The organism is Limisphaera sp. VF-2, from assembly GCF_049537125.1.
In the GTDB taxonomy this organism is placed as follows: Bacteria; Verrucomicrobiota; Verrucomicrobiia; order Limisphaerales; family Limisphaeraceae; genus Limisphaera.
In genome coordinates this window covers 1,499,049-1,556,719 of record NZ_JBMVQY010000001.1, presented here as the reverse complement: position 1 = coordinate 1,556,719, position 57,671 = coordinate 1,499,049, and the positions used below count along the sequence as shown (strand labels likewise).

Annotated in this window: 35 protein-coding genes and 1 CRISPR repeat array (2 of these 36 cut by a window edge); of the genes, 27 read left to right on the top strand and 8 right to left on the bottom strand. The window is 64.9% G+C overall.

What is annotated here, in order from left to right; translation table 11 throughout:
• The 6 genes from ileS to ACPDIT_RS05585 form a co-directional block, all read left to right on the top strand.
• Positions 1-2,093, top strand: partial view of an isoleucine--tRNA ligase gene (gene ileS, locus ACPDIT_RS05610; protein ID WP_423442192.1) — the 3' portion only. 769 nt of this gene lie to the left of the window's left edge; only the last 2,093 of its 2,862 coding nucleotides appear in the window; its start codon lies beyond the left edge, outside the window; the stop codon is at positions 2,091-2,093.
• Between the two features lie 87 nt (positions 2,094-2,180).
• Complete coding sequence (locus tag ACPDIT_RS05605; protein ID WP_423442191.1) at positions 2,181-3,635, top strand: ATP cone domain-containing protein; 1,455 nt, start codon at positions 2,181-2,183, stop codon at positions 3,633-3,635.
• Positions 3,628-4,269, top strand: coding sequence for a tRNA (guanosine(46)-N7)-methyltransferase TrmB (trmB, locus tag ACPDIT_RS05600; RefSeq protein WP_423442190.1), 642 nt, complete (start codon positions 3,628-3,630; stop codon positions 4,267-4,269). The genes ACPDIT_RS05605 and trmB overlap by 8 nt, the downstream gene beginning before the upstream one ends.
• A gap of 181 nt (positions 4,270-4,450) precedes the next feature.
• Positions 4,451-4,900, top strand: coding sequence for a bifunctional nuclease family protein (locus tag ACPDIT_RS05595; protein WP_423442189.1), 450 nt, complete (start codon positions 4,451-4,453; stop codon positions 4,898-4,900).
• 32 nt (positions 4,901-4,932) lie between these two features.
• Positions 4,933-6,093: a DNA polymerase III subunit delta gene (holA, locus tag ACPDIT_RS05590; protein WP_423442188.1), complete on the top strand. Its 1,161-nt coding sequence runs from the start codon at positions 4,933-4,935 to the stop codon at positions 6,091-6,093.
• Positions 6,090-6,647: an STAS domain-containing protein gene (locus tag ACPDIT_RS05585; RefSeq protein WP_423442187.1), complete on the top strand. Its 558-nt coding sequence runs from the start codon at positions 6,090-6,092 to the stop codon at positions 6,645-6,647. The genes holA and ACPDIT_RS05585 overlap by 4 nt, the downstream gene beginning before the upstream one ends.
• A 649-nt stretch (positions 6,648-7,296) precedes the next feature.
• On the opposite strand, the gene ACPDIT_RS05580 is transcribed toward ACPDIT_RS05585, so the two are convergent.
• The 5 genes from ACPDIT_RS05580 to ACPDIT_RS05560 all read right to left on the bottom strand — a co-directional run bounded on the left by ACPDIT_RS05580 (position 7,297) and on the right by ACPDIT_RS05560 (position 12,134).
• Positions 7,297-8,298, bottom strand: a complete 1,002-nt coding sequence (locus ACPDIT_RS05580) for a type II secretion system F family protein (protein WP_423442186.1) — start codon at positions 8,296-8,298, stop codon at positions 7,297-7,299.
• Positions 8,299-8,319: 21 nt separating this feature from the next.
• Positions 8,320-8,652, bottom strand: coding sequence for a thioredoxin (gene trxA / locus ACPDIT_RS05575; protein ID WP_423442185.1), 333 nt, complete (start codon positions 8,650-8,652; stop codon positions 8,320-8,322).
• Positions 8,653-8,739: 87 nt separating this feature from the next.
• Positions 8,740-9,201: a hypothetical protein gene (locus ACPDIT_RS05570; RefSeq protein ID WP_423442184.1), complete on the bottom strand. Its 462-nt coding sequence runs from the start codon at positions 9,199-9,201 to the stop codon at positions 8,740-8,742.
• A 757-nt stretch (positions 9,202-9,958) separates the two neighbouring features.
• A complete protein-coding gene (locus ACPDIT_RS05565) occupies positions 9,959-10,735 on the bottom strand; it encodes a sugar phosphate isomerase/epimerase family protein (RefSeq protein ID WP_423442183.1) in 777 nt (258 codons plus the stop codon).
• Positions 10,736-10,880: 145 nt separating this feature from the next.
• Positions 10,881-12,134 (bottom strand): Gfo/Idh/MocA family protein, encoded by a 1,254-nt coding sequence (locus ACPDIT_RS05560; RefSeq protein ID WP_423442182.1) that lies wholly within the window; start codon positions 12,132-12,134, stop codon positions 10,881-10,883.
• A 755-nt stretch (positions 12,135-12,889) separates the two neighbouring features.
• On the opposite strand from ACPDIT_RS05560, the gene cas3g reads away from it, so the two are divergent.
• From cas3g to ACPDIT_RS05465, 19 genes are all read left to right on the top strand, one after another.
• Positions 12,890-15,529, top strand: a complete 2,640-nt coding sequence (gene cas3g / locus ACPDIT_RS05555) for a type I-G CRISPR-associated helicase/endonuclease Cas3g (RefSeq protein ID WP_423442181.1) — start codon at positions 12,890-12,892, stop codon at positions 15,527-15,529.
• The gene (cas8g1, locus tag ACPDIT_RS05550; protein WP_423442180.1) at positions 15,526-17,814 is read left to right on the top strand and encodes a type I-G CRISPR-associated protein Cas8g1/Csx17; all 2,289 of its coding nucleotides are present in this window, start codon (positions 15,526-15,528) and stop codon (positions 17,812-17,814) included. The genes cas3g and cas8g1 overlap by 4 nt, the downstream gene beginning before the upstream one ends.
• Positions 17,811-18,752, top strand: coding sequence for a type I-G CRISPR-associated RAMP protein Csb1/Cas7g (gene cas7g / locus ACPDIT_RS05545; protein ID WP_423442179.1), 942 nt, complete (start codon positions 17,811-17,813; stop codon positions 18,750-18,752). The genes cas8g1 and cas7g overlap by 4 nt, the downstream gene beginning before the upstream one ends.
• A gap of 3 nt (positions 18,753-18,755) precedes the next feature.
• Positions 18,756-20,297, top strand: coding sequence for a type I-G CRISPR-associated protein Csb2 (gene csb2 / locus ACPDIT_RS05540; RefSeq protein WP_423442178.1), 1,542 nt, complete (start codon positions 18,756-18,758; stop codon positions 20,295-20,297).
• Positions 20,298-20,309: 12 nt separating this feature from the next.
• A complete protein-coding gene (locus tag ACPDIT_RS05535; RefSeq protein ID WP_423442177.1) occupies positions 20,310-20,882 on the top strand; it encodes a putative CRISPR-associated protein in 573 nt (190 codons plus the stop codon).
• Between the two features lie 10 nt (positions 20,883-20,892).
• Positions 20,893-21,837 carry a type III-B CRISPR module RAMP protein Cmr1 gene (cmr1, locus tag ACPDIT_RS05530; protein WP_423442176.1) on the top strand — a complete coding sequence of 315 codons (945 nt, stop codon included), beginning with the start codon at positions 20,893-20,895 and terminating at the stop codon, positions 21,835-21,837.
• Positions 21,834-23,738, top strand: coding sequence for a type III-B CRISPR-associated protein Cas10/Cmr2 (gene cas10 / locus ACPDIT_RS05525; RefSeq protein ID WP_423442175.1), 1,905 nt, complete (start codon positions 21,834-21,836; stop codon positions 23,736-23,738). The genes cmr1 and cas10 overlap by 4 nt, the downstream gene beginning before the upstream one ends.
• Positions 23,735-24,874: a type III-B CRISPR module-associated Cmr3 family protein gene (locus ACPDIT_RS05520; RefSeq protein ID WP_423442174.1), complete on the top strand. Its 1,140-nt coding sequence runs from the start codon at positions 23,735-23,737 to the stop codon at positions 24,872-24,874. Before cas10 ends, ACPDIT_RS05520 begins: the two co-directional genes overlap by 4 nt.
• Before the next feature lie 2 nt (positions 24,875-24,876).
• Positions 24,877-25,704: a type III-B CRISPR module RAMP protein Cmr4 gene (gene cmr4, locus ACPDIT_RS05515; protein WP_423442173.1), complete on the top strand. Its 828-nt coding sequence runs from the start codon at positions 24,877-24,879 to the stop codon at positions 25,702-25,704.
• Positions 25,705-25,706: 2 nt separating this feature from the next.
• Positions 25,707-26,114 carry a type III-B CRISPR module-associated protein Cmr5 gene (gene cmr5, locus ACPDIT_RS05510; protein ID WP_423442172.1) on the top strand — a complete coding sequence of 136 codons (408 nt, stop codon included), beginning with the start codon at positions 25,707-25,709 and terminating at the stop codon, positions 26,112-26,114.
• Entirely contained in the window at positions 26,111-27,310 is a 1,200-nt protein-coding gene (gene cmr6 / locus ACPDIT_RS05505; RefSeq protein WP_423442171.1) for a type III-B CRISPR module RAMP protein Cmr6, read from the top strand. Before cmr5 ends, cmr6 begins: the two co-directional genes overlap by 4 nt.
• The gene (locus ACPDIT_RS05500) at positions 27,268-28,593 is read left to right on the top strand and encodes a TIGR02710 family CRISPR-associated CARF protein (RefSeq protein ID WP_423442170.1); all 1,326 of its coding nucleotides are present in this window, start codon (positions 27,268-27,270) and stop codon (positions 28,591-28,593) included. The genes cmr6 and ACPDIT_RS05500 overlap by 43 nt, the downstream gene beginning before the upstream one ends.
• A gap of 1,405 nt (positions 28,594-29,998) precedes the next feature.
• Entirely contained in the window at positions 29,999-31,831 is a 1,833-nt protein-coding gene (cas4g/cas1g, locus tag ACPDIT_RS05495; RefSeq protein WP_423442169.1) for a CRISPR-associated endonuclease Cas4g/Cas1g, read from the top strand.
• Positions 31,832-31,834: 3 nt separating this feature from the next.
• Entirely contained in the window at positions 31,835-32,125 is a 291-nt protein-coding gene (gene cas2 / locus ACPDIT_RS05490) for a CRISPR-associated endonuclease Cas2 (RefSeq protein WP_423442168.1), read from the top strand.
• 226 nt (positions 32,126-32,351) lie between these two features.
• Positions 32,352-38,927: a CRISPR direct-repeat array (repeat unit 36 nt; unit sequence ATCTCCGCGCCCACAAAGGCGCGGCCCCATTGAAGC).
• Between the two features lie 1,071 nt (positions 38,928-39,998).
• A complete protein-coding gene (locus ACPDIT_RS05485; protein WP_423442167.1) occupies positions 39,999-41,267 on the top strand; it encodes an MFS transporter in 1,269 nt (422 codons plus the stop codon).
• 76 nt (positions 41,268-41,343) lie between these two features.
• Complete coding sequence (locus tag ACPDIT_RS05480) at positions 41,344-42,972, top strand: DmsC/YnfH family molybdoenzyme membrane anchor subunit (RefSeq protein WP_423442166.1); 1,629 nt, start codon at positions 41,344-41,346, stop codon at positions 42,970-42,972.
• Positions 42,969-45,242, top strand: coding sequence for a molybdopterin oxidoreductase family protein (locus ACPDIT_RS05475; protein WP_423442165.1), 2,274 nt, complete (start codon positions 42,969-42,971; stop codon positions 45,240-45,242). Before ACPDIT_RS05480 ends, ACPDIT_RS05475 begins: the two co-directional genes overlap by 4 nt.
• Entirely contained in the window at positions 45,239-47,056 is a 1,818-nt protein-coding gene (locus ACPDIT_RS05470) for a NirA family protein (protein WP_423442164.1), read from the top strand. Before ACPDIT_RS05475 ends, ACPDIT_RS05470 begins: the two co-directional genes overlap by 4 nt.
• Positions 47,053-49,038, top strand: a complete 1,986-nt coding sequence (locus ACPDIT_RS05465) for a sulfite reductase subunit alpha (protein ID WP_423442163.1) — start codon at positions 47,053-47,055, stop codon at positions 49,036-49,038. The genes ACPDIT_RS05470 and ACPDIT_RS05465 overlap by 4 nt, the downstream gene beginning before the upstream one ends.
• 208 nt (positions 49,039-49,246) lie before the next feature.
• Here the strand turns inward: ACPDIT_RS05465 and ACPDIT_RS05460 are convergent, their stop codons facing one another.
• The gene (locus ACPDIT_RS05460) at positions 49,247-51,388 is read right to left on the bottom strand and encodes a TonB-dependent receptor (protein WP_423442162.1); all 2,142 of its coding nucleotides are present in this window, start codon (positions 51,386-51,388) and stop codon (positions 49,247-49,249) included.
• 912 nt (positions 51,389-52,300) lie between these two features.
• Here ACPDIT_RS05460 and acnA point away from each other — a divergent pair.
• A complete protein-coding gene (gene acnA / locus ACPDIT_RS05455) occupies positions 52,301-55,045 on the top strand; it encodes an aconitate hydratase AcnA (protein WP_423442161.1) in 2,745 nt (914 codons plus the stop codon).
• An 884-nt stretch (positions 55,046-55,929) separates the two neighbouring features.
• A complete protein-coding gene (locus tag ACPDIT_RS05450; protein WP_423442160.1) occupies positions 55,930-56,112 on the top strand; it encodes a hypothetical protein in 183 nt (60 codons plus the stop codon).
• Between the two features lie 306 nt (positions 56,113-56,418).
• Here the strand turns inward: ACPDIT_RS05450 and ACPDIT_RS05445 are convergent, their stop codons facing one another.
• Together ACPDIT_RS05445 and hemL are read right to left on the bottom strand one after the other, a co-directional pair.
• Entirely contained in the window at positions 56,419-57,333 is a 915-nt protein-coding gene (locus ACPDIT_RS05445) for a phosphatase PAP2 family protein (protein ID WP_423442159.1), read from the bottom strand.
• Positions 57,334-57,469: 136 nt separating this feature from the next.
• On the bottom strand, positions 57,470-57,671 hold the end of the coding sequence (gene hemL / locus ACPDIT_RS05440; protein WP_423442158.1) for a glutamate-1-semialdehyde 2,1-aminomutase. The gene runs 1,106 nt beyond the window's last position; only the last 202 of its 1,308 coding nucleotides appear in the window; its start codon lies beyond the right edge, outside the window; its stop codon occupies positions 57,470-57,472.

The window sequence follows — 57,671 nt, the reverse complement described above, 5'->3', positions numbered from 1 at the left end:
ATTACATCCTCTCCGCCATGCTGGTGAATACCGTGGCCTCCAAGTGCGGCTGGACGGATTTCCAAATCGTTCGCCATCTCGACGGTGGCCACCTCCAACACGTCGAGTACCAGCACCCGTTCTGTCAGCGCACGGGGCGCTTGTTCCCCGGCGACAGCTTCGTGGACAACGTCACCGGCACCGGTTTCGTGCACATCGCGCCCGGCCACGGTTTGGAAGACTATCTGCTCGGCCTGGAACACGGACTGCCCATCTATTCGCCGGTGGACGACGACGGGCGGTTCACCTGGACGGACGACCTGCCCCGCGAGGCCCAAATGCCGGCGGCGCTCATCGGAAAGTCCATCTTGGAAAAACACGGCCGCAGCGAGGCCAACGAGGCGGTGTTACATGAACTGCGCGTGCGCAAGCTCCTCCTTCACGAGGAAAACTACCGACACAGCTACCCGCACTGCTGGCGCAGTAAAACCCCCGTCATCTTCCGCGCCATGCACCAGTGGTTCATCCGCCTGGACCACGTGCCGCCGGGCAGCCCGCCCGGTACCCCCACCTTCCGCGAGCGCGCCCTCGCCGAAATCGAAAAGGTCACGTGGATCCCCGACTGGGGCAAAACCCGCATCGCCGCCGCCGTCAAGGCCCGACCCGATTGGTGCATCAGCCGACAACGCGCCTGGGGCGTGCCCATCCCGGCTTTCTTCGATGCCGAGGGCCGGCCCATCCTCGATCCCGCCATTGTCCGCAACACCGCCCGCCTGGTGGAGACGCACGGCTCCAACATCTGGTTCGAACAAACCGCCGCCGAACTCTGGGCGCGGGTCCGGCCCGCCCATTGGACCGGGCCGGACCCGGTGGCCAAGTCCACCGACACGCTCGATGTCTGGATCGACTCCGGCAGCTCTTCCCGCGCGGTCATTGCCCGGCGGCCCGAGTTGCGCGGGCATCCCCTGCCCTTCCAATGCGATCTGTACCTCGAAGGCTCGGACCAGCATCGCGGCTGGTTCCAGTCCTCCCTGCTGCTCTCCCTGGCCGCCCAGGGCGCCGCCCCCTATCGCACCGTCCTCACCCACGGCTTCATGGTGGACGCCGACCGGGAGAAGATTTCCAAAAGCCGGCAGTCGCAGGGCGGCTACGAGAAACCCCAAACCGCCGAGGCTTACGTCCAAAAATGGGGCGCCGACATCGTCCGGCTCTGGGTCGCTTCCCAGGACTTCCGCAGTGACATCGTCGTCAGCGAGGATCGCCTCGCCAAGGTGGCCGAGACGTATCGCGTCCTCCGCAACGCCCTGCGCTACCAGCTCTCCAACCTTTATGACTTCGACCCCGCCCGTCATGCCGTTCCCGACGAGGCACTGACGGGCCTGGACCGGTGGATCCTTGACGCCTTCGCCAAACTCGAAGCCGAGGTCCTCGCCGCTTACGACCGCTACGAGTTCCACGTCGTGTACCAGAAAGTCAGCCAGTTCGTCGCCGTCGAACTCTCCGCCATCTATCACGACATCATCAAAGACCGCCTCTACACCGAGGCTGCCGACGCCCCCCGACGCCGCTCCACCCAAACCGCACTGTGGCGCCTCGTCCAGGGCCTCTGCCGCATGCTGGCGCCCATCCTGGCCTTCACCGCCGACGAAGCCTGGGAACAAATCCCCGGCCGACCGCCCGGCAGCGTCCACGAACAAATCTGGCAACCCAGCCCGCTGCATCGCTCGCCGGCCGAAGTCGAAGCCTGGGACGCCCTCTTTCAACTGCGCGACCGCCTCCTGCCGGAGCTGGAGAAAGCCCGCCAGGCCAAGGTCATCGGCAAGTCTCTCGAAGCCAGGGTCATCCTCCGCGGCCGCGACCCGCTCTATCTCAACGCCAAAACCCACCTGGCCGCGTTCCGCGAGCTGCTCAACGTCTCCCAGCTCGAAATCGAAACCGAAGGCGACGGCGTCGTGCCCGTCCAGGTGGTCCGCGCCTCGGGCGAAAAATGCGAACGTTGCTGGCATTGGGAGACCGACGTTGGCACCCATCCCGAACATCCCACCCTCTGCGGCCGCTGCGTCGCGGCCGTCGAAGCCCTCCGCCCAAACTCGCCGGCCCCGCCGTGCGCCTGACCCCACGCGCGCGCCGCCTCCGCCCCGGCCCCGCCGGATCGCAGCCTTGGACAGTCACCCCGGCTTTGCCTACACTGCCTGATCGCCATGGCCGTTCAAAACCGCATTGTCAAAGTGCAGAAGCGAAACCGGGCCCTGGTCACCTTCGACCCTGACCGGATCCGGAATGCCATCTACCGCGCCGCCCGGTCCATCGGCGGCTTCCGCCAGGACTATCTGCCCCACATCAACGGGCGCTTGTTCGAGGCCTGTCCCACGGATGAAGAACTGGCCGATTTTCTGGCCGACGCCGTGATCGTCTGCCTCAACAGCGATCCGCATCACCTCATCACCAACTTTCCCCCCACGATCGAAGAAATCCAAGACGACGTGCTGCACGTGCTGCGCAGCTACGGCTTCCAAAACACCGCCGATGCCTATGCCTGCTACCGTTGGGGCCGTCACTGGCTGCGCGAGGGCGCCATCCGGCCCGACCAATTCATGGGCAACGGTTTCCCCGCGAACATCCTGGAGCGCGAACTGGAGTGGGCCCGCTCTCTCGGCTGCCACACCGTCGCCGGCCTCAACGAACTGACCCGCACCGGCCGCTGGGCCCCCGTCGTCGATGCCGCCCTGGCCCGCTACGAGGCCAGCCTCGATGAAGCCGCCCGCAAGGTCATGGCCCGCCTCAACGCCGGCGATCCTCTCCGCCTGCTCTGGGTCAGCGGCCCCAGCTCCTCCGGCAAGACCACCACCACCGTCAAGCTCACCCGGCGCCTGGAACGCGAAGGCCTGCGCTTCCTCATGCTGAATCTCGACGACTACTTCTGGTCCCTGGTCGAGCACCCCACCGACTGGATCAACGATCGCAACTACGAAACGCCCGAGGCCCTCGACCTCCAACTGCTCAACCGCCATCTCCAGGACCTCCTCGAGGGCCGCACCATCGAAAAGCCCATCTACAGCTTCAAGGAGGGCCGACGCATCGGCACCAAACCCGTCCGACGCGAACCCGACCAGATCCTCCTGCTCGACTGCCTCCACGGCTTCTACCCGCCCATCACCGAGGGCATCGACCCCCGCGCCCAGTTCCGCATCTACATCGAAACCCTCCACCCGCTCTTCGAAGGCGACGGCTCCTCCGGCCGGCTCACCCGCTTCACCGACGTGCGCCTCGTCCGCCGCATGCTCCGCGACATGAAACACCGCGCCCACCGGCCCCTCCTCACCCTCCTCCACTGGCACTACGTCCGCGCCGGCGAACTCTTCAGCATCATCCCCCTCATGGGCCTGGCCGATCACATCGTCAACGGGGGATTCCCGTTCGACTGGCCCCTGCTGCAACCCTGGTTCCTCGGGCCCCCGGCCCTCTGGCCCCGCCCCGAGGAACTCGCCCCCTACGCCGGTTTCCTGGATGCCCGCATCCGCTACGAGCGCGTCCACGCCCTCCTCCAAAGCGTCGAACCCATTCCCTTTGAGCTGGCCGACCGCCTCATCCCGGGCGATGCCCTCGTGCGCGAGTTCATCGGCGGCAGCACCCTCGCCATCCCCCACAATGAATAATCCCACGCCCCCCTCCCCTCCCCGGCTCCCCGACGCCCCCCCGGCCCCTCCGGACTCCTTGCTCTACGACCCGCCGTCCATCCTCGAACGCATCGACCCTGGCCGCCTTTTCCCCAAACCCCAGCCCCTGGAGGTCGAACTGGGCTGCGGCGATGCCTCCTTCCTCGTCGAATACGCCGCCCAACATCCCGACCGCAATTTCCTCGGTATCGAACGCCTCCTCGGCCGCATCCGCAAACTCGACAAAAAAGGCCGCCGCCTCGGCCTCACCAACCTCCGCGGCATCCGCATCGAGTGCGCCTACTTCCTCGAATACCTCCTGCCCCCCGGCTCGGTCACCGTCTTCCACATCTACTTCCCCGATCCCTGGCCCAAGAAAAAACATCGCCGCCATCGCCTCATCAACGCACGGTTCCCCTCCCTCGCCTACAACGCCCTGCAACCCGGGGGGCGCATTTACATCCGCACCGACGATCCCGATTACTTCGCCCAAATCCGCGAGGTCTTCGCCGCCGCGCCCGTCTTCCAGCCCATCCCCACGCCCCCCGAATTGGCCGCCCTGCTCACCGACTTCGAGCGCGAGTTCCGCGCCCGCGGAATCCCCACCCTTTACGCCGCGTACGAACGAACCTAGCCCCGCAGAACCCGCCCCGGCTCCCCGACACAAGCACCGCCGCTGGCGCGACGCTGCCGATCGCACAACCCGAAAACCCGACCTCCCGGTCCCGGGACCTCCCGCTTCGCCCCCTCGGGAGCCGCCCGCGCCCACCCCGGCCGGGCTTGTTTTTTGGCCTCGAGCGGCCTACGTTGACCGCATGAAGCACGGGGTCGTGCCAGTGCAAATCCGCGGCCTTTGGCCCAATCAGAGCGGATGTGCCCTTTTCATCGGCAACGAGGAAAAGGTGTTCATCATCAACGTGGACCCCTGGATGGGCAAAACCATCAGTGACTTCATCCATCAACGCGTACCCGAACGGCCCCTCACCCATCACCTCATGCTCAGCATTTTCAAGGGGTTCGGCATCCGCGTCGAACGCATCGTCATCACCGAGCTCAAGAACCAGACCTTCTACGCACGCCTCATCCTCCAGGAAGAAAACGAACTGGGCCGGAAACTGGTGGAACTGGACGCGCGGCCCAGCGATTGCCTCGCCCTGGCCGTGGCCCTCAAGGCGCCCATGTACGTCACCCAGAGCCTGTTCGACCAAATGGAGGACATGAGCGAGCACCTCCAGCGCATCAACGAACAGGACGAGACCGAATAACCCGTCCCTCCGCCGTATCCTGCCCGAACCCCATGCCCTCCGCCCCGCCTGCGGACGTCCCCGTCGTCCTTGTCTGCGGCGACGACGAAGCCGCTGTCAAAGAACGCGCACGTGAGCTCTTCGCCCGGTGGGGCGGTGGACAACAGCTCGGCGACGAAATCCTCGACGGCGCCGTGGGCACTGTCGCTGACGCGCTGGCCGTGCTCGAACGGCTCGAAGAAGCCCTCCAAACCCTGCCCCTGCCCGGCGCCACCAAGATCGTCTGGTTGCGCAACTGCTCCTTCCTGGGCGGCGAACGACCCGGCGATTCCCCCGCCGTCACCGAAGCCCTGAGCCGCCTGGCCGAACAACTCCGCCGCTTCGACTGGCGCGGCGTGCGCCTCCTCATCAGCGCCGGCAAGGTCGACCGCCGACGCAGTCTCTACAAGGTCATTGCCGACATCGGACACATCGAAACCCACGCCGGATGGTCCCCCGACGACCGCGACTGGCCCGAACAAGCCGCCCTGTGGGCCCGCACCCGATTGCGCCAGGCCGGATTCGACATCGAAGAAGACGCCCTGACCCGGCTGGTCACCAGCGTCGGCCCCTCCCCCGCACTCCTCCGCAGCGAACTCGAAAAACTCCAGCTCTTCGTCGCACCCCGGAAACGCATCCAACTCGACGACGTCGCCACCATCTGCGTCCACAACCGCACCGCGCAGGCCTTTGCCCTGGCCGACGCCCTCGGCGCACGCGACCTGAACCGCGCCCTGCATTGCCTCGACGACGAACGCCGCAGCACGGCCGGCGAACGGGACCGCGCCGGCCTGGGCCTGCTCTACGGCCTCGTCACCAAGGTCCGCGCCATGTTGTTGGCCCGCGAACTCGCCGCCCAGGGCTGGGTCCACCCGCGCCTCGAATACCACGCCTTCAAAAGCCGCCTCGAAAAACTTCCCCCCGACCTGTTCCCCTCCGACCGCCGACTGAATCCCCTGGCCCTCCACCCTTTCGTGTTGCACAAGGCCCTGCGCGACGCCCAAAACTACTCAAGATCCGAGCTCGTCCGGGCGATGAAAGAATTGCTCGAATGCAACCGGGCCCTGGTGGGCAGCCGATTGGATCCAACCCTGCTGCTGCAGCAACTCCTGGTTCGGATCATCGGCCGGAAACGCCCGGCCGCAGAGGCCCATCGAACCACCGACAGATCATGAGCCTGCCCAAGGCCAAAGTGATGGTGTGGGTGGACGGAGCCAACGTCTGGCTCCGCATCACCGGCCATGCCAATTTCACCGTTGCGCCCGACTTCAAACGACTGCTCCACGAACTCCACGACAAAGGTTACCGACGCTTCCTCGTTGACCTCAGCCAGTGCGTCCTGCTGGACAGCACCTTCTTGGGACTCCTGTGCGGCCTCGGAGTGAAACTCCATCAAAGCGGCAGCCCCGAGGCCGGCGTGGACCTGCTGAACCCGCCCCCCCGCATCGTTCAGTTGCTCGAGAATCTCGGCGTCTGTCAGCTCCTCCGCATCGTTCACACTCCGCCCGCCGGACCTGCACCCGCCTCGGCCTCCGAATCGCCCCTCGGTCAGACCCCCGCAGACCGTGCCGAACTCGCACGCACCAGCCTCGAAGCCCACCAGGTCCTCATGCAGCTCAGCCCGGCCAACGAGGCCCGATTCAAAGACGTGGCCCGGTTCCTGGCCGAAGATCTGCAGAAACTCGAGTCCCCCAACCCGACCGCCCCGGAAAAAACTTCGACAAACTGAACCGCCATTCCCCGGGTCGTTGCACCGCGCCGCCCTCACGTCCCGCACCAGACGCGCCGCCAACGAGCCGTGCCAAAAGTGCCCCCTTCCGAAAACCGCGCGCCCGGGGCCTGACTTCGAAGGACCGTTTCCCCGGGACAGAGGTCTCTCGACATCCTGCAGATCGTCCTGACGACAGAATCTCGCAATCTTTGCGGCAGCACGTCGCCCACGCCGCAGCTCTCTTCCCGCGCCATTCCAGAGTCCCGCGCGAGCTCTCCCCGGAGCCGACAGGCGCCAGGTGAGATCCTTTCAACACCCGGCTCGTGAAAATGCCGACGCGGCACACGAACATCCACGGATTTGAGCCCGCACAGCACGGAGAAAGAGGCGGGCACATCGATGAGAGGCAATGCCCGGAACCGAAAATGTTGTAGGGCGGGGGTCGAGGGCACCCACAGAGAGGTTCCGTGCCGCAGGTTCCCGGCTTGTCGGATCCCGGACTTCCAGCCCGCGGACGTCGCGGCGCTCGGATCGTCTCGGGCGCCCGGGCGAAGCGTCCGGGCGTGACTGAACCGTGGGCAAGGATCGGTCCCTTGTCTGCGGCATCGCAGAGGCGGAAGAGCGCCTGCAAATCGCGGGTCTGCAATCCGGCCGGCTGAACAGCCGGCTAAGGCCCCAGCAATTCCTCGAGTTGACCAAAGTACGCCGACCAGAATTGAACGACCTGCCAACCGATCCAGCACGCGACCAAGACATACACCAGGCGCGGAAGCCAACTTGCAAAGGCTTTCAGCTGTGCGCGGGCCTCTTCCGCATAATAGTGCTGCAGCCGCCCCAGCACTTCATCCAGCCGCCCCGTGAGTTCCCCGGTGGCGTACTGATCGGCGAAGAGCGAGGGGACCCGGGCAGACGCACGCAGGGTCTCGCCGGGCGTTTCGCCCTGTTGCCAACGCGGCCACCACTCCTCGACCGCCCGGTGCAGCCGCGCCGAACCGCAGGCCCGGGCTGCCAATGGCCATGCTTCCAGCACGCTGACACCCGCCTCGAGCAACAGCTTCAGTCCGCCCGCCAGACGGGACATCACCAGCGCTCGTCGTCCGGATCCCAACAGAGGAGTCGCGTCCAGCAACGCCTCCGCCACCGCCGCGGCAGAGCCGCGGCGTTCTCGGCTGCTCCACCACAGGATCCACCACGCCGCTCCGTGCAGGGGCACCAGCACGCTCAGGACCCTCCCGGCGTACGCGCCGGCGTCACCGGTTCGCATCCACTCGGGCAGCGCCAAAACCAGCACGGCGAAATGCAGGAGAAACAACGGATAGGCCAAGCCGGACCAAACCTCCCGGTTCAACGCGGCCTTCTGCCGGGCTTCGTCGGCCAACAGCCGCAAACAGGCCACCAGACGACCACTCCGTTCCCCGGCTTGCAGCACCGCCCGTTCCAGGGGCTGCAAAGGAAACTGCGACGCTTGCAACGCCTCCGTCAGCGTCGCCCCGGACTGGATGTGCTCGATTGCCCTGGCTAAAAATCGCCCTGCCTGCGGCAATGGAGGGTGTTGGCTCAAATGACGCAGCGCGCCCACCAGCGGCACCCCTGCATCAAGCAGCCCCGCCCATTGATCGAAAAAGACCGCCCGACGCGCCCATGCTCGTGCGGCCCCCGGCCCCCACATACAACCTCGGGCCGGACAGGGTCAGCCCAGGGCCCGGTCGATCAAAGCTTGAATCTCTCGCTTGCCCTTGGCCCCCACCATCTGGCCGACGACCTGGCCGTCCTTGAACAGCAGAAGGGTCGGAATGGCCTGAATCCCGTAGCGCGAGGCCAGGCCGCTTTCCTGGTCCACATCCACTTTGCCGATCTTGGCCCGGCCCTGGTAAGCCTCCGCCAGTTCATCCAGCAGGGGTGCAATCATCTTGCACGGACCGCACCACGTGGCCCAGAAATCGACCAGCACCGGCTGCGGCGATTTCAACACCTCGGTTTCGAAGTTCTGCTCCGTCAACGTCACAATCAAAGGGGAGGCCATAGGCAAAAGACGCAAAGATGCTGAGGTTGGCTTGACCGCTTGAAAACTTGTCAGGGAACCGTTTGTTCCCGAATTCACCGCTTTGGATCACTCCAGCGGCAGCAGGAATCCCAGGTACACCACCGAGAGCAGGGCCAACGCAGCGGCGACGATGGCGCCGATGGCCAGGCCCTGCTCCAAACCGCCCACCGCGGCGGTCGGGGCCCTGGCGATGACGCGGCCGGCCGGGGCAGCCGCCGGGGCCGGTGTGGCGGCCGGAGCGGGCCGTGCACCCGCCGCAGGAGCCGTGGCCGCCGTCGGCGCCGCCGCAGCGGCTGCCGGCGCCGCTGCCGCCGCCGGAGCGGCCGTGGCCGCCGCGGGGGGCGTCACCGCCCGGGGCGGTGCTCCCGCAGGGCCCGCCGGAGGCAACGTCGGCAGTTTGATAGTGGGCGCGGCCGTGGGTTTGGGCGGCAGAGTGATCCGCACCGTCTCCTTTTTGGGCTGGACCTTGCCGGTCTCCTTTTTCGGCGGAACCGCTCCGCCCGGCAAATTCGGGATATTCTCGGCCATAAGCGTCAACTCGGGGCGAACCTAAGCGCGGTCTCGCCCCCTGTCAAACCCGAATCCCGTCAGCCCTCTCCGCCGGAGCGTGTCCACGCGTGCAAAGAAAGACGTGGGATCCCGCTCGTTCCACCTGCACCAGTTGTTTGCCATTCCAGCGCTCCTCCGAAGCGGGACTCTCAAGAGTGTGGGCGCCGAGGAGTCCAGGGGCCGCTGATCCGAGGAAGCATCTCCGCCCCGGGGTCAGTCCGACAGCACCCGGCTCCGCCCGACCCTTCCGCTCCACCTCCTGAGTAAGGCCTGCGTGCCGTCGGAGGAGAGTCGACTCACCTGCGGCGTGTCCGGTCAGCGGCTCGCCGGGCACTTTACGGCATCCGGGTCCGCTCGAGGGGTCCAGCGGCTTTGATCATGGAACCCGCAAGATGGACTCGGCGGGCCCGGGTATTGGGCCCGCGGGGAAGTGTGCACCGCGTGCCTGCTGTGTTGACGGACGGGCCGGGCAAGAAGTGCGCCTTCCTGTCACGGGTCAAACCTGAAGACGGTCACCGTCCCCGATACGGACGGGGAGTGTGTCGGGTGGGCGTGTGACGAGCTTCGACGATCCCGGAGTCGTTGTTCGCAGGCCCTTCCTTCTCTGCGCGGCCAGGTTGAACCGTGAGCTCCGAGGGTTGCCTGCCTCCGCAACCGTGCGCCTTCCCTGGCACATGGGAGCTTCAATCGCCCGGCGCCTTTGCGGGGGCGCGGCCCTGTTGACCCGCCTCCAATCTTACAGGGCCAGGATCCGGTCCACCCGGCGCGCCAGATCCCGCAAACCTTCCTGGGTGTCCCCACCTCCCTGCTCGGTGATGAGCCAGTCGCCATATCCCACCTCGTCCAGGGCACGCATGATCGCCGGCCAGTCGTTGTCACCTTCCAGCAGCGCCACCTCGAACCCCTTCCACAAACCTTCGGCGTCCCGCTTCTTTCGGCTGAACTCTTTGACGTGCACCTTGCAGATGCGCCGGCCCAGGATCCGGATCCACTGCTCCGGCCAGCCGTAAGTTACGATGTTGCCACAGTCGAAGTGCCAACCGACCCACGGACTTTCGAACTGGTCCACGTACCGGGCTGCTTCCAGCGGGCTGAGGAGAAAATGGTTCCAAACATTTTCGATGGCGATTTTTACCCTCAGTTCCGCCGCCAGCGGCAAAACTTCCCGAATGGCCGCCTGGGACCGCTCCCAGGCCTGCTCGTAAGAAACCTCCTTGTTCACCACGGCCGGCACCAGCAGGACCGACGTGGCCCCGTAGGCGTGCGCGTCGCGCAACGCGCGTTCCAGGGCCTCGATCCCCTCCCGCCGCACACGCGCATCCGGATGCGACAAGGGCTTGCTCCAGTGATGAGCACCGCAAACACTGGGAATCTCCAGTCCGGTGGCTTGCCGGGCGGCCTTCACCTCTTCGACGTCCATGTGGCTCATCATCTCCACGCCGTCGAAGCCCGCCGCTTTGACGGCGGCCATCTTCTCCCGCACGTTGCCCGGAACCCCGACGGTCGCCCACATGATTCCCTTCTTGTGCGGGCGTCGTCGCTCGGATGCGGCGGGAGCAGTCGTGCTTCCCAACACCGCAGCCGCCATCCACAGGCCGGTGGTTTGAACAAATTGGCGTCGCGTCATAAGAACTTCGGAAGGGCGGGGAGCGAAACGGTCAGATGAATTTTGTTTGCCCGGGTATGGCCATGGGCGCAATGGGCAGTTTCATGTCCCACGTCAAAGGCTCCGGCACGAGTTTCTCCCTGGAGTTGAGAATCATGTCCCAGGTAATTTCCTGTCCCGTGTACGCGGCCATGCGCCCCATGATGGCCACCAGGGTGCTTTGGGCCTCCCACTCGCCGTCGTTGATCGGCTCACCCTTCCGGATCGAGGCAAACAATTCGTCGTGTTCCTGCTGATACATGTCATTGTTGGGGCCGGTGTAGCGCCAGGGGCTCTCCCCCTTGATGTACACGGCCCGCCAGCCGTCAATGACCCCTTCCCCCTTGCTCCCCATCAAGAAGTCCGAGTTTTGATTGAAGCAGCCCGCGATCTGTCGTTGGCCCATGAAGGCCCGCACACCATTGGGCCACTCGTAGACCACATGCATGTGGTCGTAAATGTTACCCTCATGATTGGGTGTTTGCCGGCCGCCCGTGGCCACCGCTTTGGCCGGAGGTTGATCCCGCATGGCCCACAGGATCTTGTCCACACTGTGACAGGCCTGTTCCACCAGTCCGTCCCCCGACAACCACACAAAGTTATACCAGTTCCGGATTTGCCATTCGACGTCGCCCATGCCCGGCGGGCGCGCACTGGGCGGGGGCATCGGCTTCACCGGGCCCGTGTAATATGTCGCGTAAATCGCGCGAATCTCCCCAATGGCGCCGTCATGAATCCGGCGATAGAACTCCCGGCGCGCAAAATCGTATCGCCAGCAAAACCCGGCCACCCAGGCCAGCTTCTTCTCCCGTGCGATCCGTACCGATTCCATCACGGACCGCACCCCGGCCACATCCGTGGCGACGGGCTTTTCCACGAATTGGTGCTTCCCGGCCTCCACCGCGGCCCGCACATGCTGCGGGCGAAACCCCGGCGGGGCCGCCTGCAGGACCACGTCCACGCCCGAATCGATCAGGCGTTGGTATGCGTCCAGTCCCACGAACCGCCGATCCGGGGGCACCTGCACCCGGGCCGCGATCTCCGCATTTTGCTGCAGGGACCGCAACGCCGTCTCGATGGGTTCCGGGAACACATCCGCCATGGCCACCAGGACCGTGTTCGGGTCCGCTTTGAGCGCCTGTTGTGCTGCGCCCGTGCCGCGGCCCCCACACCCAATCAGGCCCACCCGCAACATCTCACGGCCTCCGGCCGCGCGCGCCCGCGAGGGCAGAATGGCGGGCGCAGCCAGGGCCGCTCCCGCAAGCATCGTGGTGCGAAGAAACTGACGCCGACTGCGGGCAGAAGAGTGGCGCGGACGGGAATCTGGACTCAAACCGGTACGCATAAGTTCGTTGTACGGCAACCCTAGGCGCGGCCGCCCGGGGCCGTCAAGAAGCCGAATCCGGGCCGCGCCTCCGCACCTTGCCAGTCAGCACGCCGCGATGGTGGAACCGACGGTCGGAGCTCGGTTCTCAAGCGACGTCGGGTTCGCGCTCCCCGGGCGAACCCGTGCCATCTCAGCGAAGACCGGGGCGCCTCCTTCGAACTCATGACGGCCCTCCCGGTGCGCCGCACCCCCGGGCACGCCCGGGACCTCCAGGAGCCATGTGACGCCGCTGCACGGCTCTGCGACCCGCCCAGCCTGGTTGTCAGTAGACCACCACAAATTTACCGATCGGAGGAATTCCTCGCGGTCCAGTGCAGCCACCGCTCTTTGCCAGGTCGACGCTTGGGCCGCGGTCTTCTCTTCGAATGACCAGCCCCGGCCCGGAGCTCACCGCAGATTACCAAGGTGCTCTTTGTTTAAGCTTGCCACGTCGATGCTTGACCTCCATCGAGGCAGATAGTAGCCTGACGCCCGAGGAAGACGATGGAGCTTCAGATCCCATCGATCGCCCGGAGTTTGATGAAACTCTGGCGGTGGATCCCCACCCCTAGCCGGCGACAGTGGCTCTCGGTCGGCAGCAGCGTTGCCTCAGTGACCATTTTGACCCTTCCCGGAATGTACCTTTGGCCTCCAACATGACTTACCGCGACTGCTTCGCCGCGATTGTGGGATCCAAGCCTTATCCTTATCAGGTCCGCCTCGCATGCGGACCTGCCAGCCAACCCGCTCCCGGCGGTCCGGTGGGGGTGACCTGCCGGTCGCAACTGATCTCGATCCCCACCGGCATGGGCAAAACCGCTGCCGTGGTCATGGCATGGTTGTGGAACCGGATTCTGCACCCGGATCCGGAGCACCGTGCTTCCTGGCCGCGTCGCCTCGTCTACTGCTTGCCCATGCGGACCCTTGTGGAACAAACGCGGGACAACGTCTCCGAATGGCTCGTGCGCCTTGCCCGGGCTGTGGCTGCTGACGACCCCCTCCTTGAATCGGCCGTCCGATCCCTGCCGCCGCCCGCCCGGGAGCGCCTGCAACGAGATGCTGCCCGCCTGGCGACCCTCAAGGGACCGCTGGCCCATGCCCGCGACCCGTTGCTCTGGCTGGCCAAACACTCGCCCATCGTCCTCATGGGCGGCGAAGAGCTCGATGACGGACGACGCGACTGGGATCTCCATCCCGAAAAGCCCGCCATCCTCATCGGGACGCAGGACATGTTGCTCTCCCGCGCCCTGAACCGCGGCTACGGCATGAGCCGGTACCGTTGGCCCATGCACTTTGCCCTGCTCAACAACGACTCTCTGTGGATCGTGGACGAAACCCAACTCATGGGCGTGGGCTTTGAAACCACGGCACAGCTGGACGCCTTCCGCGAACGGCTGCGCACGGCTGGGGCCGGCTGCTTCACCTGGTGGATGAGCGCCACCCTGGACGAGGCCCGGCTGGCGACGACCGATCATCCCCGCCCGGCCGAAGGATGGCCCGCAGTCCGATTGAGTTCCGCGGATCTGGCGCTGCCCGAAGTGCACCGCCGCTACCGCGCTCCCAAACCACTCGCCCGGGCCGGGCTGGTCCTGAAGGCGGGCACGGCCAAATCTTACGCCCGACAACTGGCGGAATTTGTGCTCGCCAAACACCGACCGAACAGCCTGACCCTCGTCATCCTCAATCGGGTCGCCCGGGCGCAAGAGGTTTACCAGGAACTCCGACGGCTCGCTCCCCAACGCCCACTTGCTCTGGTTCACTCCCGGTTCCGCCCGTACGACCGGGCGCACCAAGAAACCCTCCTGCGCGAGGACGGCGACCGCATCGTTGTCGCCACGCAGGCCGTCGAAGCCGGCGTGGACATTTCGGCTCGCACATTGATTACCGAGCTCGCACCGTGGCCATCGCTCGTCCAACGGTTCGGCCGATGCAACCGGCGCGGCGAGGCTCAGCCACCCGAAGAAGCCCGGGTTTTCTGGATCGACATCGAGGGCCGGGATGGAACCGACGAGCTAACCCTGCCCTATACCGCCGAGGAATTACACCAGGCCCGGGAGCTCCTTCCAACCCTCGCCGATGCAAGCCCGGCCTCTGTCGCCGACGCTGGGCCGCGTGCGGACGTCGGTCCCGTGCGCCCGCTCCTGCGACAAAAGGACCTGATCGAACTGTTCGACACGACCCCGGACCTGGCAGGACACGACCTCGACATCTCCCGTTTCATCCGCGAGGGTCAGGACACCGATGTCCATGTGTTCTGGCGTGCCTTTGGCGATGACCCCAACCAGCCGCCGCAACCGGAACCTGCCGCGACAGAGTTGTGTCCCGTCTCCCTGGCGCAATTCCGCCGCTTCCTCGAGCAGCTCGCCAAATCCCCGGCCAACGGCGTCGAGGCCGCCCGATCGGTCGCATGGTCGTGGAACGCTCTCGCCGAGCAATGGCAGCGCGTGGACCACCCGCGCCCCGGCGGCGTCTATCTCCTCCACGCCGGGGCGGGAGGTTACTCCCCCGAGTTGGGCTGGATCGGCGTCGAGGGTCTCTTTGCATCCGTCGAGCCCGTTTCTCTTCAGGCTCAGGTTCCCAGTCATGGCTATTCGCGGGATGAGGCCAGTTTTTGCAGTGCCTGGGTCACCCTCGGAGATCACACCCAGCATGTCGTGGCCGAAACGAGCAGCCTCGCAGAGGCCCTGAGCACGGAACTCTCCCGACTTCTCTCCTGCGATTCGTCCCCGGTGCTCGAGATTGCCGCCCGATGGCACGACCTGGGCAAAGCCCATGAGGCGTTCCAAACCATGCTTCGAGGGGACGACCTCGCGCGCGCAGCCGCTCTGTGGGCCAAGTCGGCCCAACCCTCTCGGACATGCTCGCGCCCCTTTTTCCGTCACGAGTTGGCCTCCGCTCTGGCCTGGTTACAAGCCGGCCCACTCAACGTGCCAGAGCGAGACCTGATCGCCTATCTCATCGCCGCCCACCATGGGAAAGTCCGAATGTCCATCCGGTCCCTGCCCGGGGAAGAGCCTCCTCCGGATCGGCCCGAAGCCCGCATCGCACGAGGGATCGTCGAGGGAGACGAGATCCCAACCCAAGCCTTTCTGGCCATCGGCTCGACCCCTCCCAGCGGTCCGCTGAAGTTGTCCCTGGACCTTATGGAAATGGGTCGGAATCCTCAGGGCGAGCCTTCCTGGCTCGAGAGGACCCTCGTGCTGCGCGACCGTTTTGGCCCGTTTCAGCTCGCCTTTCTTGAAACCCTGTTGCGCTCTGCGGACGCCCGTGCTTCCCAGAAGGAGATCGTGCCATGAACCGTGTTCTCCTGCCCGGATGTGCCCCGATCCCGCTGGCCCATTACCTCAAGGCCCTCGGGGTCCTGCGGCTGGTCTCCGAACAGGCTGATCCCCGGGCCGCCGGCTGCTGGCACCGCGATGTATTCGTGCTGCACAGCCGGCTCGACCGTCAGGGGCTGCTCGACTTTTTCCTGCACCACTATGCCCCGACACCAATCCTGGCACCTTGGAACGGCGGGAGCGGCTTCTACCCCGGTGATAACTCGGTTGCCCTCCAGGCCATCGAGGAAAGCCAGTGCCCCCGACTGGCGAGTTACCAGAAGGCGATCGCCGCCGCACGCAGGGCATTGAAGGAATTCGCCCTGGAGGAGAAACCCAGGGCCGATGTGAAGGAGCAACTTTTGTACGCCTGTCGAAACCTCTTTCCGGAATCCGCGTTGCGCTGGCTCGACGCCGCTTTCGTCCTGACCTGGGAGGGAGTGAAATACCCGCCCCTGCTGGGCACGGGCGGTAATGACGGACGCCTGGAATTTACCAACAATTTCATGCAGCGAATCGTGGAGATTCTGGATCCACAGACCGGTTTGCCGCGGGCCGGAGTCGAAACGTGGCTGGACGCCGCCCTGTACGACGGCGTCCAGAGCTTCCAGGTTCCCCCGGCGCCCGTGGGCCAGTTTTATCCGGGAGCTGCAGGCGGACCGAATACGACTTCTGGGTTCACGCGCGAGGGCAACGTCAATCCCTGGGATTATGTTCTGATGTTGGAAGGAGCCTTGTTGTTCGCGGCGGCAGCCGTCAAAAAATTGGAGACCGGCCAGCCGGGAACAGCCGCCTTCCCGTTTTATGTGCAGCAGACTGCTGCCGGATATGGTACAGCCTCCGCCACGGACGAGCTAAGCCCCGGCCCGAAGCGCCCCATCGGATCCCGTGGCGAAATGTGGATTCCACTCTGGTCCCGACCCACCACCCTGGCCGAACTGCAAGCTGTTTTCGGCGAGGGTCGAGCCCACGTAGGATCCAGACCCGCACGCACCGGCACGGACTTCGCCAGAGCCCTGGTGACCCTGGGGGTGGACCGCGGCCTCGAGGCCTTCGAGCGCCTGGGCTTTCAAATCCGCAACGGCCGCAGCTTTTTTGCCACTCCGTTGGGGCGCTTTGTAACTCATCGGAACGCCCGGGCCAACCTGCTCGCCGAAATCGATGGCTGGCTGGACCGCCTCCGCAGGGAGGCCGGTCCCCGGGCCGAGCAGGTTCCCTCCGCGGTCAGTCGGGCTCTCCGTCAGCTTGAAACGCGTATCCTGGAGCTGTGCCGCGAGGGCAGTCCCAAACGCCTTCAGGCCGTCCTGATCGCCCTCGGTCAGGCCGAGCGAGCCCTGGCTCGCAGCCTGGCCTGGACCACCGGCCGCAACGAGAAACCTCCGCGCATCAAATTGTACCCATTGTGCGGTCTGTCCCCGCACTGGCTCCAGCAGGCCGACGACGGCAGCACCGAATTCCGCCTGGCCGCCGCCCTGGCGTCCGTCCACGGCTGGTACAAGGATGCCGAGGGCCGGCCAGTCCTACTCACCCTGCGACACCACCTGGAACCGGTCGGCACCAGAGCCGGCTCCGGAACAGGCCCTCTCACCTGGGATGACCCACCTTCCAATGATGTCGTGTGGCATGAAGGTGACCTCGTGCAGGTACTCATCGCCATCCTGGCTCGAAGACTGATCCGCGCCCAACAGGCCGGAAAATCCGATCTGCCGGATCACGCCCATTGTCCGGCCCCGCTGCCAGACGTAATCGCCTTCCTCGAGGGCCGCACGGATGACACTCTCCTGGCCGACCTTCTCTGGGGACTGGTTCTTTTGAACTGGCAAACCTTCCCCGCCAACTCCCAAAGTCCGGGACCCGGCGGGGACCGCCCCGGCGCCCGGGCGACGGCCCCCACGGCAGACTCTCCAGTCGCCACCGGGCGGGAGTCTGAAACGGGCAACGGTCGCATCCCGGAAATCCCCCCTGCGTGTTACAGCCTGTTGCGGCTGGCCTACCCCCGACCCGGTGAGAGAAAAGATCTCCCCGAGATTCCGGCGGTTTCCATGATCCATCGACTCGCCGCCGCCGGACGAGCAGTAGAAGCCTCGCGCCTTGCCGTCCGCCGCCTCCGCGGCTCCGGACTACGCCCGGCCTTCGAAGAGGTTTTTGTCCCACCGGCGGCCGCTCGACGCATCGCTGCCGCCCTGCTCTTTCCGCTTTCCCCACGGGATCTCTCCCGACTGCGGGACCTCGTACTCAAACCTGAGCCTGAAACCGTGTTATGAACCTTGCAGCCCTGAACAACGAACCACGTCTCGTCCTGGAGGCCAAACTCAAGCCCATCGCCGGCACGCGCTTTCAGCCCACCGGCTTCCCCGACCTGGGCCCCGCCCAATACCGCTTACCCGACGGCACCGAGATGCTCCTGGTCGAATCCGCCCAGAGCATGGCCAATCGACTCGAGGCCGTCTGCTGGGATACCAGAACCAACGATTGGGTCGCACCCCTCCGGGGCCTCCCGTGCGTCCTGGTCATCGACAAAGACGGAAAACCGCTCACCAACTCCGTGCTCGAAGCCCACCGGCTCAACAGCCCCTATATCTTGGAGAGCCGCGACAAGTCCTTCGTGGAGACCCTGAAAAAGGAACTGGCCATCGGCGACTTTGGCCCCGTCGATCTTACCCTGTTGGCCAGGGTCCTGCTGAAATACGACATCAACTCTCTCCTGCATGGGGTGTTCCTCGCCAAGTCCGAGATCGCCGGCGGCCGAATGCGGTTGCCACGCGCTCTGACGGCATTCATCGAGGCCAAAAACGTCACCACTGCGGCCAGCGGAGGCGTCAAGAATGATCCCGTCAACCCCAGTGGCGACGCCACGAAAGGCTTTGGCAACGTACCGTTCCACCGCGAGGAATTCTGCGGAGATCTCACCGCCTCGTTCATTCTCGATCTGGCCCTCATCCGCGGATTTCGTCTGGACGAAAGCGTCGAAACTCTCCTGGTGGCGCTGGCCCTCTACAAAATTCACCGTTTCCTCCGCGATGGATTGCGCCTCCGGTCGGCATGTGATCTCGAGCTCGATGGCCCTCTCACGGTGAAACGTCCCGCGGCCTTTCGGATCCCCTCGCTGGCAGAAGTCGAAAGTGCGCTGCCGGGACTTGTCGAAAAGGCCAGACCCTTCTTTGCGAATCCACCCAAAACCACCGTGCAATTCCTCGCCTGAGCCATGTTACTGCTCCGAATCCTGCCGGCAGCCGGCCGGTTCCACGCCACCCCGTGGGGTCGGCACGTGAACGAGGGGGCTGTCGAGTGGCCCCCGTCTCCCTGGCGCTTCTTGCGCGCCCTGGTTGCCACCTGGCACCTCAAGGCGAAAACCGACCTGGCGGAGCCGCTCGTGCGCCAACTGGTCGACACCCTGGCCTCTCAACTGCCCGTCTTCTGGCTGCCTCGGGCCACCCTGGGTCATACACGGCATTACATGCCGGTGATTGAGAGCAAAAAAACCGAATCGAAACTGGTTTACGACGCATTTATCCACGCGGACGGCCCCTTGATCATCGCTTGGGACATGGAACTTCCGTCCGAGCTGCGCGAGGCACTCGCTCTGCTTTGCGGGCGCCTGACCTATTTCGGACGCGCCGAAAGCGTCGTGGAAGCACGAGTCCTGACCAACCTGCCCGGCTTCGAACCCAATGCCCGGCCATTGCCCGAGAATGAGCCTGTCCCGGAGGGCACTGAACTGGTTCGTGTGTTGTGCCCGGAAACCCCGCAGAACTATGCGCGTTGGCTGGAACTCCATGCCCATGCCCGCTCTGCCCAGGCATCGAAGTCCAAAGCCCGCAGTCGCAAGTCCAAAACCTCGGGGCCGCCCATCCCCGGCAGCCTGTATGATGCCCTGCAGACGGACACCGGCGACCTGCAGCAAGCCGGTTGGACCCTGCCTCCGGGCAGTCGCTGGGTGGATTACGTCCGCCCCGCCCGTTGCTTCGAGCCCGCACCGATCCGGGCTACACGCATCAGCCGCGCGTTGCCCACGGTCGCCCGCTTCAGCCTCGCCAGCGCCGTCCCGCCCCGCCTCACCCGCGCCGTCTCCGTTGCAGAACGCATCCACCAATCCCTGGTCAAATACTCCGAGCAGGCGCCCGTATTCTCCGGCAAGCAAGAGGGCCAACCTCTGGAGGGACACCAGCACGCGTTCATCCTCTGCGAGGCCAATGGCCGTCGAGACGCCATCACCCACGTGACCGTCTTTGCCCCCATGGGCTTCGATGGCCGCGCGCGGCGGGCGCTGGAAATCCTCACCCGCCACGGCGTCTGGGGTCATGGTGGCCACGACATCCAGTTGGTCCTTCTGGGCCTGGGCGGACCGGACCTGTTTCCGGACTGCAAACTCTTCGGCCCCGCACGAGTCTGGCGCTCGCTCACCCCCTTTGTCGCCACACGTCACCCGAAAACCCACCGCGACGGCCGGCCCAAACTCGACGCTGACGGATGGTGGATCGGGTCCCCTGCCCACGACCTGCGTCGTCTGTTGGCCGAGTTGGGTAAACCCATGCCCACCCGCATCGAACCCCTGGAGACCATCCCGGTTGGATCCCGCCGCCTCCGTCCCCTCGAATTTCAAACCGAGCGGCTGCACGGAGAAGGCCGACGCGGTGCCCGCACCGGCACTGCCTTCCAGCTGGTCTTTCCCGAACCTGTCACGGGCCCCCTGGCCCTCGGGTATGGCGCCCATTTTGGACTTGGCTTGTTCATTCCATTACAGTAACCAATCTGGCGTATGGAGCATCACATCCTGACCGTCGGTGTGAGCTTGTTGCAGAACTTCGCCCGCTCCAAAAGTCCACCCGTCGACTTTGAATTCGCCCTGAAACATCATCCGGAGGTGTGGACATTTCTCCTGGAAAACCCCACGGCGGCCTCCGCAGAAATCAACTCCCTCGAAATGCGAACCCGCTTTCTGAGCTCCCCATCTCCCCCGAGCCTCTCGGTGACTCTGATCCACACGGAGACGCCGCTGGGGAAATGCACCTGTTCCCTGCTCGAAAGATTCCTCAAGAAATGTAAAGTCCGTGTCGATAAGATCCCCGTGAAGGGCTTTGACAAACCAGCGGGCGATGCCGACCCGGAGTTTGCCCAACGGGAAGCGCTCGAAGCTTTGACGCAGATGCGGGAACGCGTCATCCGTCATATCATCCGCCTGAAAGAGCAGTCCCCCGACCTGAGCATCCACCTCAACGCCACGGGGGGCTACAAAGCCGAGGTTGCCGTTCTTTACGAACTTGGACGCTTTCTTCGCCTGCCTGTCTATTACCTGCATGAAACCTTCAGAACGTGTGTAACCCTGCCCTGAGCCCCGTCGCATGCAGAATCCCATCGTTGCCACTTACCGAATCGTGACACAGATGTTCCTCGGAGGAGCGCAGCCCGGGGAAGAGGCCGAGCTGCGACTTCCCAGTTTCAAGGGGGCTCTGCGTTTCTGGTGGCGGGCCCTCCGATGGGGCGAAGTGGAATCTCTCGAGCAACTGCGGACCGAGGAGGCCGACCTGTTCGGCAGCTCCTTCACCGGCCAGAGCCGGGTCCGAATCTGGATGTCCAATGCCGTCACCCCGGAAAAACAGTGCGCCGAAAAGTGGAAGCCCAGCTCCTGGCAGGGCTACGTCGGCTACGGGTTGACCGACAAAGGGAGCCGTTGGTACCTGAAGCCGGGGCAGGATTTCTCCGTCTTCGTGGACCTGGAACGTTGCTCTCACTCGCAGATCCAGCAGGTGCTCGCAGCGCTGAAACTGCTGGGCTTGGCGGGAGGACTCGGCGCACGCAGCCGCAGGGGGTGGGGCAGTATCACATTGATGCGCCTGGAGGGCGATGCGTGGACCTGCCCCCGCTCGCAGGACGAATGGGAGCGGGCCATCGCCGAACTCAAGCCCAAAGCCCCCGTCCACCAGCCCCCTTACACGGCCTTGTGGCGCGACTGCGTCTGGGCCGCAGGCCCTCCCCAGCACTCCTGCGAGAAGGCTCACGAGTGGCTGGCCTCACGATATCGGGCTCGGGTGAAAGACTGCTCTCCCAAGCACGATCGCGCCCAGTTTGGTCTGCCCCGGCCTTTCAGAGATCGCCCCCGCAAAGAGCGGAGGGCCAGTCCGCTGTTTCTGCATGTCCACCAGTGTCCCGGCGGCCAATGTTTGCCATGCGCGCTCTGGTTGCCGGCGGATTTCCTGGAATCCGACCCGCGAATCCCGGGTAGGGGCGCGCACGGCCGCTCATTTGTCGAGGAACTGAAACGACGCGATTCCACCCCTCGAGCATGAGGTGTCACCTTCACTTCTCCTTCGGCCCGGTCCAGGCCTTCATCGCACAAGCCCGTCGAACGCGGGATTTGTACGTGGGCTCGTTCCTGCTCTCCCACCTTGCTCTCAAGGCCATGGAAGCCGCCGCAAGTGCGGGGGGAAGGCTCGTTTTGCCCGACCTGGCCAGGATCCGGTCCGCCGCAGCTCAGTCGGGCCTCGCCCACGCGGTGGCCCCCAATCGATTCCTGGCAGAGTTTAGTGATGAAGCCGTCGCGGCGCAGGCGGGACAAGCTGCCGCGCAGGCCCTGAAAAATGAATGGCGTTCGATCGCCGACGTCGTTTGGACCCAGTGCCTGGAGCCGGGCGCCGCCCTCGGCCGCAACTCCCGCGCCATCTGGGAACGGCAAATCGATTCCTTCTGGGAAATCTTCTGGGTGGTCGGGCCCCCCGCCGAACACGACCTGTTGGACCGACGCAGACAATGGCGGACCCTGCCCCCGACCAGCGAGCCCGGCGACCACTGCACCCTCATGGGCCAATGGCAGGAGCTCTCGGGTTGGATTCGTGCAACCGAACGCAAGGCCCAGGACGAGTTCTGGCATGCGGTCCGAACCCGGCTGCACAGTCTTCAGGCCTCCGTCTTCGATCTGGAGGAAGACGAACGGCTTTGTGCGATCGCGTTCGTCAAACGCTTTCTCCCCTTGGTGAGCCGACAGGCACTCGGACGGGACCTCTCGGTGGAACACTGGCCGTCCACTGTCACCATTGCCGCGGTCCCATGGCTCCGAAAACTGAAATCCGCGCCCGGCCCTCTCCTGGAGCAATGTGCAGAATATGCACGCTACGTACGCTCGGTCAGCAGTGAACGCGCAGTCCTGGCCGGCGCAAGCGGGCGCATTGCCCTTTTGCGGGATTTCCCCAGGGCTGCCGGAGACTTCCCCAAACTCAGCGGCAACTTCCTGAACCGAAGCGCGCTTCTCAACGAGCGGAGCACCCGCCTCCAGAGCGAAGCCTCCCGGCCTGAGTTGGCGGAAAAACTCCGGCGCCTCGAACAGGCCAGCCAGGATCGGGCGGGCAACTTCTACGCGGTGCTGGTAATGGATGGCGATTCCATGGGCCGCTTGCTGCGGCAGGAGTCCCCGGAACGCCTCACCGCCGGCCTGAGTGCATTCGCCACAAAAGCTCCCGCCCTTCTGGAACAGGAGACCCTCTCCGGCGTATGCGTCTACAGCGGTGGTGATGACCTGTTGGCCCTCCTGCCCGTCGATTCCGCCCTGGACGCGGCCGTGGCCGTCCGCCGCCTCTACCAAACCACCCTGCAAGAGCAGGCACGAGTCCCCTCGGCCACCATTTCCGCCGGGCTGGCCCTGGCTCACTACCGATGTGCCCTCAGCCGGGTCCTGCGGTATGCCCGATATCTGCTCGACCAAGTCGCCAAGGACCGAATCGGCCGCGACGCCATCGCCATCGGCGTGTTGAAGCCGGGCGGGATTGCCTGCGAATGGGCACAAAAATTCGACGCATTCATCCGGGACGACACTCACGCATTTGCACCCCTGGTGGAGGCCTTCCGCCGCGGCCTCCGGGGCGAAGCCGAAGGAATTTCCGCCAGCTTCTTGTACAACCTGCAACAGCGTTTCTCCCAACTGGCCCGGAGTCCCGCCACCACGCAGGATTTCAACGGCCGCTTCGATCCCTCCGTCTTGGAGCATCTTTTCCTTGCCGAATACCTGCACGGTCGCCTGGACCCGGACCCAGCTCGTGCAGACGAGCAGCGCAGGTCGGCTCGGCGCCTGATCCAGCAACTGGTTCACCTGTGCTGCTGCACGGATCCCGACATGCCCGATCAGCCGCGCATCGACCTGAGCGCACTGCGCCTGCTCAAGTTCCTCGCCCTCGAAGGAAAGGAGGGAGCCGAATGAGCGCCTCGTACTACTCCCTTTCGCCCTGCGACGCCTGGTTCTTCCGGGATGGTCGCCCCTATCACCACGGTGAATCCAACCAGGCCGACGTGCCCTCCGTCTTTCCCCCCTCCCCGCGCACACTGAGCGGAGCACTGCGCGCGGCCCTTGCGCGGGCCCACGGTTGGCACGACGGACATCGTTGGCCCCCCGCCTTGAACCCCGTCCTCGGTGACGGCCCCCATCACCTTGGCACCCTCCAATTTACCGGTCCCTTTCTGATCCGTGGAATCGGCCCGAGCGCCCGGTCCCTCTGGCCAATGCCCCGGCACTTGCTCGGATCCCATCAAAAAGGTCGTTGGATCCCGCGGGCCTTCTTGATCCCCGACTCACGGGAAATCCCCAGCGACCTGGGCAGCCGCCGACTTCCCCGCCCAAACCTCCCCCCGGGCCAGTCCCAGGGCGGATTCAAGCCGCCCGAGGCTGTCTGGGTGACCTCGCGCGGCCTCGAACGCATCCTGACTGGCCGCCTGCCAGAGGCCGACGAAATCGTCCCCGCTGAAGAACTGTGGACGCTGGAATCGCGCATCGGACTCCGCCGGCAGCCCGACTCCCTCATCGTCGGCCCGGGGGATCTGTACAGCCCCTGCTACGTGAGACTCCACCCCCGCGTGTCCCTCGGCGTGGGCATCCAGGGCCTGCCCGAGTCCATGCACCCATTACCCCCGCTCCTTGCTCTGGGAGGGGAATCTCGCTTGGCCGCGGCGGAACCCTGGCCCCAGAACCCCCTTCCGGCCGCGCCCGGTGTCAACTCCTTCCAACCCGACTCCCGCGGGATGATTCGCTTTGTGCTCCTGCTCCTCACACCCGCCCGCTTCACCTCGCCGGCAAACCCGGCATCCAACCTGCCCCTGCCCGCTGAGGTGATCTCTGCATGCGTCGCCCGACCCCAATGGATCGGCGGCTGGGACTCCCTCAACCACGAACCGTTGGCCCTGGAGCCGTTCTACCCTGCGGGCTCCGTGTGGTTTTGCGAGACCCCCGCGGAGAAGTTCCCCCAAATCTACAACCACCACGGCCAGTGGCTGGGCGATTACACGCGGCACGGATTCGGCCAGATCGCCATCGGCCTCTGGCCGCCCAACCCAACGCAATAGCCATGCACGCCCGACTCATCAGCCTGTTCGCGGAAACTTCCATCCACCCCGGAGCCGAAGCCGGCGCCGGGTTCGTCGACCTGCCCGTGGCGCGCGAGGCCGCCACCGATTGCCCCGTCATCCCGGGCTCCAGCCTGAAAGGTGCCCTTGCAGGCTTGGCACGCGAGCACTCCATGCAGCAAAACGATCTCGAGCGCATCTTCGGCAGGGCCGACCATGCCGGCGGCCTGCTCGTCTCAGATGCCCGCCTGCTCCTCCTGCCGGTTCGAAGCCTGCAATCGGCCTACAAATGGATTACCTGTCCCTACCTCTTGGAGCGACTCGACCGCGATTTGCGCCGTGCCGGAATCCGCATCCCCTCCCCCTTGACCGAAATCACCCCTCCCGCTCCGGGCCGGTACCTGGCACAAACCCAGGAAGAGCTCTTCCTGGAGGAACGCCTCTTCACCCACCAGGCCACCTGCCCCGACGGCCTCCTCCAAACGCTGCAGCAACTCCTGCCGGACCCCTCCGCCCGCAAACGCCTTCCGCAACAACTCGTCGTGCTCGAAGATGGCGACTTCGCCTGGTTCGCCCGCTATGGATTGCCCATCCAGGCCCGGAACGTTCTCGATCCCGAGCGAAAAACCAGCCAGAACCTCTGGTACGAAGAAAGCATCCCGCCTGATGCCCTTTTTTATGCCATCCTGGCGGAACGCACGCCCGGAGCCGCCGAGCCCCTCTGGAACCTCCTCCAGGCTCATCCCTATCTGCAGGTCGGCGGCAACGAAACCGTGGGCATGGGGTGGTTCCAAATCTCGGTCCACAACTCCCAAGAGCCAGCCTCCTGAGTATGCAAACGCTCGCCCAACGTCGCGCCCAACACGCCCTGAAACAAGTCTTGAAGCACCGGCAAGCAGGGCCCCGGGAATACGGGAACTATGTCAGCTACGTCCAGGCCCTGCCCGCTACCATTGTCATGAACGGCCTGGGTCAGGCCTGTGCCATGCTCCTGGCCAAAGCCGCGGGCGACCCCAAGCAACCGCATGGCCTCTTATATGCCGACCTCGAGGATTGGCTTTGCGGACCCGATGAGGCCGCACCCTTCCGTAACGCGCCGAAGACCGACTATCGCCTCATGAACGCCATCACCTCCGGAGACCAACGGGCTTACGTCCGCGCCCAGGCCGAGGCCATCGCCTACCTCGGTTGGCTGAAGAAGTTCGCCTGCGCGTTCCTGGAAAGAGGAGCCGAAGAATGAAACTCCCGCTTTATTTCTTGCCGAACGCTCCCCGCGCGTGCCCCGCCAGGGGCCACACCGGCCTCTGGTTCGACAAGTTCTGTAACCAATGGGCCGATGATCCCGAGGCGCAGCACGGCAGCCCGTGGTCGCTCAAGGCACGAAACAACTCCAACCCCAAGCTGGACTGGATCCGAACAGTCACGGGGCAACCCATCGGTGACAAGGCCCTCCTCGCAAGTTACGCCCTCCGCATCACCGCCCTCGCTGACGCCCTCGGGGGCCAGATCCGCGTCCTCAAGTCCATCAGCCGGCTCGCCACCGGGCTGGGACGAGATCACCCTATCGAAAACGGCTTCACTTGGCATCCCTCCCTGGGCACCCCCTACCTTCCGGGCTCTTCCGTCAAAGGCCTGGTTCGTGCCTGGGCCGAATCCGGCGGCGCCGGGTCGGACTTGGATGCAAAAGCCTTCCAGCGCATCTTCGGCTCCGGGCCCCGTGGGCCGACCCCCGCGCCGGCCCCACCCTCCGTGGGCAGCGTCATATTTTTCGATGCCGTGCCCGTCAGCCCCGTGCGTTTGAAGCCGGACGTCATGACCGTGCACTACGCGAATTACTATCAGGGGAAACCTGGCGACCGCGACCGCGTCTCACCCCCGGCCGACTGGCTCGAACCAGAGCCCATTCCCTTCCTGACCCTCGCTCCCGGCGCCCTCTTTCTGTTCGCGTTGGCGCCACGAACCCGCTCCCCTGAGGCCGTGGAGGACGCCCGCATCGCAGCAGACTGGTTGGTGGACGCCCTCGGCCGGCTGGGCATCGGCGCCAAAACTGCCGTGGGCTATGGACGCCTGACCCGAGATCCGAGTCAGGAAACCGAACTTCGCGAAAGCCTGCAGCTCCGCAAGAAAGAAAGGGAACAGGAAATGCGCCTTGCGCGCCTCAGCCCCCTTGCCCGCGAACTCGAAACCGACATCGCCAAGCATAAGTGGGAAACAGATAAAAACGCCTTCACCAGAGGAGACCTCGTCGAGCGCTGGGTGGAACGCCTCGAAAAAGATCCCGTGCCTGATGCTCTGCAACGCTTGAAAGCCCTACTGGAAATGCATTTCCCGGGCATTCTTGCAGATCCCGACAAAACCGGTGGCAAAAGCAAAGAGTACGTCCATAAAGAGCGTTGGCGAAAAGTCGCCAAGCGCCTCAATCAGATCCCTGTATGACACCTCTCCGTCTCCTCATCGCCACCGTCGGCGGTTCTCCGCAGCCGGTTGTGACCAGCGTTCTCCATTGGCACCCCCAGCGCGCAATTTTCATTGTTTCCCCCCAAACGGCCTCTTCCCTGTCCGCCGAGATTATCCCGGCCATCCAAAACGGAGGTTGGGCCGAGTTTGACTCGGGACGCTATGATTGCTTCACCATCGAAGACCCCGAAAATCTCTCTGTCGTTGTCAAAAAATTGCGCGCTCTGGACGAGCCGGTTTACTCCTGGCTCGCGCGCGGCCCACAAGCCTCCGTCGTGGTCGACTTTACCGGCGGCACCAAGGTCATGACCGCCGCACTGACCTTGGTGGCCAGCCGCTGGCCCTGCCGCCTCTCCTACATCGGCGGGAAACAGCGCACCAAAGATGGCATGGGCATCGTCCTCGAGGGAGCCGAAACCGTAATCACCTCTGAAAACCCCGCCGATGAACTCGCGTGGTTGGCTGTTGACTCCGCCCTCTCCCTCCTCTCCCAACACGCCTATGCCGCAGCTGCGCGGGTGCTGAATGACGCGATCCACAAAGTCACGGATCCCGGCCGAAAAGCCGAACTGAGTGCCCTGGTTCTCCTCTCTGAAGCGCTGGCTGCCTGGGATCGTTTTGATCACCGAAATGCCCTGGATTCTCTCCAGAAAGTGCTCAGAAGAATCCACGACCTGGAAGCCGCCTTGGGTCGGGATCTCACTTCGCGCCTTTTCCCGGCCCTGGAGGCATTGCACCAACACTTGGAGCAGGTCAGGGAAGCAGGCAACGCAGCCCCCAGTCGCGCCGTGTTAATCGATCTGCTGGCCAACGCCCGGCGCCGCATGGACGAAGGCCGATGGGATGACGCCGTCGCCCGCCTCTACCGAGCCATCGAAGCCATCGCACAGCTACTCCTGACTCACCAGGGCATCCCCTCCACCGCCGCAGTCCCCCTCGACTCCATCCCCGAACCTCTGCGGAGCGAGTTTCGCCCCGGCGCGGACCAGGACCGGGTCAGACTCGGCCTCCGCGATGCATGGCGGCTCCTCGACAGCCTCGGCCACCCCGCTGCCGCACAATTCCGAGAACTTGGACTCGCCGATCCGAACCGCTCCCTTTTGACCAAGAGAAACCACAGCATCCTTGCTCACGGCTTTCAGAGTGTGGAAAAAGATGTCGCTCCAAAGCTTTTCCAGGCCGCCCTAAAACTCTCCAACCTCCGCGAAGACGAGCTACCCCGGCTCCCGATCCAACGTTTTCCGCCTCCTCCGTCCTCGTAACGAGCCACTGGCTTGGAGAAGTGCCCCAAAGATCAGCACCGCCCCTTCCCGCGAACAACTTCACCGGCTCGAGCTGAACTCCACCCGTTGAACGCGCCAGCAGAGTCAGCCCTCCCCCTCCGACGTCATCATGCCTCGCGACCCAAGGTCCGGGCCCGGCCCGCGATTTTTTCCGAAGGTCCGATACCCATCCTTCCGTCAAATGACCGTCCGTGCGATCCCGCAACAGTTCAAGGACCGTCTCTGCGGCTTGGAACCACCTGCCGGTGCTTCTGTCAGGGACCCTGCAGTCACCGGATTCATGCCTTTGCACGAGTTCTGACTGCGATTGGCAGGTTGTCCCATGCGCTGGGACGATGGCACAGCGCCGAATCCGTGGTCTTTCATGACAGCCGACAGGTGTACAAAATGGGCTGTCTCGAAAGTCCGCCGTTTGTGGCCACGGGACCTTTCGCAGCTTGTCCTTGCGGAGAAAGGCGATTGTAAGATTCAGGAATCGACCCGCGGTTTCTTGCACCACCGCTTGGACGCATCTCCTCTTCGCTCCGCCTGCCACGCTGCAATGGCTCTCCCTCCGCGCAGCGTCGCCTCGACGCTCGGCTGATCGCCCACCCGGGCACGCTGATGTCATCCAACCCCTCCGACCGATCCCCCGGACTTCCGGCGATTCGCGCCGCCTGAAAAGGCCGCCAGGCAACGAGGCTCCCTTTTGCGATCTGGGGCGTCCTGGCCCGCCAGTAACCTGCACAAGAAAGCAGGCTGCAAACACGTCCCTGGGAGGTGCCGGCCCTGCGCCCGGGGCATCTGAACCGCCCGGCACCGTACCATGCCTTTCACCACGGTCTTCACCACGCCCTGCACTTCGCGATTCACCTGTCTTCCCTGCGAAACCTTGGCTCTTTGGCATGCAGGGTGCTTCCATTGCCAATGCATGAGCAACGAAACCAGCGCCAACCAACGGCTCTCACCGGCGCAAAAGGCTGTGGCCCGGCGCAACGCCCGGCTAGAGTTGGCGGCCCACAGCCTCGACACCGGGCATCCGCACTCCGAAGAGGCCCGCGAGCTTCTGGAGATGCTCCGGCGCTCGGCGCGACTTCTCCAGCGTCCCGTTGAACAACAACCCTCGGCGCTCCCTTCCCCGACCCCGACCGGCCCCCAGGCGCCCATTCTGGCACGAGAATCCGGACCATCTCCGTCCGAACCCCCGACACCGTGTCCCCCAGACGCCGCCGCCCCTGCTCCGGCTCACCCTTCGGCTCCCGCCTCCCCGCCCAGCTCGACCCAGGCCACAGATTCGAACCCGCCCCCCGGCTCGGCTGATAAACCCGATCAAGAAAGCCCACCGCCTCACGTTTCGCCCAATCCCGCCTCCCCGCCCCTCTTCACCGGCATCATTCCCGCACGAATGCTGAACCAGTTCGTCTACTGCCCCCGCCTCTTCTATTACGAATTCGTGGAGGGCGTGTTTCTTCATAATGCCGATACCCTGCGGGGCGCCGCCCTGCACCAGCGCGTCGATGCCGGCACCGGCGCCATGCCCCCACCCGCACCCCCCGCCGCTTCCGCCCCTGCCCCCGCAGACCCCTCCAGCGCCCCCGAACCCGCCCGCGAAGAAATCATTCACTCCCGCTCCGTGGAACTGGGATCCGACCGGCTCGGGGTCATCGCCAAGATCGACCTCGTCGAAATCCAGACCGGTTCTTCCGACCTCTTCACTGCAGTCGAAGTCTGCCCCGTCGATTACAAAGCCGGCTCCCCGCGCCTCCGCGATGACGTCCCGGAACTTTGGGACGGCGACCGCATGCAACTGGCCCTTCAGTGCCTCATCTTGCGGGACAACGGCTACCAATGCCGCGAAGGTATCATTTACTACCGCGGCACCAAACAACGCGTCCGGCTCGAACTCACTCCCGACCTCGAGCAATGGGTCCTTCAACAAATCGACGCCGCGCGCCGTTGCGCCGTCGGACCCATCCCCCCACCCCTGGTCGCCTCGCCCAAATGCCCCCGGTGCTCCCTTGCCCCCATCTGTCTCCCGGACGAAACCCGCCTCCTGAGCGACCAACGCCCCTCCCCCAACACCCCCTCGGGACCCTCCCCCGCAACCGCATCCCCTCACACCCCGGGCCCTTCGCGATCGCCGGAGCCTGTCCGACGCCTCATGGCCCCGCGCGACGACACCCGCGCCCTCTATCTCAACACGCAGGGACTCCGCGTCGGCCGCAAAGAGGAAACCCTCCAAATCTCTCAGGAAGGCAGAGTCATCGACGAAGTCCGCATCCGTGACCTTTCCCATGTGGCCCTCTTCGGAAACATCCAAATCACCACCCAGGCCATCCAGGCCCTCTGCGAAGCCGAGGTACCTATCACCTTCTTCTCCATGGGCGGCTGGTTCTACGGCCTGACCCGCGGACATCACCTCAAAAACGTCTTCCTGCGCATCGAACAGTTCCGTACCGCGGCAGACCCGCAACACGCCCTGCCCCTGGCACGCAAGTTTGTTCACGGCAAAATCCGCAATCACCGCACCCTCCTCATGCGAAATCACCTCGAACCGCCCCCTCGCACATTGGCCCTCCTCAAACACTATGCCGAGGCCGCCCTGTCCGCCCCGGACCTCCCAACCCTGCTCGGAATCGAGGGAGAGGCCGCTCGCACCTACTTCGAGCAGTTCAGCGGCATGATCAAAGTCACCCAGAACATCCCGGAAGAGGCCCTCCTGGCCGGCTCCGCGCCGGCTCCATCCCCCCATGGGCCTCTCCAGTTCACCTTCAACTTCACCCAGCGCAACCGCCGTCCTCCCACCGACCCCGTCAACGCCCTGCTCTCCCTGGCCTACAGCCTCCTCACCAAGGATTGCACCCTGGCCCTGCTCGCCGTCGGATTCGATCCCTACGTCGGCTTCTATCACCAACCACGCTTCGGGCGCCCCGCCCTGGCCCTCGACCTCATGGAAGAATTCCGCCCCCTCATCGCCGAATCCGTGGTGCTCACCGCCATCAACAACCGCATCATCACACCCGAAGACTTCGTAAGCGCAGGACGCGCCGTCAACCTGGCACCCAGAGCGCGTCGCCGGTTCTTCGAAGTCTACGAACAGCGCATCAACAGCCTCCTGACGCATCCCCTCTTTGATTACAAGGTCAGCTACCGCCGCGCCCTCGAACTCCAGGCGCGACTCCTGGCCAAAACCCTCACCGGGGAGATCTCCGAATACATCCCCCTCACCACCCGTTGAACCATGCGCAACACCTGGCTCGTCTGCTACGACATCGCCGATGAAAAACGCCTGCGGCAGGTGTTCAAAACCTGCCGCAACTACGGCAACCACCTCCAGTACTCCATCTTCGAATGCGACCTCACCCCCATGGAAAAAATTGAACTCGAGACCGCCCTCAGCGCCATCATCCATCACGACCAGGACCAGGTCCTCTTCGTCGACCTCGGGCCCGCCGAGGGACGGGGCGACCGGGTGATCACCTCCCTCGGCCTGCCATATATCCGACTCGACGCCCCCTGCTACGTTTTCTAGGCTGACCGTGCGCTGGGCCGCCAGCAAGCGATCCTTGACACAACCCCTGTGCGAGCGGCGAGGTGATGCAAGAATCGGCGCTGCCGCTCGCAGCCGCCAAATCCCACTGCATCAACCACTTGCACCGCACCCCCACTCGCGCCTCCCCGCGAAAACCTCGCCTTGTCGCCACCGCTCGCTTCGGCCACAATTCAGCCGTGCAAATCGCGGTCAGCGAGGGGTTGCTATCTCCGCGCCCACAAAGGCGCGGCCCCATTGAAGCCCCACCAAGCCACGCCCGAAGCCCCCACGCCAGACCCCATCTCCGCGCCCACAAAGGCGCGGCCCCATTGAAGCGTGCCATCTACAGAGGACAAAAAAAGAAAGTTAGTCATCTCCGCGCCCACAAAGGCGCGGCCCCATTGAAGCAGCACGGCGCGACCATTGAACTGCAGCAGCCCTGTGATCTCCGCGCCCACAAAGGCGCGGCCCCATTGAAGCCCACCGCTCGTAATCACTGTGCGCCTGTTGTTTCCGCATCTCCGCGCCCACAAAGGCGCGGCCCCATTGAAGCTCGCAGCATGTTCTCCCAACCGCGCAAGGAACCTTGTTTATCTCCGCGCCCACAAAGGCGCGGCCCCATTGAAGCCTGTGCGTGTTGTTCGGTATCGGGTTTGTCGTGGCATCTCCGCGCCCACAAAGGCGCGGCCCCATTGAAGCGAGCCGTAGGGGCGAACCGTCCCCGCCGAGCAGCGGCATCTCCGCGCCCACAAAGGCGCGGCCCCATTGAAGCTGACCCAGGCTTGCGGTGCTCTTGACAAAGCAATTCATCTCCGCGCCCACAAAGGCGCGGCCCCATTGAAGCGCGGTTGGATGCGATGCCTGGGGAGTGAAGAAAGGAATCTCCGCGCCCACAAAGGCGCGGCCCCATTGAAGCCGTCGAGTGTACTGAGCGGTTATTTGGGCGTGTCTGCATCTCCGCGCCCACAAAGGCGCGGCCCCATTGAAGCCGGCTCCACCAAGGACCAGACGACCCGCACGCGACACATCTCCGCGCCCACAAAGGCGCGGCCCCATTGAAGCCGGACAACGTCCGCAGCCTGCCGCCGACCCTGTTTAATCTCCGCGCCCACAAAGGCGCGGCCCCATTGAAGCTCGTGGCGGCGTCTCTGACGGCCGCGCTGATTGTCTACATCTCCGCGCCCACAAAGGCGCGGCCCCATTGAAGCAGATCGAGGACGTCGGTTTTCGCGTGGGCGAGCGTTATCTCCGCGCCCACAAAGGCGCGGCCCCATTGAAGCGTCCCATCAGCCTCAATTACCGACCGCAACCACTCAATCTCCGCGCCCACAAAGGCGCGGCCCCATTGAAGCCCTGGGTGCGGAGGCTGTTCCTGGGACCTGGCGAGATCTCCGCGCCCACAAAGGCGCGGCCCCATTGAAGCGCAAGATAAGAACCCAAACCTTCCGGATTGCGAACGATCTCCGCGCCCACAAAGGCGCGGCCCCATTGAAGCGGGCCTAGCTGTGGCGGGGAGAACGGGGCATGAAAGATCTCCGCGCCCACAAAGGCGCGGCCCCATTGAAGCCGTCGGGCACACCACGCGGACTTCGCCTTCAACGTACATCTCCGCGCCCACAAAGGCGCGGCCCCATTGAAGCGCTGAAAGCTCGAGCTCGAGGTCGGGGTCTACGACCGGATCTCCGCGCCCACAAAGGCGCGGCCCCATTGAAGCGTGACTGTGCGCCGATTGTTTATCGGTCCTGGTGAGATCTCCGCGCCCACAAAGGCGCGGCCCCATTGAAGCTGATTTCGGTCAAGTTAAGCGGGGTTGCTATGTTTCATCTCCGCGCCCACAAAGGCGCGGCCCCATTGAAGCGACTGGCGGCTGTGGGTGATCAAGTCGGAGTGGATTCATCTCCGCGCCCACAAAGGCGCGGCCCCATTGAAGCATCTGTACTGGGGCAGTCGTGAATGGCAGCAGGTTGATCTCCGCGCCCACAAAGGCGCGGCCCCATTGAAGCAACCTCCTGTGCCTATGCGACGAGAAGACCGGAGAAAATCTCCGCGCCCACAAAGGCGCGGCCCCATTGAAGCTGACTATTGTTTGGTAGAACTGAGGCTGACGGGGTTTGATCTCCGCGCCCACAAAGGCGCGGCCCCATTGAAGCCGGCCATGACTAACATTGTTTATTTGGTGAGCGGGAGATCTCCGCGCCCACAAAGGCGCGGCCCCATTGAAGCTGCTATGCGGTTATCGCGGTAGACGGGCAGGACTATCATCTCCGCGCCCACAAAGGCGCGGCCCCATTGAAGCGCACTGGTCGGCTATCCGCCCCAACCGTACGGCCCAATCTCCGCGCCCACAAAGGCGCGGCCCCATTGAAGCGTAGGCTCGGCAGCGGCCGACTTGGTCGCTGTCGTCAATCTCCGCGCCCACAAAGGCGCGGCCCCATTGAAGCAGGGACGTAGCGCAGCTCTACACCAACAACCATGTTCATGTTATCTCCGCGCCCACAAAGGCGCGGCCCCATTGAAGCCCTGGTAGTGGGCATCGGCATGCGGTCCGCACTGGTATCTCCGCGCCCACAAAGGCGCGGCCCCATTGAAGCTCTCGCTCACAGGATTAGTAGTCCCGTCAGCACGAGATCTCCGCGCCCACAAAGGCGCGGCCCCATTGAAGCCATTGAGCCTGGGGCACCATTGCCCGCAGGGCAGGCATCTCCGCGCCCACAAAGGCGCGGCCCCATTGAAGCCATACCCCGCACTGTTCCGATACACGATGTTATTCCTATCTCCGCGCCCACAAAGGCGCGGCCCCATTGAAGCCACTAGCCGCCTGAAGCCGCCCCAACGGCTTTTCCGCATCTCCGCGCCCACAAAGGCGCGGCCCCATTGAAGCAAAGGCGGGCTCGCGGGTGTTACTGGTGGGCCCGCCATCTCCGCGCCCACAAAGGCGCGGCCCCATTGAAGCCCTGTGGGCAGGCCTGACGCCTGCGTGCGAGCCCCGGATCTCCGCGCCCACAAAGGCGCGGCCCCATTGAAGCAACCTTTCCGGACGCATCACGATCGGGCTTGGGGCCATCTCCGCGCCCACAAAGGCGCGGCCCCATTGAAGCAAGGGTGACGACGGGGAGACGGTCAGGGTCAAGCTATCTCCGCGCCCACAAAGGCGCGGCCCCATTGAAGCGGATGACGCGGGGTGTGTCGCAGGCTGCTCCGTCGGTATCTCCGCGCCCACAAAGGCGCGGCCCCATTGAAGCAATCATCACACTCACCCTCCAGCCCCACCTAGGCCCATCTCCGCGCCCACAAAGGCGCGGCCCCATTGAAGCCCTGGTAGCGCCCAACCGCCCAAAAGTGTCCATTTTTATCTCCGCGCCCACAAAGGCGCGGCCCCATTGAAGCGTTGCCCGTGCCTGCGACGCCACCGATGGCCAGGGCGATCTCCGCGCCCACAAAGGCGCGGCCCCATTGAAGCAGTAGGTCCGGACCGGTCCGGTCGGTCCGACCGCTAGATCTCCGCGCCCACAAAGGCGCGGCCCCATTGAAGCGTGCGCAGGTCCGGATAGTGGCCGTGCCGGGCAAGATATCTCCGCGCCCACAAAGGCGCGGCCCCATTGAAGCTCGAAGTTGTGCGGTGAACCAGACGAGCCGTTCATCGATCTCCGCGCCCACAAAGGCGCGGCCCCATTGAAGCCCTCGGCCGCGTAATCCGGCCACCTATCGACGGCAGATCTCCGCGCCCACAAAGGCGCGGCCCCATTGAAGCAGTAGGAAGAAAAGGAGGACGACTTCCAATATAAGGATCTCCGCGCCCACAAAGGCGCGGCCCCATTGAAGCGACAGGTAGGTCGCCAAACTCCCAGGATCCCGCACTCATCTCCGCGCCCACAAAGGCGCGGCCCCATTGAAGCGACGCGCCCGGCGGTGCCCCCGACAGAGGCACCCGAGATCTCCGCGCCCACAAAGGCGCGGCCCCATTGAAGCTCCAGTGATGCACGAAATCATAGAGGCGTCTCACCACATATCTCCGCGCCCACAAAGGCGCGGCCCCATTGAAGCCCGCCCCGTACGACCAGCGTTGGCACGCCGCAGGCGATCTCCGCGCCCACAAAGGCGCGGCCCCATTGAAGCCAATAACCACCGGCTCCGCCCGGGGGCTCATCCCGAATCTCCGCGCCCACAAAGGCGCGGCCCCATTGAAGCATAGGAGGAACCAATGAACAGGACCGTGAGCCTCATATCTCCGCGCCCACAAAGGCGCGGCCCCATTGAAGCTAGGCGGGCGTGTACCCGCCCGCGAAGCCGCGGGCGATCTCCGCGCCCACAAAGGCGCGGCCCCATTGAAGCGTGGTGTCACGCGAGTGGATCATCAATCGGTCCACGCGACATCTCCGCGCCCACAAAGGCGCGGCCCCATTGAAGCCGAACCGATGAACACCCGCCAGGGTACCCCCAGAGCCGATCTCCGCGCCCACAAAGGCGCGGCCCCATTGAAGCGATGCCGGGCGCGAGCACGGTCCGCGGCGCCCGACGGATCTCCGCGCCCACAAAGGCGCGGCCCCATTGAAGCGAGCGTACAAAAAAAACAAATAGGGGGCCCAAACCTATCTCCGCGCCCACAAAGGCGCGGCCCCATTGAAGCAATGTCCGACAGCCAACGCAGGAAGTCGGTTTGGGCCATCTCCGCGCCCACAAAGGCGCGGCCCCATTGAAGCTAAACGATTCGATCAGCTCCGACGCGGAACCCGCGATCTCCGCGCCCACAAAGGCGCGGCCCCATTGAAGCTTTGCCACCTGCCCAATGCTGGAGGCTTCCCAGTATCATCTCCGCGCCCACAAAGGCGCGGCCCCATTGAAGCGTGCAGACACTACGCCCCCGACACGCAGCCTCCCAATCTCCGCGCCCACAAAGGCGCGGCCCCATTGAAGCCACCTGCAAAGCACCACAGAGTTGCATCCCACGTATAAATCTCCGCGCCCACAAAGGCGCGGCCCCATTGAAGCAACAGCGTCTCGGTGGAGATGTCGTAGCTTGCCGCAATCTCCGCGCCCACAAAGGCGCGGCCCCATTGAAGCCTCAGACCGTACGCATGACCCTCTGCCCAGTCCACGATCTCCGCGCCCACAAAGGCGCGGCCCCATTGAAGCGACCCCTTCGGGCAATGGTGCCCCGGCGGGATCCACATCTCCGCGCCCACAAAGGCGCGGCCCCATTGAAGCGATCGGCCTCCCCGGGTTTCCCCGGCTCCGACCAGGTCATCTCCGCGCCCACAAAGGCGCGGCCCCATTGAAGCTTTCCACGTGCCGCCTAACTTAATCGCGAACGCGGCAATCTCCGCGCCCACAAAGGCGCGGCCCCATTGAAGCACCATCACGGCCCAGGGCGCCACCATGGTCCAGTATGCATCTCCGCGCCCACAAAGGCGCGGCCCCATTGAAGCAGGTGCGCGCTGCGCGCCGTCGTGCGCAGAAACGCGGCATCTCCGCGCCCACAAAGGCGCGGCCCCATTGAAGCGCGACCATCGTCGGCTGCATCGGCATCAGCAATTGGGATCTCCGCGCCCACAAAGGCGCGGCCCCATTGAAGCTTGGGCTCATCGTCCCAGTCGTCGAGATCCCCCCAGTCATCTCCGCGCCCACAAAGGCGCGGCCCCATTGAAGCCGGAGGCTGCTGCCCTCTATCGGTCTTCTCTCTGCATCTCCGCGCCCACAAAGGCGCGGCCCCATTGAAGCAGGGTCATTGGGCGGCGATGGAGAATGGGTCGCACTACATCTCCGCGCCCACAAAGGCGCGGCCCCATTGAAGCAACGACGTATACGCATCCGCCGTAGCGATGAAGTTTCATCTCCGCGCCCACAAAGGCGCGGCCCCATTGAAGCATCGCAAAAACCCGGGCCAGGGCCTCGCCCTCTGCTATCTCCGCGCCCACAAAGGCGCGGCCCCATTGAAGCAAGACCCAGCAGCAGACGAACCAATCTCTCTCTTCTATCTCCGCGCCCACAAAGGCGCGGCCCCATTGAAGCTTGCCCCTGCCACACAAGCTCCACGCCCTTGGTGCATCTCCGCGCCCACAAAGGCGCGGCCCCATTGAAGCACCTCGTGCGCGATGACACAGCGCTGCACGGGCTCGATCTCCGCGCCCACAAAGGCGCGGCCCCATTGAAGCGTGAGTATTCCTGGTGTTGCGCCTGGCAGGTGCGCATATCTCCGCGCCCACAAAGGCGCGGCCCCATTGAAGCGTGGCGTGGCGTGGGTGTCGTTGCAGGCGTGGTCGGTATCTCCGCGCCCACAAAGGCGCGGCCCCATTGAAGCCGCATTTGGTGTTGACATTTGGTGGCGGTTGGAGTGATCTCCGCGCCCACAAAGGCGCGGCCCCATTGAAGCTTCGGCGTGGATGGCACTCTGCCCGAGAGGGGCGATATCTCCGCGCCCACAAAGGCGCGGCCCCATTGAAGCGTGCAGACACACGAAACGCAACACGCGACGCCACACATCTCCGCGCCCACAAAGGCGCGGCCCCATTGAAGCCAAGCAACCGACCAGGACCTCCCACGGCCCAAGCTGATCTCCGCGCCCACAAAGGCGCGGCCCCATTGAAGCGCATTGCCGAGGGTACTTTGGGGGGCGATAACATGAATCTCCGCGCCCACAAAGGCGCGGCCCCATTGAAGCCCGTGCGCGACAACCGCTGGACACCCGATGTCCAGATCTCCGCGCCCACAAAGGCGCGGCCCCATTGAAGCAGCATCTGCGCTGACGAGCATGCTGTGGATCATTGCGATCTCCGCGCCCACAAAGGCGCGGCCCCTCAAACGGTCACTGGCACCTAACATGCCTTGCCAGCCAAGGCCATGGCCCCCCTCCGGATAAAGCTGCTAATGGCGTCAGTCCGCCCGAACTGCTCGTGACTGTTGCGGCTTCTGCAAGCGCGGTGGGTGGGTCCGCCATACCCGCCGCGGGTGTGGTGCTCTGTGTCGAAGACCAGGGTTCGAGCGCAGGAGAAGTCCAGGAGCCCTGATGAAGCCGCGAGTGGCTGCCCCCTTCGAGAACCAGCGGGCTGCGGTACTCCTGTGCCCCTCTGCTGCCGGCTCACCCACAGGACTGCGCGTGAGCGCATACCTGGGGACTCGGGAAGTAGGAGGGCATCCCGGCCGAATTGCCGGCTTCCTGCGGGGTGTCGGCCAGCTTAACGTTGCGCAAAAAGGCCGGTCGAGACGACACGGGCCGTCTGGGCGGTGGGGAACCGAATGGGACGCGGCGTCTCGCACGCCAGCGGGACGGGCGATGGACCGTGAGCGGCCGGCTGGATCCGGCAGGTGGAGAATCGCCGATGGGGGGAGGGCCACAAGGGCTTCCGGACGTTTTCCGCGTCAGTGCCGGTCGTGGCGAGGGCCTGGGGGCCGTCGCGGTTGGGGATCGGGTAACCCGCTACCGGGACGTGCCGGAAAAACATCCGCCGTCCTGCATGGGCCGCTGTCGTTCCCGACCCGCCCATCGCGATCCCGCCTTCAGGGTCGATGGGACCCGGGTGTGCCTTCGAGGGGTGCGGTTAGGGGTCGGGCGGCGCAGCAGAGGCATCCCGGTCGGGTGACGAACCGGTCCTTTTCCGGGAACCTGCACCCCTTGGATTTCTTTTGATCAATGTGGTCAAAAGCGTACCTGATCCACGGGATCAGGTGGCGTGTTTTATCCATGGGTTCGTCGTGTGGCCATGGCCCCGGAGTGTCATCCTCCGACATCCGAGGGTCCCGGCGCTCCTCTGCATATCTCCGGCCGCGCCGCAGACCGGCGCCACGGGCCACTCCCAAGGGGTGCGCCGGCCTTTTTCCGTGCAACCCGGCGTATGAAACGGGGTTTCGGCATGGCGGTTGCTAAAAGGGATGCGGCATGGCGAACCGTTCGTTTTGGAGGGTCGGTCATTGGCCGACATTGTTCAGTGCGTTTTTGTATTTCGATGTGAGTTTCATGATCTGGGTGCTGCTGGGCGCCCTCGGTAACTATGTGGCCGCACAGTTTCAGTTGAGTCCAGCGGAAAAGGGCCTGATGACGGCGGTACCGCTGCTCGGGGGCTCGCTGCTGCGATTGGTCCTCGGCCATCTTACGGATACGATCGGGCCCAAACGAACCGGCTTGCTCGGCATGGCAGTGACAGCCGTGCCGTTGTGCCTCGGGTGGCTTTGGGCGGACTCCATGCCGAAGTTGTATCTGGTCGGTTTGTTGCTGGGGGTGGCTGGGGCGAGTTTCGCGGCCGCCCTGCCCCTGGCCGGGCGGTGGTACCCGCCGCAATATCAGGGTCTGGCGATGGGGATCGCCGGGGCGGGGAACTCGGGTACGCTGTTTGCGACACTGTTTGCGCCGCGACTGGCGGAACTGTACGGCTGGCGGGCCGTCTTTGCACTGGCTCTGATCCCTTTGATCCTGGTGGCGGTCGTGTTCGTTTGTTGCGCCCGCGAGGCTCCCGGCTCCCGGCCAGGTGGCGCTTGCCGCGAGAGCTTTCTCTCGGTTCTCAGAGAACGGGATACGGGGATCTTTTGCTTCTTTTATGCGATCACCTTCGGAGGGTTCGTAGGGCTTGCCAGCTTCCTGTCCGTGTATCTGCATGACCGGTACGGCGTCTCGAGGGTGGCGGCCGGGGATCTGACATCGCTCACGGTGCTGGCCGGGAGCCTCTTGCGGCCCGTGGGTGGCGCGTTGGCAGACCGCTTCGGGGGATTGAGGATGCTGCGGCTTCTCTATGGATCGGTTGGGTTGTTACTGGTGCTGGTAACCCGGGCGGACACAGCAGGGGTCGCGACCGCCCTGCTGGTGGGGATCATGGCATGTTTGGGGATGGGCAACGGGGCTGTCTTCCAGCTCGTGCCCCACCGATACAGCGCGAATCTCGGCGCGGCGACGGGTATCCTGGGCGCGGCGGGTGGGTGTGGTGGTTTCGTGGTGCCGAATCTGTTGGGCAGTTCCCGGCAGTGGTTCGATTCCTATGAGCCGGGATACTTCGGGTTGGCGATGATGGCGGCGCTGGCGCTGGTGGTGTTGTTGCGCGTGGAGGTCCGTTGGGTGGGCCGCTGGATCGCCGAGCACGGAAGGGCCCTGCCGCGTGCCGAGGAGGTGTGGTTGCGGCCCGGGCGTGAAACGGAAGTGGCTGTCAGCCCCAAGTGAGGAAGGGTCGGCGATGGCTACGGGTGAAACAAGGAGGCGATGGGGGGCGAGCGGTGTGGCGAGTTATGGAACCGGCATGGCGTACCCGCTGCTCCCCGGTCCGGAGGAGCTTTCCGCGGCGGAACGGTTTGCCTCGTGGAAAGATCGGTGGGGTGCCGGGCGGCGCGGGGTTTATCAGGATCTGCTGCCCGGCAGGATGCCGGCCGCAGGGGAGCAGTATGCGTTCGAGGTGGACCTGGATCTGTGCTCGGGCTGCAAGGCGTGTGTGGCGGCCTGCCATGCCCTCAACGGTCTGGATGAGGGGGAAACGTGGCGTTGGACCGGGGTGTTACAGAGTGGGAGCAGCCGGCATGCATGGCATCAGACGGTCACTACGGCTTGTCATCACTGCGTTGAGCCTGCGTGTCTGGCGGGTTGTCCCGTGCTGGCGTATGAGAAGGATCCGGTTACGGGAATTGTCCGGCACCTGGATGACCAGTGCATCGGCTGTCAGTACTGTATCATGAAGTGTCCCTATGAGGTCCCGCAGTATTCCCGCGGGCGGGGCATTGTGCGGAAGTGTGACATGTGCAGTGGGCGGCTGGCCCGGGGCGAGGCGCCGGCCTGTGTCCAGGCCTGCCCGCACCACGCAATCCGGATTCGGCTGGTCGACACTGCGCGGCTGCGCGGCCGTTATCGTGGCCTGCCCGGGATGCCCGGGGCCACGGCGGAGTCATGGTTGCCGGATGCACCAGATCCTGCGATCACGCTTCCCGCCACGGTGTACAAGACGGAGCGGTCGATGTTCCGGCTCCTGCGGGCGGCTGATCGGGAGCATGTTACTCGCCAGCCGGCACACTGGCCGCTGGTGTTCCTGTTGTTGCTGACCCAGGGCGCCGCGGGGCTCTTTTTGTATGCAGGCCTGCTGCGGGCCTTCGGTGGAGCTGCCGCGGGTTCGATGTTGTCCTGGATGCCTGTGGCCACGGCTGCGGCCATGGTCCTGGCGGGGGTGGGAGTGAGCCTTTTGCACCTGGGCAGGCCTGAGGGAGCGTGGCGGGCGTTTCTGGGTTTGCGAACCTCGTGGTTGAGCCGGGAGATTGTCGCACTCGGACTGTTCGCCTGTGGGGCCGGGCTTGCGGTGGTCCGGGAGGTGTTTGTCTCCGAAGGAGGTTTTTTATGGCCCGCAGTCGCCGGGGCCCTGGGGCTGCTGACGGTGTTTTGCTCGTGCAAGGTCTATGACGATACCCGGCGGGAGTTTTGGAAACTGCGGTTTGCCGGGCCCCGGTTTCTGGGGAGTGTGTGGTTGTTGGGGGGTGTGAGCGCGCTTGTGCTGGCGAGTTTGGGGCCGGTTCCCGTGGATGGTTGGGCGTGGATTGCCCTGAGTGTCTGCGCCGGGGGAGTCTTCAAGCTGGCCGGCGACGGCAGGATCCTGCGGCATGTCTACGATGATGATTTCGGTCCGCTGCACAAGACGGCGTTGGTGTTGACCGGAGAGCTGGGCCGGTGGGATCGAAGCCGGGTGGCCTGGACGTTGATCGGTACGGTGGTAATTCCGCTGGTTCTTTGTCTGGCCCTGTGGAGTGAGACCTGGAAGGAACCCCGTCCGTGGCTGCTGCTGGGTGCAGTAACAAGTGCGTCATGTACCTGGGTGGGAGAGGTTTTGGAGCGAGCCGGCTTTTTCATGGCGGTGCAGTCTCGAAAGATGCCCGGGAATCCCGTCGTATGAGCAGTCGATCGTTCCAATGGCCTGACTGGCTGGTGCGTCGCGACGGACCGTTGAGCCGGGAGTCCCGGTTGTCGGCGGGGCCGTGCGGACTGGGCATGGTTCCGGCGCGTCTGGTGCCGACGGCGACCACAGGGTCGGTGTGTGGCTTCTGTTCCGTCGGATGCGGATTGAGGATCCACATACGTGACGGGGAACCGGTGAATCTCACGCCGGATCCGAGTTATCCGGTCAATCAAGGCATGGCCTGCCCCAAGGGGTGGGAAGCGCTGACGCCCCTGCGGGCACCGGATCGTGCCACCTGCCCGTTGCTGCGCAACCCGGAGACGCACCGCTTCGAGCCGGTGGACTGGTCGGTAGCGCTTGCGGTGTTCACTTCCCGGTTCAAAGCCCTGATGGAGAAGCACGGGCCGGAGTCGGTAGCGGTCCTGAGCACCGGGCAGATTTGCACCGAGGAGATGGCTTTCCTGGGGGCGTTGTTCAAGTTCGGGATGGGCGGGCTGCATGCGGATTCGAATACCCGGCAATGCATGGCCACCAGCGTGGTGGCCTACAAGCAGGCGTTCGGGTTCGATGCCCCGCCGTACACCTTCGCGGATCTGGAGGAATCGGACGTGCTGGTATTCATCGGGGCCAATCCGTGCATTGCTCATCCCATCCTGTGGCAGCGGGTGATGCGAAATCCGAACCGACCGGAGATCGTTGTTGTGGACCCGAGAACAACGGAGACGGCTCTTTGTGCGACGCAGCACCTGGCGCTGCGCCCCAAGACCGACCTGATTTTGCTTTACGGCCTGGCCTGCTGGCTCATCGAGCAGGGTGCGTTCCGGCCCGACTTCATCCGGGCGCACACGTCCGGCTTCGAGGCCTTTGCGGAATTTGTGCGGGATTTTTCCGTGGCACGCGTGGCTCGGGAGACGGGCCTGCGTCCGGCCCAGATCGAACGTTGTGCCCGGGCCATTGCTCGGGGGCGCGCCGTGAGTTTTTGGTGGACGATGGGCGTGAATCAAGGGCATCAGGCCACGCGCACGGCCGAAGCCGTCATCAACCTGGCCCTCATGACCGGAAACATCGGCCGACCCGGCACGGGAGCGAATTCCATCACCGGACAGTGCAACGCCATGGGCTCCCGGTTGTTTGCCAACTTCACAAGTCTTCCGGCGGGCCGGGATTTCCTGAACCGGGAGGATCGAGAGGACGTGGCGCGGCTGTTGAACATTCCGTTGCATCGGATCCCTGACCGTCCCTCGCTGGCTTATGATCAGATCCTCGACGCGATCGACGCCGGGGCGATCAAGGGGTTGTGGGTCGTGGGCACCAACCCGGTGCATTCGTGGATCGGCCGGGATCGCTGGGCGGCTCTCCTGGAGAAGCTGGAGTTCCTGGTGGTGCAGGACATGTATGCCACGACCGAAACGGCGCAGCGCGCGCACTTGTTGTTGCCCGCGGCAGGGTGGGGAGAGAAGGATGGCACGTTCATCAACAGTGAACGCAGAATCGGGCTGGTGCGGAAAGTGTCGCGTGCGCCGGGGCGGGCGTTGCCGGATTTTCGGATTTTTCAGCTCGTGGCGGAAGCCTGGGGATGTGCGGAATGGTTCCGGGACTGGAGTTCCCCGGAGGCCGTGTTTCACATCCTGCGACGGCTGTCGGCCGGGCGGCCCTGCGATTTCTCCGGTGTGACGGGCTACCGGATGCTCGAACGTTGCGGCGGGATTCAGTGGCCGTGGCCGGAGTCCGAAACGCGCTCTCGCGGGGAGGAGGCGGCGATGGAGATCCTGGCGGGTCCGTGCCGGGAGCGGAGGTTGTTTTCGGACGGTCGGTTCTTTACTCCGGATGGACGTGCCCGGTTTTGGTTCGAAGCGCCCGATCTCCCGCCGGACCGCCCGGATGACCGGTATCCGATGGTGCTGTTGACGGGGCGCGGGACCAGTGCCCAGTGGCATACCAACACCCGCACCGGCAAGTCGGAGGTGTTGCGGCAGTTGTATCCCCAGAAGGCGTATGTGGAGGTGAACCCGTTGGATGCGGCCCGACTGGGCCTGCGGTCCGGGGAGCGCGTGGAGGTCAGCTCGAGGCATGCTGCCGTGCACGCGGTGGCTTTCGTGACGCCCGGGGTTCAGCCCGGGCAGGTGTTCATGCCGATGCACTATGGGGAAACCAACCGGTTGACGGTCCCGGCGTTTGATCCGCTCTCGCGGCAGCCGGCCTATAAGCATACGGCTGTGCGGCTCCGGCGCGCCGCGGGGGATCGCAGTGGAACGGAGGCCTCATGAATCGAGCGTTGATCGACACGGCGAGGGTTGTGGAGCAGGGAGCGTTCACGCCCGAGCAAAAGGAGTATCTGGCCGGCCTGTTGGCGGGGGTGGCGCAGCGGGCGCAATACCCGTTTGTCGGGGTCACGGCCGAGGGGACTCTGACTGACGACCCCGCGCAGGGAGGTGCGAATTTGGCAGACCGGCCGACCTTTCACGGAACGCCGGTGGAGGAGCTGTGCAAGCAGGAGCGTTGGAAGTTTGAGGAGCACGGTTTGGATTGTTGGGATCGGATCCTGGCCCATGCCGAGGCGAACCGATTCCCGGATGAGGAGAACACGTTTCGCTTTCGTTTCTACGGGTTGTTTTACGTGGCGCCGGCGCAGAACAGCCTCATGTTGCGGTGCCGCATCCCTGCCGGCGAGCTCACCGCCGCGCAGCTCAAGGGGCTGGCCGATCTTGCGGACGAGTTTGGGGACGGTCGCGCCGCGATCACCACGCGGTCGAACATCCAGATTCGCCAGATCCAGCCGAAAGACATGGTGCAGGTGTTGATCCGGTTGCAGGGATTGGGCCTGACGTCCAAGGGAGCCGGCGTGGACAATGTGAGAAACATCACGGCCTCTCCGACGGCGGGGATCGACCCTCAGGAATTGCTGGATGTGCGGCCGTATGCCCATGCCCTGCATCATTACATTCTGAATCACCGGGACCTCTATGACCTGCCGCGGAAGTTCAATGTCGCCTTCGAGGGCGGGGGCGCCATCGACACGCTGTCGGACACCAATGACCTCGGTTTCCTGGCCGTGCGGGTGACGGAGCAAAGTCTCCAGCGCTCCGGGGTTGCGGGGACGACGGCAGTTTCTCCGGGCGTGTATTTTCGGGTAAGGGTGTGCGGCATTACCGGGCACAAACAGTTGGCACAAGATGCGGGAATCTTGATCCCGCCCCAGCAATCGGTGGCTGTTGCCGCGGCCATGATTCGCGTGTTTGCAGAGCACGGGGATCGCACCAACCGCCAGCGGGCGCGGCTCAAGTACCTGGTGGATCGCTGGGGACTCGACCGGTTTCTGGAGGAGACGCAAAAGCAGCTGGCATTTCCGTTGGTGCGGGTGCCTCTGGAGGCATGCGAGTTGCCCCCGCCGCCCGTGCGTCACGGACACATCGGGGTTTATCGCCAGAAGCAAAAGGGGTTGAACTACATCGGCGTGGTGATCCCCGTGGGACTGATGAGCAGTCGGCAGATGCGGCGCCTGGCGGAACTGGCCACCCACTATGGTTCGGGTTCGATTCGCTTGACGCCGTGGCAGAATCTGCTGCTGGTCGACATTCCGGACGCGTACGTGGAGACGGTGAAGCGAGGTTTGGTACGCATGGGGTTTCACTATGAGGCCACGAATGTTCTGGGAGGACTCGTGGCGTGCACGGGGAGCAAGGGATGCAAATATGCGGCCACGGACACCAAGGGCCACGCGGTGGCGGTGGGACAATGGCTGAGCCAGAGGGTGTCCCTGGACCTCCCGATGAACATTCATTTTACGGGCTGTCCACATTCTTGTGCGCAGCATTACATCGGCGACATCGGGCTGCAGGGCGTGAAAGTGACGCTCCAGGGGGAAAGCGTGGAGGCATACAACGTGGTGGTCGGTGGCGGGACCGGGCCGGCAGCGGGGATCGGCCGCCAGCTGTTTTCGGGGATCCTGGCTACGGAGCTCCCCCGCCTGTTGGAACGCATGCTTCGGGTGTATCTGGAGCGCCGTCGGGGAGGGGAATCCTTCGTCGATTTCACCCGGCGGCACGAGCTCAAAGAACTGCAGGAGATGTTCAGTTCATGAGTGTTCGACCTGTCTCGGAACTTTTGGATCAGAAGCCGGGCGCGGTGGCGATGGCGGGGACGCCCGGCGGGAAATCGGAATCCGCATGGATGGGGTCGACGCTACCGGACGGGTCGGGGGTCGATCGGCCGGCTTCCCGGCCCGGTGCGACCACGGTTTCCCGGCCTCCGTTGCGGTGGGTGCCGGTCATTCCCGAATCGGCTCCGTTTACAGCGGAGCAACGGGCGTGGTTGAACGGGTTTCTGGCGGGCCTGTTTTCGTATGTGCCGGTGACCGAACCGGTGCCGCAGGCGCCGGAGCGATCGCTTCGACCTTTGACCATCCTGTTTGGGTCGCAGACGGGGAATGCGGAGCGGCTGGCGCGCCGTGCGGCCCGGGAGGCATCCCGGCAGGGGTTCGTGCCGCGGGTTCATGACATGGCACAATACGACGTGTCGCAACTGACCCGAGAAGAAAGCCTGCTTCTCATCACGAGCACATACGGAGACGGAGAGCCTCCGGACAATGCCAAGGGGTTCTGGGAGGCGTTGCGTCGGGAAACGGCCCCGAGTTTGACGGGCGTTCGGTTCAGTGTTTGTGCCCTGGGGGACCGTAATTATCCGCGGTTCTGCCAGTTTGGTCGGGACCTGGATGCGCGATTGGAACGGTTGGGGGCGCGGCGGGTGGCTCCGCGGCAGGATTGCGACGTGGATTTCGAGGAACCCTTTGCACAATGGCTGCAGGCCGCGCTGAATGCACTCCTGAGGAATCCCGGGGCGGCGCCGCCCGGTCTCCGGGACGCCCCCCGTCCCCCGCATGAAGAAGTGCAGAGCGCGGCGCCGAAGGATGTCGCCGGGGAACCATCGCCCGCCGAGGGATCGCGTTACAATCGCCGCAATCCGTTTCCAGCCCGGCTGATTGAAAACCGGAGGCTGAGTGGACCGGCGTCGGCCAAAGAAGTCCGGCATTTTGTCGTGTCCCTGGAAGGCTCGGGCATGACCTATGCCTGCGGCGATGCCCTGGGTGTGTATCCCACGAATGACCCGGCTCTGGTGGAGGCGCTGTTACAGTGGCTGGGTTCGGACGGGGAGGATCCGGTACCCGGCCCCGACGGGCAGGTGGTCCCGGTACGGCTTGCGCTTTTGAAGCATTACGACATTGCCCGGCCTTCTGACAAATGGATGGCGCTCCTGCGTGAGAGGGCGAAGGACAACGGGGCGTGTGCCGAGCTGCTACGGCCCGGGAACAACGGCGTTTCAGGCGACGGCAGCTGCTGGCATCTGTTGGATCTGATTGAGAAGTGTCCGAATCTCGGGTTGACGCCGGCGGAACTCGTAATGTGTCTGCGGCCGTTGCAGCCACGGCTTTATTCGATTGCCTCGAGCCCGCTGTGTTGTCCGCATGACGTCCATTTAACCGTCAACGTCGTGCGGTACGAGTTGCGGGGCCGCAAGCGCGGGGGCGTTTGTTCAACGTATTTGGCCGACCGGGCGGCCACGGAGGGGCCGGTGCCGGTCTTTATCCACCGGAATCCCTCCTTCCGACCGCCGGCGCCGGACACGCCGCTGATCATGGTGGGCCCGGGGACAGGGATCGCGCCTTTTCGTGGCTTCCTGCAGGAGCGCAGGGCCACGGGGGCACGAGGAAGGAACTGGCTGTTCTTTGGCGGCCAGCATCGGGAGTCGGACTTTCTTTACGAGGAAGAGCTGGAGGAGTTTCAGCGCGACGGGATCCTGACGCGCCTGGAGCTGGCCTGGTCGCGGGATCAGGAGCACAAGGTCTATGTGCAGCACCGGATGTTGGAACATGCCAGGGAGTTGTGGCGGTGGTTGGAAGAGGGGGCGGCCTTTTACGTTTGTGGTGATGCGAAACACATGGCGCGAGATGTGGATGCGGCGTTGCACGAGGTAATTCGGCGGGCGGGTGGTTTGAGTGCCGAGGCTGCCGCGGAGTACGTGGCCCGGATGCGAGCGGAGCGGCGATACTGCCGGGATGTGTATTGAGAAGCCTCCGGGCCCCGGCCGCCCGGGCGGGCACCCGGGGTGGGGACGAGGAGGGAGGATTGTTCGAGGGTGGCCTGCGGGGTTTGAACAAGCGCGGCGGCACGACCGCGCCGCGGCGGTCTGTGTTTGTGCGGACGGGGGTGTGGACCGCGGCTCCACGAGGGGTGCGGGGCCGAAGCCGCGTAAGTCATACTTATGCGGGTGCTGGCTAAAATCGGCCGGTGAGCACGAGGCGGAGGGCGAAGGGTTCGGCGGGGTGAGAATGGACGTCTGCCACACCCTCGAGGGGTTCCCCGGGCAGGCGCGAGATGTAGTAATAATCGATGTCGTTGTCGCGGCGATCGAGCAGGTTGAAGGCTTGCAGGGCCACGGACCAACGGGGGAGGAAGCGATAGCCGATTTCGGCGCTGACCAGGGCGGTGGCCTCGGAGCGCACGGAGTTGTCCTCGATGAGCGGGCGGGGGCCAAAGTATCGCAGGCGAAGGCTGCCGGAGAAGCGCCCGGCCTCGGGGACGGTGAGTCCTGCGGCAATGACCCACTCGGGGGCGCCGGGAATGTGATCGCCGGCCGGGTCGTCATCGCGAAAGCGGGCATGGGACCAGGCCACGTCGAGGTCGCAGACGAGCCAGGGGCGGAGGGTGAAGAAATTGGCCCATTCGACGCCGAAGCGGCGGCTGGGTCGGCTGGCCTCCGTGGTGCCGGCGTCTCCGAGGAAGAGCAGTTCGCTGTCGATGTCGAGGATCCAGAGGCTCAAGGTGCTGTGGAGACCGTCGATCCAGGTGGTGCGCAGGCCGATTTCGGCGCCGCGGGTGGGCACCAGGGGGTCGACGGGTGAGACGGGCTCGCCCGAGGCCGGGTCTAGGCGAGTGGTGGCGCCGCGGCCGTCGTTGCTGTGGAAGCCCAATCCTGCGTTCAGGTAGAATTCAGTCCGCTTCCACGGTCCGAAAACCAGGCCGAGCTTGGGGCTCCAGAGGGCATCGGACTCGGAGCCACTGTTGACGGGCAGGTTGCTGTCCACCTCGTAGAATCCGGCGTCGAGTCGCAACCCGGCGTAGCTGCGCAGCCATTCGGACCATTGCTGGCGGTGATACAGGTACGGACCGAGAGCGACCTGCGTGACGCGGTCGGCACGGATGGTTTCCCAGCGGAGGCGGTTTTGGGTGCGATGGAGCCCGTTGCGGATGAAGTCGGCGCGGAGGTCCAGGCCAAAAGCCAGTTCGGTGGCATCCCAGAGGCGTGCGTGTTCGGTTTTGGTGCCGAGGATCCACCGGCGGTCGGCTTGTTCGAACTGGTCGCCCCGGTCCGGGTTGTCGAGGAAGTAAGTGAAGTTGGAGAAGAGGTCGAGGTCGTAGTGGGCGGCGTAGGCCAGGGCGCGGGTGTGGGATTGGGGGCGGTGTTGGGCCCACTGGGCCATCAGGTTGAAGCGGTGGGAGTCTCCCCCGCTGGTGGGATCCAGGGTGTTCCACTGGCTGAAGGTGGGGCCCACGGCACGGCGAGGGATTTGATCGGTGGCGTCCCACTCCCCCCGGTAGGCGGTGGCCAGGAGGCTGAAGCGTGTGCCGTCGCGTTCCGTGGACCAGCGAAGCAACGCGTTACCCTTGACGAAATGTTCGGGGTGAGTCCACGGACCGTCGTTATAGTGGCCTTCTATCGCGTAAAGCCAATCACCGGAGTCGAACCGGAGGGATTCTGCCCAGAGGCCCCGAGCGTAGTTGAAGCTTCCTGCTTCGAGTCGCAAGAGGGCGGAGGGCAGATGGCGGACGTAGTACAGGTCGGCGGCTCCCGCGGAGGAGAAGTCGCCCAGGTCTGCGTAGTAGGGACCTTTGCGGAACTCGAGGTAGTCGATGAGTTCGGGGATGATCGGGTTCAGGTCGAGATATCCCTGGCCGTGGGCGTGGGTGGGCAGGTTCAGGGGCATGCCTTCGAGGCTGGCGGCGAAATCGGTGCCGTGGTCGAGGTTGAAGCCCCGGAGATAGTATTGGTTGGCCTTGCCGGCGCCGCTGTGTTGGGAGGCGATGAGACCGGGGACGGTTTCGAGGACTTCGGCCGGGCGGAGTTTGGGGCGGGAGTCCAGTTGGGCGGAGCCGATGTAGCCGACACTGGCGGCGTCGGCGATGCCGACGAGGTCATCGGCGCGGCCGGTGACGACCACGGGAGGAAGGGTTTGCGCCGGGGGGAGCGGTTGGGCGGTGGCAGGGGGGCGGGTCAGGGCGAGGAGAAGCCCGAGGCAGAGGCCGGGGCGGACCCATCGGGGCCGGAGCCGGGAGGGGGTGGAGGTGTTGGGTGTGACGCCTTTGGTTCGGGAGGGCCGTGTCGGGAACCGGTGTCGCCTGAGGATCTTCGCTTTCATACTATCCAAATCTTTCGTAATACTGAACGGGGGCGACCGCGTGCAGCAAGTTGAAACCGGCAAGGGCCGGGGGGAATCGGCAGGGTTCGGGTGTCGGAGACATCCGCAAGCGCGGCCGGGTTTCGGGCGTCCTCGGCACGGGAAACCCGAAGAAACACGGCATTCGCGCGGGGAGTTGCGGAGTTGGCGCTTCAGGCCGGCACTGCGCCCGGGCAAAGTGCCGGGGGCCGGACCTCCGGCAGGAGAATTGGGGTGCCGGGGAGAGTGGAAAGCATTGGCTTCCGCCCTGGTTTGGGCCCCGGCGGCTGCGTGATCGCGCTTCCTCCCTCAGCCGGGTGCCTCTCCGGCACGCAGGGTTCGGGTCCGATGGGGACTTGCAAGCTTCCGGCCCGATTGGGTTGCCGCGCTTCTGAGCGGGATCCATTCCACTTTTCGCGGAGACCCTCATTCGTCCGAGGCGGCTTTTTGACCGAAGGGTGTACGATTGTTGCCGCTTTCGGTGGTGGAGGGGACGTGTGAAGGGATCCCCGGGGCGGAGCGGGCGGTGTTCGAATCAGCAGGTGTGCAGCGCCCGCGGGGAACGCGGCGGCAAGGATGACGGGCTGCCGATCCGTCTGGTGCGCTGGACGGTTGGAAATCGAACCCCGGATCGCGCGCAGGCTCGACCCGCCGTAACCAGGCGCCGGAAAAGAGCCGATTTCCTGGGAAAGCCCCCGCACAAGTTCTTGCCGTGGAAGGCGCCTGCGTTGAATCAAGGCGGTTTTCGAACATCGTGTGGTTTCCCTTCCCCGGGCAGCGGACGAGGGCCATTCCCAGGCGCGGGAGTTCGTTCGCTTGACGGTCGGGCAGGGTGGCGTCAGAGTGAGCAGTCACACGCGCCCATCGCAAACGTGGGCCGGAGGCAAGCGGATCATGAGCACATTGCACAATTTGTTCGACACGTTGCAGACGTTCGAGGTGGGCGACGGCCGGCGGGGCCGGTTTTACTCGTTGCCGCAGTTGGAGCGCGCGGGTTTGGGGCCGATTTCGCGCCTGCCGGTGTCGTTGCGGCTGGTGTTGGAATCGGTGCTGCGGAATTGTGACGGGCGGCGAGTGCCGGAATCGGCGGTGCGTGCGTTGGCGGCGTGGCGGCCGCAGGCGCCGCGCACGGAGGAGATCCCGTTCGTGGTGGCGCGCATTGTGTTGCAGGATTTCACGGGGGTGCCGTTGCTGGTGGATCTGGCGGCGATGCGCTCGGCGGTGGCGCGGATGGGGCGGAATCCGAAGCTGATCGAGCCGCTGGTGCCGGTGGATTTGGTGGTGGATCACTCCCTGCAGGTGGACGCGTACGGCTCGGCGGATGCGCTGCAGCGGAATCTGGAATTGGAGTTTGCGCGGAACCGGGAGCGGTACGAGTTCCTCAAATGGGGGATGCAGGCGTTCGAGACGTTCCGGGTCATCCCCCCGGGCATCGGGATTATTCATCAGGTGAATCTGGAGTATTTGGCGCAGGGGGTGTTGCGGGGGCCCGAGTCGGATGGGGAGCCGCCCCTGTATTACCCGGACACGTTGGTGGGGACGGACAGTCACACCACGATGATCAACGGGCTGGGCATCGTGGGTTGGGGCGTCGGGGGGATCGAGGCTGAGGCCGGGATGCTGGGGCAGCCGGTTTATTTCCTGACGCCGGACGTGGTGGGTGTGTACATGACGGGGAGTTTGCCCGAGGGCTCCACGGCGACGGATTTGGCGCTGACGGTGACGCAGTTGCTGCGTCGGACGAAAGTGGTGGGGAAGTTTGTGGAGTTTTTCGGTCCCGGGGCGGCGGCGTTGCCGGTGGTGGACCGGGCCACGATTGCCAACATGGCTCCGGAGTACGGGGCAACGATGGGGTTCTTCCCGATTGACGAGGCGTGTGTGGAGTATTTGCGCGCCACGGGGCGGAGCGAGGAACATTGTCGGTTGTATGAAGCGTATTACCGGGCCCAGGGGTTGTGGGGAATGCCGCAGCCGGGTCAGGTGGATTACTCCCAGGTGGTGGAGCTGGACTTGAGCACGGTCACGCCGAGCGTGGCGGGGCCGAAGCGGCCGCAGGACCGAATCGAGCTGCCGAATCTGCGCCGGGAGTTCTTCCGGGCTCTGCAGCGGCCGGTGACGGAAGGGGGGTTCGGGAAGAGTCGCCGGGAGTATGGGCGGGCGGTGACGGTGCGGATGGCTTCGGGGCGCCGGGCGCGGGTGGGCACGGGGACGGTGCTGATTGCGGCGATTACCAGTTGTACGAACACGTCGAACCCCAGCGTGATGTTGGCGGCGGGGTTGTTGGCGCGGAAGGCGGTGGAGTTGGGGTTGAAGGTGCCGGCGGGGGTGAAAACGTCGCTGGCGCCCGGATCGCGGGTGGTGTCCGAGTACTTGAAACGAACGGGGCTGCAAAAGTACCTGAATCGGCTGGGCTTCCATGTGGTGGGGTATGGATGCACGACTTGCATTGGTAACTCGGGGCCCCTGGATCCGGCGGTCGAGCAGGCGGTGCAGCAGCACGACTTTGTGGCGGCGGCGGTGTTGTCCGGGAACCGCAATTTCGAGGCGCGCGTGCACCCCAGCATCAAGGCGAACTTTTTGATGTCGCCGCCGTTGGTGGTGGCGTTTGCGCTGGCGGGTCGGGCCGACATCGACATGAGTTGTGAGCCGATTGGTTACGATCGGGAGGGGCGTCCGGTGTTCCTGGCCGACTTGTGGCCCACGGCGGAGGAACTGCGGGCGGTGATGCAGGAGGCGTTGCGGCCGGAGTTGTTCCGGAAGCTGTACCGGGATTTTGCCCGGCAGAATCCCAAGTGGAATGAAATCCCCGCACCCACGGGTCTGGTGTACAACTGGTCCCCGCAATCGACGTACATTCAGGAGCCGCCGTTTTTCCAGGACTTCTCGCTGGAGCCGCCCGGGATTCAGCCGATCCTGGGGGCGCGGGCGCTGGGGATTTTTGGGGACAGCGTTACGACGGACCACATTTCGCCGGCCGGGTCGATCAAGAAGGATTCGCCGGCGGGACGGTACCTGTTGGAACAGGGCGTGGCCTTCGCCGACTTCAACAGCTATGGAAGTCGGCGCGGGAACGATCGGGTGATGACTCGCGGCACGTTTGCCAACGTGCGCATCAAGAACCTGATGCTGGGCGGCGAGGAGGGCGGGTACACGCTGCTGCAGCCCGAGGGCGTCAAGATGTCCATTTACGACGCGGCCATGGAGTATCAGCGGCGCGGGGTGCCGTTGGTGGTCGTGGCCGGGCACGAATACGGCACGGGTTCCTCCCGGGACTGGGCGGCCAAGGGGACGCGATTGCTGGGGGTGCGGGCGGTGATTGCGCGGAGCTTCGAGCGGATCCATCGGAGCAATCTGGTGGGCATGGGGGTCCTGCCCCTGCAGTTCCCCGAGGGGGTGAGTGCGCAAACGCTGGGCCTGAACGGGACGGAGGTTTACGAGGTACCGGATCTCGGGCCCGGGCTGCAGCCGCAGCAGATGCTGACGTTGCGGATTCGGCGGGCGGACGGGCGTGAGGAATCGGTGCCGGTGCAATGCCGCATCGATACGCCCATCGAGATCGATTACTACCGGCATGGCGGGATTCTCCCGTATGTGTTGCGCCAGTTGCTGATGCGGGCGGATGCCGCGGTGCGTGCCTGAAGCGGATGTCCAACGGGCAGTCCAGCCCGTCGGGGCACGCCGATGTTTTTGTGGTCACGGTCGCAAGCCGGGGGGAAATCGGTGTCGGAACGCCCGGTGGGGGAAAGAGAGTCCGAACGGTTGGAACGCCCGGCATGGTGGAGCTTGGGTCCGCGGAGATCCCGGCCGGCGTATGAACCCTCGGGGGTGTTCCCCCAAGCAGGTTGGAAATGGAGGTGGCTCTCGCAGGTTGCCCCGCACGAGATCCTTTTTAAAGCGCGGTTTGTGAAAGGGCGATGTTACGCGGTTCGGGGACCCGGGGTCGCGTACCCGAACGGTTGTGTGGTGGAAGCATCGGCTGCTTCGACGGGGACCGTGGGCGGGTGACCGGCCAAGAAAGGGGTTTCCGGCAACACGTCTGCAGAAGTTGCGAGGGTTCGTTCGGGCAGGTCAGGTGGCAGGCGGGGAATGGCCCGGGTCGGTGGGCTTTCGTGGGACGTAGTTCTGGAACCGCGCTTTCCCGAGGCGGCTGTGTTGGTGCGGCAGGAACGGTGGCGTGTGCCCGGGCGGCGGGACCGGACCGGGGCAACGGGCCTCCTGACAAAGGCTTTGTCCCGACCCCGAGGCTGAAACGGGTGCATCTGGTGGAAGGACCGAATTTGTCTCGGATCTCGGATCTGCGAAGCAGGGGGCGGGGATGGCCGTAGAGGTGCGGGTCGAGGCAGGCGTGGGAGCGCGGTGCGGCAGGGACCGGGTGTCGATTTTGGCGGTTGTTTCAGAGCCGGTGTCCAGTTCTTGGACGGCAACTGTCTTCTTTGAAGACATGAGCGGCGTTGGCGGAGGGCTCGCGGCGTGGGTTTAGCGGACTTTTGGCAGGTGGTATAGGTTCTGCTCTGCAGTGGGGCATGATGGAGATTCTGGGCGCATATGCGGGGCTGAGCGTGGTGGCCTGGTTGGTCAGTTTGGTGGCGGTCCACTTTGCCCCAGTGGGTTACGAGGACGAGACCGGGTTCCACTACGGCGTCGAGGGGCATGGGATGGAGGCAGGGGAAGCTGCGCCGGAGCAGGTTTTGCCGCAGCCGGTCTGAGTTCCGCGCAAGCTTTTCCGGGTTGGTTCAAACCGCCAAGGGGGGATTTATGGTCCGCCCCCACGAGGGTGGGCGGCGGGAAACCATCGGGCTCCTGCCGGGGGATCGATCATTTGATCGCCGCTGAAAATCCGCGTGTCTCAGCGGGCCGTCTGCACCCCGGCAGGAGCTTCGTGGTTTTCGATTGAGCTTCGTTCGGTGGCCGCTGGCGCGGCCGTTCGACAGCGCGTTCTCTCGGGCCTCGTTTCCCGGGTCGCCACCGGTGGAACGGGTCGGGCTCCGGCACTGCTTTCTTTGCAGGCCCGGTCAGGGTCCGGGGGAAGTGGACGGGTTGTGCTGGCGCCCCCGGGTGCGCTCGACCCGGAGGGCCTCTGTTTCGGCCTGGCAGGCGGCTTCGAGCTTCGAGACTGCGTAGGCACGGGCGACCCACCAGCCGATTACCGCGATGCCCAAGCCGGCCAGCAGATCCACGAAGTAGTGGAAGCGCAGGTAAAGGGTGGAAAACCAGAGAATCACGCAGGGGAGGCAGGCCAGCCAGAAATGCCGCCGGTGATGCTGCCAGTCGAACAAGAGCAGGTAGAGCGTGGCGGCGAAATGGATGCTGGGGAACACGTCCACACAGTTGCTTCCGTCATTCACGATGTCCAGGGTCAGGGGCAGCAACCAGACTCCTTCGAGGGGGCGATTGAACTCGAGATACCGATGCGGTCCGCCGGCAGGGAGGATCGTGTATCCCAGGAACCCGAGGCCGTAGAGGGTGAAGAGTCCCACGATGCACTGGCGAAATCGTGGCAGGTCGCGAAGGGCATACCAGCCGGGCGAGGCGATCAGGTAGTAGAAGAAGAAGAGGTAGCCGGCCATGGCGATGTCCACCAGCCACGGGTGGAGCCAACCCTCCCAGGCGACGGCCGGGGTTTCTCCGAGCAGGGCCCTGTCCCAGGCCAGTAACAGATCATCTGTCTTGGGCTGCAGGAGTGGCAGGGCCGGTTCCATGGCGTAGAAACTGATCCCCATGGCAGCCGGGTAGTACAGCAGCCGGATCCGCCAGCGGAGGGGACTCGGCTTTCGGCGTGCCCACATGATCACGCCGACGCTGCCGGCCAGGCACGTCCAAAAGACCCACGACCACGCGGCGGCCGCGCCTCCGGCGAGCGTGAGGCGGGCGGCCAGGATGGCCAGATATGCGCCAAAAACCCACTCGTGCGGGAGGATGCTCCGCAAACCCCGGAGATCGCCTTTGTGCTGACCGGGCGCGGGACCGGGGGACGGGCCTGAAAGGCCTGCAGCTTCGGGCAGCGGCCGCAGCTCCCTCGGGTCGGATCGGGACGCGGAGGACAGGGGACCGGGCGCCGGCATGTTACAAGGTTTTCAAGACCGCTGCGGCCGCGCGGACGGTGCTTTCGATTTCCGCGTCCGTATGAGCGGTGGAGAGGAATCCGGCTTCAAAAGGCGACGGAGCCAGGTAGATGCCGGCTTCGAGCATGCCGTGGAAGAAACGTCGGAACCGCTCGCGATCGCTGCGCAGGGCGTCGTCCAGGTTCCAGACGGGTTGGGAAGTG

Excerpts from the sequence above, each read along its gene's own strand:
- ACPDIT_RS05605 (WP_423442191.1), top strand. The coding sequence starts at position 2,181 with ATGGCCGTTCAAAACCGCATTGTCAAAGTGCAGAAGCGAAACCGGGCC.
- trmB (WP_423442190.1), top strand. The coding sequence starts at position 3,628 with ATGAATAATCCCACGCCCCCCTCCCCTCCCCGGCTCCCCGACGCCCCC.
- ACPDIT_RS05595 (WP_423442189.1), top strand. The coding sequence starts at position 4,451 with ATGAAGCACGGGGTCGTGCCAGTGCAAATCCGCGGCCTTTGGCCCAAT.
- holA (WP_423442188.1), top strand. The coding sequence starts at position 4,933 with ATGCCCTCCGCCCCGCCTGCGGACGTCCCCGTCGTCCTTGTCTGCGGC.
- ACPDIT_RS05585 (WP_423442187.1), top strand. The coding sequence starts at position 6,090 with ATGAGCCTGCCCAAGGCCAAAGTGATGGTGTGGGTGGACGGAGCCAAC.
- ACPDIT_RS05580 (WP_423442186.1), bottom strand. The coding sequence starts at position 8,298 with ATGTGGGGGCCGGGGGCCGCACGAGCATGGGCGCGTCGGGCGGTCTTT.
- trxA (WP_423442185.1), bottom strand. The coding sequence starts at position 8,652 with ATGGCCTCCCCTTTGATTGTGACGTTGACGGAGCAGAACTTCGAAACC.
- ACPDIT_RS05570 (WP_423442184.1), bottom strand. The coding sequence starts at position 9,201 with ATGGCCGAGAATATCCCGAATTTGCCGGGCGGAGCGGTTCCGCCGAAA.
- ACPDIT_RS05565 (WP_423442183.1), bottom strand. The coding sequence starts at position 10,735 with ATGTGGGCGACCGTCGGGGTTCCGGGCAACGTGCGGGAGAAGATGGCC.
- ACPDIT_RS05560 (WP_423442182.1), bottom strand. The coding sequence starts at position 12,134 with ATGCTTGCGGGAGCGGCCCTGGCTGCGCCCGCCATTCTGCCCTCGCGG.
- cas3g (WP_423442181.1), top strand. The coding sequence starts at position 12,890 with ATGACTTACCGCGACTGCTTCGCCGCGATTGTGGGATCCAAGCCTTAT.
- cas8g1 (WP_423442180.1), top strand. The coding sequence starts at position 15,526 with ATGAACCGTGTTCTCCTGCCCGGATGTGCCCCGATCCCGCTGGCCCAT.
- cas7g (WP_423442179.1), top strand. The coding sequence starts at position 17,811 with ATGAACCTTGCAGCCCTGAACAACGAACCACGTCTCGTCCTGGAGGCC.
- csb2 (WP_423442178.1), top strand. The coding sequence starts at position 18,756 with ATGTTACTGCTCCGAATCCTGCCGGCAGCCGGCCGGTTCCACGCCACC.
- ACPDIT_RS05535 (WP_423442177.1), top strand. The coding sequence starts at position 20,310 with ATGGAGCATCACATCCTGACCGTCGGTGTGAGCTTGTTGCAGAACTTC.
- cmr1 (WP_423442176.1), top strand. The coding sequence starts at position 20,893 with ATGCAGAATCCCATCGTTGCCACTTACCGAATCGTGACACAGATGTTC.
- cas10 (WP_423442175.1), top strand. The coding sequence starts at position 21,834 with ATGAGGTGTCACCTTCACTTCTCCTTCGGCCCGGTCCAGGCCTTCATC.
- ACPDIT_RS05520 (WP_423442174.1), top strand. The coding sequence starts at position 23,735 with ATGAGCGCCTCGTACTACTCCCTTTCGCCCTGCGACGCCTGGTTCTTC.
- cmr4 (WP_423442173.1), top strand. The coding sequence starts at position 24,877 with ATGCACGCCCGACTCATCAGCCTGTTCGCGGAAACTTCCATCCACCCC.
- cmr5 (WP_423442172.1), top strand. The coding sequence starts at position 25,707 with ATGCAAACGCTCGCCCAACGTCGCGCCCAACACGCCCTGAAACAAGTC.
- cmr6 (WP_423442171.1), top strand. The coding sequence starts at position 26,111 with ATGAAACTCCCGCTTTATTTCTTGCCGAACGCTCCCCGCGCGTGCCCC.
- cas4g/cas1g (WP_423442169.1), top strand. The coding sequence starts at position 29,999 with ATGCTGAACCAGTTCGTCTACTGCCCCCGCCTCTTCTATTACGAATTC.
- cas2 (WP_423442168.1), top strand. The coding sequence starts at position 31,835 with ATGCGCAACACCTGGCTCGTCTGCTACGACATCGCCGATGAAAAACGC.
- ACPDIT_RS05485 (WP_423442167.1), top strand. The coding sequence starts at position 39,999 with ATGGCGAACCGTTCGTTTTGGAGGGTCGGTCATTGGCCGACATTGTTC.
- ACPDIT_RS05480 (WP_423442166.1), top strand. The coding sequence starts at position 41,344 with ATGGCGTACCCGCTGCTCCCCGGTCCGGAGGAGCTTTCCGCGGCGGAA.
- ACPDIT_RS05475 (WP_423442165.1), top strand. The coding sequence starts at position 42,969 with ATGAGCAGTCGATCGTTCCAATGGCCTGACTGGCTGGTGCGTCGCGAC.
- ACPDIT_RS05470 (WP_423442164.1), top strand. The coding sequence starts at position 45,239 with ATGAATCGAGCGTTGATCGACACGGCGAGGGTTGTGGAGCAGGGAGCG.
- ACPDIT_RS05465 (WP_423442163.1), top strand. The coding sequence starts at position 47,053 with ATGAGTGTTCGACCTGTCTCGGAACTTTTGGATCAGAAGCCGGGCGCG.
- ACPDIT_RS05460 (WP_423442162.1), bottom strand. The coding sequence starts at position 51,388 with ATGAAAGCGAAGATCCTCAGGCGACACCGGTTCCCGACACGGCCCTCC.
- acnA (WP_423442161.1), top strand. The coding sequence starts at position 52,301 with ATGAGCACATTGCACAATTTGTTCGACACGTTGCAGACGTTCGAGGTG.
- ACPDIT_RS05450 (WP_423442160.1), top strand. The coding sequence starts at position 55,930 with ATGATGGAGATTCTGGGCGCATATGCGGGGCTGAGCGTGGTGGCCTGG.